This is a genomic window from Streptomyces sp. GESEQ-4, from assembly GCF_017948455.1.
In the GTDB taxonomy this organism is placed as follows: Bacteria; Actinomycetota; Actinomycetes; order Streptomycetales; family Streptomycetaceae; genus Streptomyces.
On sequence record NZ_JAFFSU010000011.1, the window covers coordinates 57672 to 113582 of the forward strand.

General features: G+C 70.3%; 56 protein-coding genes, 1 tRNA gene and 1 pseudogene (2 of these 58 running past the window's edge). 30 read left to right on the plus strand and 28 right to left on the minus strand.

Annotation, left to right across the window (positions count from 1 at the left end; genetic code table 11):
• The 4 genes from KCH48_RS21860 to KCH48_RS21875 all read left to right on the plus strand — a co-directional run.
• Window positions 1–39, plus strand: partial view of a plastocyanin/azurin family copper-binding protein gene (locus KCH48_RS21860; protein WP_210576367.1) — the 3' portion only. It extends 945 nt beyond the left edge of the window; the window shows 39 of its 984 coding nt (coding positions 946–984); the start codon falls outside the window, past its left edge; its stop codon occupies window positions 37–39.
• A gap of 114 nt (window positions 40–153) precedes the next feature.
• Window positions 154–663 (plus strand): hypothetical protein, encoded by a 510-nt coding sequence (locus tag KCH48_RS21865; RefSeq protein ID WP_210576368.1) that lies wholly within the window; start codon window positions 154–156, stop codon window positions 661–663.
• Complete coding sequence (locus tag KCH48_RS21870) at window positions 660–1358, plus strand: cupredoxin family copper-binding protein (RefSeq protein ID WP_307840910.1); 699 nt, start codon at window positions 660–662, stop codon at window positions 1356–1358. The genes KCH48_RS21865 and KCH48_RS21870 overlap by 4 nt, the downstream gene beginning before the upstream one ends.
• A 50-nt stretch (window positions 1359–1408) precedes the next feature.
• On the plus strand, window positions 1409–2602 hold the full coding sequence (locus KCH48_RS21875; protein WP_210576369.1) for a hypothetical protein: 1194 nt from the start codon (window positions 1409–1411) through the stop codon (window positions 2600–2602).
• A 33-nt stretch (window positions 2603–2635) separates the two neighbouring features.
• Here KCH48_RS21875 and KCH48_RS21880 read toward each other — a convergent pair whose 3' ends face one another.
• The gene (locus KCH48_RS21880; RefSeq protein WP_210576370.1) at window positions 2636–3136 is read right to left on the minus strand and encodes a CGNR zinc finger domain-containing protein; all 501 of its coding nucleotides are present in this window, start codon (window positions 3134–3136) and stop codon (window positions 2636–2638) included.
• 109 nt (window positions 3137–3245) lie between these two features.
• On the opposite strand from KCH48_RS21880, the gene KCH48_RS21885 reads away from it, so the two are divergent.
• A complete protein-coding gene (locus KCH48_RS21885) occupies window positions 3246–3605 on the plus strand; it encodes a VOC family protein (RefSeq protein ID WP_210576371.1) in 360 nt (119 codons plus the stop codon).
• Window positions 3606–3622: 17 nt separating this feature from the next.
• Entirely contained in the window at window positions 3623–4018 is a 396-nt protein-coding gene (locus KCH48_RS21890; RefSeq protein ID WP_210576372.1) for a VOC family protein, read from the plus strand.
• Here the strand turns inward: KCH48_RS21890 and KCH48_RS43445 are convergent.
• The 5 genes and pseudogenes from KCH48_RS43445 to KCH48_RS21910 form a co-directional block, all read right to left on the minus strand.
• Window positions 4019–4131, minus strand: a pseudogene (locus tag KCH48_RS43445) (membrane dipeptidase); the annotation flags it as partial. It abuts the gene before it with no gap.
• Entirely contained in the window at window positions 4125–4310 is a 186-nt protein-coding gene (locus tag KCH48_RS21895) for a type II toxin-antitoxin system prevent-host-death family antitoxin (RefSeq protein ID WP_307840911.1), read from the minus strand. The pseudogene KCH48_RS43445 and the gene KCH48_RS21895, both read right to left, overlap by 7 nt.
• Before the next feature lie 33 nt (window positions 4311–4343).
• Window positions 4344–5522, minus strand: a complete 1179-nt coding sequence (locus tag KCH48_RS21900; RefSeq protein WP_374104699.1) for a dipeptidase — start codon at window positions 5520–5522, stop codon at window positions 4344–4346.
• 5 nt (window positions 5523–5527) lie between these two features.
• Window positions 5528–6025: a 5-(carboxyamino)imidazole ribonucleotide mutase gene (purE, locus tag KCH48_RS21905; RefSeq protein ID WP_210576562.1), complete on the minus strand. Its 498-nt coding sequence runs from the start codon at window positions 6023–6025 to the stop codon at window positions 5528–5530.
• 20 nt (window positions 6026–6045) lie between these two features.
• On the minus strand, window positions 6046–7185 hold the full coding sequence (locus KCH48_RS21910) for a 5-(carboxyamino)imidazole ribonucleotide synthase (protein ID WP_210576374.1): 1140 nt from the start codon (window positions 7183–7185) through the stop codon (window positions 6046–6048).
• A gap of 163 nt (window positions 7186–7348) precedes the next feature.
• On the opposite strand from KCH48_RS21910, the gene KCH48_RS21915 reads away from it, so the two are divergent.
• Window positions 7349–7912 (plus strand): GtrA family protein, encoded by a 564-nt coding sequence (locus KCH48_RS21915; protein WP_210576375.1) that lies wholly within the window; start codon window positions 7349–7351, stop codon window positions 7910–7912.
• Between the two features lie 130 nt (window positions 7913–8042).
• Here KCH48_RS21915 and KCH48_RS21920 read toward each other — a convergent pair whose 3' ends face one another.
• Together KCH48_RS21920 and KCH48_RS21925 are read right to left on the minus strand one after the other, a co-directional pair.
• Window positions 8043–9314: an ATP-binding protein gene (locus KCH48_RS21920; RefSeq protein WP_210576376.1), complete on the minus strand. Its 1272-nt coding sequence runs from the start codon at window positions 9312–9314 to the stop codon at window positions 8043–8045.
• A 45-nt stretch (window positions 9315–9359) separates the two neighbouring features.
• Window positions 9360–10037 (minus strand): response regulator transcription factor, encoded by a 678-nt coding sequence (locus tag KCH48_RS21925; RefSeq protein ID WP_055614806.1) that lies wholly within the window; start codon window positions 10035–10037, stop codon window positions 9360–9362.
• Window positions 10038–10371: 334 nt separating this feature from the next.
• Here KCH48_RS21925 and KCH48_RS21930 point away from each other — a divergent pair, with 334 nt between their 5' ends.
• A complete protein-coding gene (locus KCH48_RS21930; RefSeq protein WP_210576377.1) occupies window positions 10372–11910 on the plus strand; it encodes a peptide MFS transporter in 1539 nt (512 codons plus the stop codon).
• A gap of 498 nt (window positions 11911–12408) precedes the next feature.
• On the opposite strand, the gene KCH48_RS21935 is transcribed toward KCH48_RS21930, so the two are convergent.
• Both KCH48_RS21935 and KCH48_RS21940 read right to left on the minus strand, forming a co-directional pair.
• Window positions 12409–14193: a cell wall metabolism sensor histidine kinase WalK gene (locus tag KCH48_RS21935; RefSeq protein ID WP_210576378.1), complete on the minus strand. Its 1785-nt coding sequence runs from the start codon at window positions 14191–14193 to the stop codon at window positions 12409–12411.
• A complete protein-coding gene (locus KCH48_RS21940; protein ID WP_210576379.1) occupies window positions 14183–14881 on the minus strand; it encodes a response regulator transcription factor in 699 nt (232 codons plus the stop codon). The genes KCH48_RS21935 and KCH48_RS21940 overlap by 11 nt, the downstream gene beginning before the upstream one ends.
• A gap of 97 nt (window positions 14882–14978) precedes the next feature.
• Between KCH48_RS21940 and KCH48_RS21945 the strand changes: the two genes are divergently transcribed.
• The 4 genes from KCH48_RS21945 to KCH48_RS21960 are packed head-to-tail and all read left to right on the plus strand — an operon-like array spanning window position 14979 to window position 18847.
• Window positions 14979–15575 carry a hypothetical protein gene (locus tag KCH48_RS21945; RefSeq protein ID WP_210576380.1) on the plus strand — a complete coding sequence of 199 codons (597 nt, stop codon included), beginning with the start codon at window positions 14979–14981 and terminating at the stop codon, window positions 15573–15575.
• Complete coding sequence (locus KCH48_RS21950; RefSeq protein WP_307840912.1) at window positions 15568–16899, plus strand: efflux RND transporter periplasmic adaptor subunit; 1332 nt, start codon at window positions 15568–15570, stop codon at window positions 16897–16899. The genes KCH48_RS21945 and KCH48_RS21950 overlap by 8 nt, the downstream gene beginning before the upstream one ends.
• Complete coding sequence (locus KCH48_RS21955) at window positions 16896–17585, plus strand: ABC transporter ATP-binding protein (protein ID WP_210576382.1); 690 nt, start codon at window positions 16896–16898, stop codon at window positions 17583–17585. The genes KCH48_RS21950 and KCH48_RS21955 overlap by 4 nt, the downstream gene beginning before the upstream one ends.
• The gene (locus KCH48_RS21960) at window positions 17582–18847 is read left to right on the plus strand and encodes an ABC transporter permease (RefSeq protein ID WP_210576383.1); all 1266 of its coding nucleotides are present in this window, start codon (window positions 17582–17584) and stop codon (window positions 18845–18847) included. The genes KCH48_RS21955 and KCH48_RS21960 overlap by 4 nt, the downstream gene beginning before the upstream one ends.
• Window positions 18848–19195: 348 nt before the next feature.
• On the opposite strand, the gene KCH48_RS21965 is transcribed toward KCH48_RS21960, so the two are convergent.
• The 6 genes from KCH48_RS21965 to KCH48_RS21990 form a co-directional block, all read right to left on the minus strand.
• Window positions 19196–20533 carry a hypothetical protein gene (locus KCH48_RS21965; RefSeq protein ID WP_210576563.1) on the minus strand — a complete coding sequence of 446 codons (1338 nt, stop codon included), beginning with the start codon at window positions 20531–20533 and terminating at the stop codon, window positions 19196–19198.
• A 62-nt stretch (window positions 20534–20595) separates the two neighbouring features.
• A complete protein-coding gene (locus tag KCH48_RS21970; RefSeq protein ID WP_210576384.1) occupies window positions 20596–21675 on the minus strand; it encodes a hypothetical protein in 1080 nt (359 codons plus the stop codon).
• The gene (locus KCH48_RS21975) at window positions 21672–22550 is read right to left on the minus strand and encodes a hypothetical protein (RefSeq protein ID WP_210576385.1); all 879 of its coding nucleotides are present in this window, start codon (window positions 22548–22550) and stop codon (window positions 21672–21674) included. Before KCH48_RS21975 ends, KCH48_RS21970 begins: the two co-directional genes overlap by 4 nt.
• Window positions 22551–22589: 39 nt before the next feature.
• Window positions 22590–23279, minus strand: a complete 690-nt coding sequence (locus KCH48_RS21980) for an LPXTG cell wall anchor domain-containing protein (protein WP_210576386.1) — start codon at window positions 23277–23279, stop codon at window positions 22590–22592.
• A 193-nt stretch (window positions 23280–23472) separates the two neighbouring features.
• Window positions 23473–23955: an ATP-binding protein gene (locus tag KCH48_RS21985; protein ID WP_210576387.1), complete on the minus strand. Its 483-nt coding sequence runs from the start codon at window positions 23953–23955 to the stop codon at window positions 23473–23475.
• A 203-nt stretch (window positions 23956–24158) separates the two neighbouring features.
• Window positions 24159–24536 carry an STAS domain-containing protein gene (locus tag KCH48_RS21990; protein WP_210576388.1) on the minus strand — a complete coding sequence of 126 codons (378 nt, stop codon included), beginning with the start codon at window positions 24534–24536 and terminating at the stop codon, window positions 24159–24161.
• A 239-nt stretch (window positions 24537–24775) separates the two neighbouring features.
• On the opposite strand from KCH48_RS21990, the gene KCH48_RS21995 reads away from it, so the two are divergent.
• Both KCH48_RS21995 and KCH48_RS22000 read left to right on the plus strand, forming a co-directional pair.
• A complete protein-coding gene (locus KCH48_RS21995) occupies window positions 24776–25702 on the plus strand; it encodes an RNA polymerase sigma factor SigF (RefSeq protein WP_210576389.1) in 927 nt (308 codons plus the stop codon).
• Window positions 25703–25926: 224 nt separating this feature from the next.
• Window positions 25927–27429 (plus strand): RICIN domain-containing protein, encoded by a 1503-nt coding sequence (locus tag KCH48_RS22000; RefSeq protein ID WP_210576390.1) that lies wholly within the window; start codon window positions 25927–25929, stop codon window positions 27427–27429.
• Window positions 27430–27500: 71 nt separating this feature from the next.
• Here KCH48_RS22000 and hutI read toward each other — a convergent pair whose 3' ends face one another.
• The 4 genes from hutI to hutU form a co-directional block, all read right to left on the minus strand.
• Window positions 27501–28676, minus strand: coding sequence for an imidazolonepropionase (hutI, locus tag KCH48_RS22005; RefSeq protein ID WP_210576391.1), 1176 nt, complete (start codon window positions 28674–28676; stop codon window positions 27501–27503).
• 32 nt (window positions 28677–28708) lie between these two features.
• On the minus strand, window positions 28709–30046 hold the full coding sequence (locus tag KCH48_RS22010; protein WP_210576392.1) for a formimidoylglutamate deiminase: 1338 nt from the start codon (window positions 30044–30046) through the stop codon (window positions 28709–28711).
• Entirely contained in the window at window positions 30043–31398 is a 1356-nt protein-coding gene (locus tag KCH48_RS22015; RefSeq protein WP_374104703.1) for an allantoate amidohydrolase, read from the minus strand. The genes KCH48_RS22010 and KCH48_RS22015 overlap by 4 nt, the downstream gene beginning before the upstream one ends.
• A 92-nt stretch (window positions 31399–31490) precedes the next feature.
• Window positions 31491–33155 carry a urocanate hydratase gene (hutU, locus tag KCH48_RS22020; protein ID WP_210576393.1) on the minus strand — a complete coding sequence of 555 codons (1665 nt, stop codon included), beginning with the start codon at window positions 33153–33155 and terminating at the stop codon, window positions 31491–31493.
• A 177-nt stretch (window positions 33156–33332) separates the two neighbouring features.
• Between hutU and KCH48_RS22025 the strand changes: the two genes are divergently transcribed.
• From KCH48_RS22025 to KCH48_RS22045, 5 genes are all read left to right on the plus strand, one after another.
• Complete coding sequence (locus KCH48_RS22025) at window positions 33333–34712, plus strand: diaminopimelate decarboxylase (protein WP_210576565.1); 1380 nt, start codon at window positions 33333–33335, stop codon at window positions 34710–34712.
• A gap of 169 nt (window positions 34713–34881) precedes the next feature.
• Window positions 34882–35274: a hypothetical protein gene (locus KCH48_RS22030; protein WP_210576394.1), complete on the plus strand. Its 393-nt coding sequence runs from the start codon at window positions 34882–34884 to the stop codon at window positions 35272–35274.
• On the plus strand, window positions 35271–36020 hold the full coding sequence (locus tag KCH48_RS22035) for a transcriptional regulator (protein WP_210576395.1): 750 nt from the start codon (window positions 35271–35273) through the stop codon (window positions 36018–36020). The genes KCH48_RS22030 and KCH48_RS22035 overlap by 4 nt, the downstream gene beginning before the upstream one ends.
• Before the next feature lie 22 nt (window positions 36021–36042).
• Window positions 36043–36528: a roadblock/LC7 domain-containing protein gene (locus KCH48_RS22040; RefSeq protein ID WP_210576396.1), complete on the plus strand. Its 486-nt coding sequence runs from the start codon at window positions 36043–36045 to the stop codon at window positions 36526–36528.
• A gap of 13 nt (window positions 36529–36541) precedes the next feature.
• A complete protein-coding gene (locus KCH48_RS22045; RefSeq protein ID WP_210576397.1) occupies window positions 36542–36916 on the plus strand; it encodes a hypothetical protein in 375 nt (124 codons plus the stop codon).
• Window positions 36917–37034: 118 nt separating this feature from the next.
• Here KCH48_RS22045 and KCH48_RS22050 read toward each other — a convergent pair whose 3' ends face one another.
• The 3 genes from KCH48_RS22050 to KCH48_RS22060 form a co-directional block, all read right to left on the minus strand.
• Complete coding sequence (locus tag KCH48_RS22050) at window positions 37035–37613, minus strand: hypothetical protein (protein WP_210576398.1); 579 nt, start codon at window positions 37611–37613, stop codon at window positions 37035–37037.
• 119 nt (window positions 37614–37732) lie between these two features.
• Window positions 37733–38593, minus strand: coding sequence for a MurR/RpiR family transcriptional regulator (locus KCH48_RS22055; RefSeq protein ID WP_210576399.1), 861 nt, complete (start codon window positions 38591–38593; stop codon window positions 37733–37735).
• Window positions 38590–40098 carry an aromatic amino acid ammonia-lyase gene (locus KCH48_RS22060; protein WP_210576400.1) on the minus strand — a complete coding sequence of 503 codons (1509 nt, stop codon included), beginning with the start codon at window positions 40096–40098 and terminating at the stop codon, window positions 38590–38592. Before KCH48_RS22060 ends, KCH48_RS22055 begins: the two co-directional genes overlap by 4 nt.
• A gap of 141 nt (window positions 40099–40239) precedes the next feature.
• Between KCH48_RS22060 and KCH48_RS22065 the strand changes: the two genes are divergently transcribed.
• The 5 genes from KCH48_RS22065 to KCH48_RS22085 all read left to right on the plus strand — a co-directional run bounded on the left by KCH48_RS22065 (window position 40240) and on the right by KCH48_RS22085 (window position 44029).
• The gene (locus KCH48_RS22065; protein WP_210576401.1) at window positions 40240–41283 is read left to right on the plus strand and encodes an ABC transporter ATP-binding protein; all 1044 of its coding nucleotides are present in this window, start codon (window positions 40240–40242) and stop codon (window positions 41281–41283) included.
• Window positions 41280–41921, plus strand: coding sequence for an ABC transporter permease (locus KCH48_RS22070; RefSeq protein ID WP_210576402.1), 642 nt, complete (start codon window positions 41280–41282; stop codon window positions 41919–41921). The genes KCH48_RS22065 and KCH48_RS22070 overlap by 4 nt, the downstream gene beginning before the upstream one ends.
• The gene (locus KCH48_RS22075; RefSeq protein ID WP_210576566.1) at window positions 41921–42583 is read left to right on the plus strand and encodes an ABC transporter permease; all 663 of its coding nucleotides are present in this window, start codon (window positions 41921–41923) and stop codon (window positions 42581–42583) included. The genes KCH48_RS22070 and KCH48_RS22075 overlap by 1 nt, the downstream gene beginning before the upstream one ends.
• A gap of 10 nt (window positions 42584–42593) precedes the next feature.
• Entirely contained in the window at window positions 42594–43526 is a 933-nt protein-coding gene (locus tag KCH48_RS22080; protein WP_210576403.1) for an ABC transporter substrate-binding protein, read from the plus strand.
• Window positions 43527–43600: 74 nt separating this feature from the next.
• The gene (locus KCH48_RS22085; protein WP_210576567.1) at window positions 43601–44029 is read left to right on the plus strand and encodes a hypothetical protein; all 429 of its coding nucleotides are present in this window, start codon (window positions 43601–43603) and stop codon (window positions 44027–44029) included.
• A gap of 392 nt (window positions 44030–44421) precedes the next feature.
• On the opposite strand, the gene KCH48_RS22090 is transcribed toward KCH48_RS22085, so the two are convergent.
• Window positions 44422–45810 (minus strand): cystathionine beta-synthase, encoded by a 1389-nt coding sequence (locus KCH48_RS22090; RefSeq protein ID WP_210576404.1) that lies wholly within the window; start codon window positions 45808–45810, stop codon window positions 44422–44424.
• Between the two features lie 161 nt (window positions 45811–45971).
• Between KCH48_RS22090 and KCH48_RS22095 the strand changes: the two genes are divergently transcribed.
• The 3 genes from KCH48_RS22095 to KCH48_RS22105 all read left to right on the plus strand — a co-directional run bounded on the left by KCH48_RS22095 (window position 45972) and on the right by KCH48_RS22105 (window position 49400).
• Window positions 45972–46991, plus strand: coding sequence for an SGNH/GDSL hydrolase family protein (locus KCH48_RS22095; RefSeq protein ID WP_210576405.1), 1020 nt, complete (start codon window positions 45972–45974; stop codon window positions 46989–46991).
• A 133-nt stretch (window positions 46992–47124) separates the two neighbouring features.
• Window positions 47125–48342, plus strand: coding sequence for an acetyl-CoA C-acetyltransferase (locus tag KCH48_RS22100; RefSeq protein WP_210576406.1), 1218 nt, complete (start codon window positions 47125–47127; stop codon window positions 48340–48342).
• Between the two features lie 281 nt (window positions 48343–48623).
• Window positions 48624–49400, plus strand: coding sequence for a hypothetical protein (locus KCH48_RS22105; protein ID WP_210576568.1), 777 nt, complete (start codon window positions 48624–48626; stop codon window positions 49398–49400).
• An 87-nt stretch (window positions 49401–49487) separates the two neighbouring features.
• On the opposite strand, the gene KCH48_RS42325 is transcribed toward KCH48_RS22105, so the two are convergent.
• Window positions 49488–49799, minus strand: coding sequence for a hypothetical protein (locus KCH48_RS42325; RefSeq protein ID WP_307840913.1), 312 nt, complete (start codon window positions 49797–49799; stop codon window positions 49488–49490).
• Window positions 49800–49901: 102 nt separating this feature from the next.
• Here KCH48_RS42325 and KCH48_RS22110 point away from each other — a divergent pair, with 102 nt between their 5' ends.
• Window positions 49902–50132, plus strand: a complete 231-nt coding sequence (locus KCH48_RS22110; RefSeq protein ID WP_210576407.1) for a DUF4287 domain-containing protein — start codon at window positions 49902–49904, stop codon at window positions 50130–50132.
• Window positions 50133–50216: 84 nt separating this feature from the next.
• Here KCH48_RS22110 and KCH48_RS22115 read toward each other — a convergent pair whose 3' ends face one another.
• The 3 genes from KCH48_RS22115 to KCH48_RS22125 form a co-directional block, all read right to left on the minus strand.
• On the minus strand, window positions 50217–51128 hold the full coding sequence (locus tag KCH48_RS22115) for a Bax inhibitor-1/YccA family protein (RefSeq protein WP_210576408.1): 912 nt from the start codon (window positions 51126–51128) through the stop codon (window positions 50217–50219).
• 199 nt (window positions 51129–51327) lie between these two features.
• A complete protein-coding gene (locus KCH48_RS22120) occupies window positions 51328–52503 on the minus strand; it encodes a 4-hydroxybenzoate 3-monooxygenase (protein ID WP_210576409.1) in 1176 nt (391 codons plus the stop codon).
• A 132-nt stretch (window positions 52504–52635) separates the two neighbouring features.
• Window positions 52636–52718, minus strand: a tRNA-Leu gene (locus KCH48_RS22125).
• A gap of 378 nt (window positions 52719–53096) precedes the next feature.
• On the opposite strand from KCH48_RS22125, the gene KCH48_RS22130 reads away from it, so the two are divergent.
• Together KCH48_RS22130 and KCH48_RS22135 are read left to right on the plus strand one after the other, a co-directional pair.
• Window positions 53097–53867 (plus strand): ABC transporter ATP-binding protein, encoded by a 771-nt coding sequence (locus tag KCH48_RS22130; protein WP_210576410.1) that lies wholly within the window; start codon window positions 53097–53099, stop codon window positions 53865–53867.
• Window positions 53867–55911, plus strand: the 5' portion of a protein-coding gene (locus tag KCH48_RS22135; RefSeq protein ID WP_210576411.1) for an ABC transporter permease. It continues 490 nt past the right edge of the window; only the first 2045 of its 2535 coding nucleotides appear in the window; it begins with the start codon at window positions 53867–53869; the stop codon falls past the right edge of the window. Before KCH48_RS22130 ends, KCH48_RS22135 begins: the two co-directional genes overlap by 1 nt.

Below are 55911 nucleotides of genomic sequence, written 5' to 3' on the forward strand. Positions count from 1 at the left end.
CTCACGCCCACCACGGACTTCCTCACCACCAACTGCTGACCCTCCCCCGAAGGCGGACGCCGGTCCGGCCGAGGCTCAGTCGGCCGGACCGGCGCCCGCCCCATTCTCCACAACTCCGCCATAGCTCGGGAACCGCTTTCAAGGAGATCCGGGATGACGACCGTCACCCTGCCCACCGTCCCGCCCCCGCCGGAGTCGCGTGGCACCGCGTCCGCCCTGCCGCTGCCCGGCCGGTACACCGTGGCCCCCGGCCGCTCGCTCGTCGAACTCACCGCCTGGTACGGCCCGTTGCCCACCCGGCGTCGGCGCATCACCCTCGCCTCGGCCGCGTTGACCGTGCCCGACGATTCCGAACGCCCCGCCCTGCGCTTCGAGTTCGAGGGCCTCGACCGGGCCGACGCCCCGGTCGCGCTCACCTCCGAGGACGTCGAACCCCTCGACGGCGGACGGCGGCTGCAGCTGACCGGCGACCTGGAGCTGCGCGGGATCCTCTTCCCCGCCCTGCTGCGTCTGCGCGTCGTGGAACGCGCCGACGACCGGCTGCTCGTGGTGGGCACCGCGCGGCTGCCGTACCGGCTGCTGCGCCGGGCGACCGGGTTCCGCCTGGGCCTGCTGCGCCCGGCCACGCGGCTGCGGCTGCTGGTCGCCGCGGAGTTCGCGTGAAAACGGCACGGTGGGCGGCCCTGTCCGCCGTACTCGCCCTCGTCGCCCTCCTGGTGGCCGTCCCCGGCGAAGCGTCGGCGGCCACATACCAGGTGACGATGAAGGGGTACGCCTTCGTGCCCGCGCGCCTGACCGTCCCCGCCGGATCCACGGTGACCTGGACCAACCAGGACACGGCACCGCACGACGTGAAGACCACCTCGGGCCCGGTCTCGATCCACTCCCCCATGCTGGACAAGGGCGAGAGCTGGAGCTTCACGTTCGGCACGGCGGGTTCGTACGGCTACTACTGCACCGTGCACCCGGACATGACGGCCGGGATCACGGTCCGGGCGGCGGCACCCGCCACCTCCGCGGCGCCCACGCGGACCCACACTCACCAGGAGACGAGCACGGGCGGGCAGCAGGAGGACCACTCCGAGCATGCCGAGACGGCCACGGTCAGGCCGACGGCGAGGGCGCCGCGATCGCCCTCCTCAACCCCGTCCATGGCCATGCCCACGACCACCGCCGCGGCCGTGCCGTCCGCCTCGCCCTCGGTGGCCGCGGCTGCTCCCCAGACGCAGCCCGTCGCCTCGGCCCGGCCACTGGACCCGCTGCTCCTGCTGACCGGGATCGTCGCCGGTGTCGCCGTACTGTGCCTCCTGTTGGTCGGCTCCCGTGCGGCCGCTCCTCGCGGAAGGGACGAGCCCTAGCCGTCCCGGGCGCGGGACCCGTCCCGGAAGGGATCCCTTACGGTCCCGGCATGTTCTCTGGGCCAAGGGTGATCGCGGCGGTGGTGACGGCGTTCCTGCTGGTGACGGCGACCGGATGCGACAGCGAGGGAAGCGACGACGACGCCAAGCCGCGCTGGACACGCTGGCACCTGGATTACGTCAGCCCATCCCCTGACGGGGCCGTGGTCGACCTGGCCGCCACCGCCAAGGACGAGGGCTGGGCGCTCGCCAACCGGATACCGGACGAGGGCCCCACCGAGTACCACCTGCTGCACCGCCGCGGCGCCACATGGAAGCGTGCCGAGCTGCCGCTGCGCCTGGCCAAGGGCGCGGAGTTCTCCAACATGCATCTGGACGCCTCCGGTCCCGGGAACGTGTGGCTGTTCGCCAGCCAGTTGAAGTTCAGCACCGACGACTTCGAGGGGACGTCGACGGCGATGCGCTGGGACGGCCGCAGGTGGCGTACGACATCGGTGGACTTCAGCGTGTCGGACGTGGCCGTCCTGGCGCCCGACGACGTGTGGGCGCTGAACGCGGGCTCGGAGACCACAGATGCCGATCTGCTGCACTGGGACGGTAAGCGCTGGAGTGGCCACGACCTGCCCACCGATCAGGCCAACGCGCTGGCCGCGAACGGCCCGGACGACATCTGGGCGGTGGGCTTCCGCGACGACCAGCCGGCGACCGTGCACTTCGACGGGAAGAAGTGGCGGTCGGTCCCGGCGCCCGAATTCCGCCGCCCCGAGCCGGATTCGGAGGACGATGCCTCGCTGTGGGACATCGTCGCCGTTGCCCGGAACGAGGTGTGGACGTTCGGCACCCACAGGTACCGGAAGGGCGAGGAGGACCTCGACACGGGCATCGCCCTGCGCTGGGACGGCCATCGCTGGCGCAAGGCACCGAAGCCCCTCGACACCGCGCTGCGCAAGAACCCCGACCTCGGGTCGTACGGGACCCGGGACGGCGCGGGCGGGTTCGTCCTGGGTGACGGACTCCACCGGACGGCCGACGGCGCGCTGCACATGATCAAGGCACCGAAGCCGGTCGCCGGACGCTCCGGGAAGATCACCAAGGCGGACCGGCGGCAGGACTTCGATGCCAGCGAACTCGAACTCGTCCCCGGCACCCACGAGATCTGGGCCGCGGGCAATGTGAGCCTCGATGTCACTGACAACACGAACTTCATGCGGGGCGTGATCGCCTCCTACTTCGCGGGCGGCTGACCCGACGGGCGCCCGTCGGCCCCGATGACGCGGCTACTTCGCGCGATACCGCCGCATCTTCACGCGCGCCCCGCACACCTGCATCGAGCACCAGCGGCGACGCCCGCCCGGGCTGCGGTCGTAGTACGCCCAGTGGCATTCGGGCAGTTCGCAGGCCTTGAGGCGCAGCCAGGTGCCCTCCGTCAGCGCCTGGGCCACGGCCGCCGCGACACGGGAGAGCAGCGGGCCGTCGTCGGCGGGCGCGAGGGTCGCCGAGCCGTCGTGCTCGTCCACGGCGACGTACAGCGGCGCACGCGCCAGCAGCTCGCCCAGCGGTGTGACCTCGCGGTGCGGCGGGTGCCCGGCGTGCGCGAGGCAGGCGGCACGCAGGGACTCGCGCAGCTCTCGTACGTCCGTCAGGTCCCGTTCCGTGATGCCGAACCGGTGCCGTACCTCGGCGGTCTCCAGGCCGTCGATGCCCGATTCCAGGTCGACGGTGTTGACCAGCGCCTCCACTAGGGCGAGCCCGCCGGGTGCGGCCGTTCTGTCATTCATGGTTGCGACGTTACCGCCTATGGGGGAGCATGGAGTAACCGCGTTACCGGTAGAGCGGCATATACGGGTAACTCAGGTAGCTCAGGTAGCTCCCGACAGGAGGAAAGTCATGGCTCTCGCGAAACTGGGCGTCGTCGTCCTGGACTGTCCCGACCCGCGCGCACTGGCCGGTTTCTACGCCGAGGTGCTGGGCGGCACCGTGGAGGGCGAGGGCGACTGGGTGGACCTGGCCGTGCCCGGCGGCCAGTCGCTCTCCTTCCAGGCCGCCCCCGGACACGTACCGCCGAAGTGGCCGGCGGCCGATCAGTCGCAGCAGTTCCACCTGGACCTGACCGTCGATGATCTGGACGCGGCCGAGCAGGGCGTGCTGGCGCTCGGCGCGCAGCCGCTGGACACCGAGGACCGCTCGCGGGGCTGGCGTGTGTATGCGGACCCGGCGGGGCACCCGTTCTGTCTGTGCGCCTGCTGACCGAGGAGGAGTACGTCATGGCACCCGTGGCCCGCATCCGCAACGTCGTCGTCGACTGCCCCGATCCCGTCGCACTGGCCCGCTTCTACGCCGCGATCGCGGGCGGCACCCCGCAGGAGGAGGACCCGGAGTGGGTCGTACTCCAGGTGCCCGGCGGTCCCCGGATGGCCTTCCAGCCCTCGCCGGACTACACGCCACCGGAGTGGCCGCGGGCGGACCGGAACGGGCAGCAGTTCCATCTGGACCTCGACGCGGGCCCGACCTGGGCGGACGTCGACGCGGCGCAGGAGAAGGTGCTGGCGCTGGGAGCACGGCCGCTCGACCTGGACGACCAGGGCGGCAAGAAGGACTTCTGGGTGTTCGCCGACCCGGCGGGGCATCCGTTCTGCCTGTGCGTGATCCCGGAGGGGTGATCACCCGCCCAGTGCGGCGATCTTCGCTGTCGACGGCTCGCGGCGCTGCTGTGCGGCACGGGCCGTGAAGTCGGCGCCGCGGAGCACTCGCTGTATGTTCACCAGGTCAGCAGGGTCTTGGGGACTGCGGCTGCGCCCGTCTTGTCACGCGCGACCGCTTCCATGAGGCGCCGGGCGTTTGCCGGAGAACGCCGCCGCCCTTGGAGCTGATGCGCACCGGGGTGTGATCGTCGTTGACGCGCTTGATGAGGGCGAACAGATCCCGGCGCGCTTCGCCGGCGTCCATGGTCATGTGCCGTTGCGTGTCGCATCCATCCCGCCGCGCTCAGCCGTCCAGTTCCCCGATGGTCGCGTTGGACGGCCCCCGCGTCGTCTGGAGGTCGCGGGAGACGGCCTCCGCGGCGCCGAGGACTCGTACCGCGTTCTGCCAGGTCAGCTTGGCGAGGTCGGGGCGGGACCAGCCGCGGTCGAGGAGTTCCGCGATGAGGTTGGGGTAGCCGGAGACGTCGTTCAGGCCGTCGGGGGTGAAGGCTGTGCCGTCGTAGTCGCCGCCGATGCCGAGGTGGTCGATGCCGGCGACCTCGCGCATGTGGTCGAGGTGGTCGGCGACCGTGGACGCGGTGGCGACCGGGCGCGGGTGCCGCTCCTCGAAGGCGCGGTGGACCTTCATCGCCTCGGGTGTGGTGTCGAGGTGGTGGAAGCCGTGCGCGCGCATGTTCTCGTCGGCGGCGGCCGTCCAGTCCACGGCCGCCTGGAGCACGAACTTCGGCACGAAGGTCACCATCGCCATGCCGCCGTTGCCCGACAGGCGTTCCAGGACGTCGTCCGGGATGTTGCGCGGGTGGTCGCAGACGGCCCGCGCGGACGAGTGGGAGAAGATGACCGGCGCCAGGGTCGCGTCCATCGCGTCCCGCATGGTCGTCGCCGCCACGTGCGAGAGGTCGACGAGCATGCCCTCGCGGTTCATCTCCCGCACCACCGCACGACCGAAGGCGGACAGCCCGCCGACGCCGGGCTCGTCCGTCGCCGAGTCCGCCCAGTCCACGTTGTCGTTGTGGGTGAGGGTCATGTAGCGCACGCCGAGCGCGGACAACGCCCGTAGCGTGGCAAGGGAGTTGGCGATGGAGTGGCCACCTTCGGCGCCCATCAGAGATGCGATACGGCCCTCCGCGCGCGCCGCCTCCATGTCGGCGGCCGTCGTCGCGGGCCTCAGGTCCTTCGGGTAACGGGCCAGCAACTGCCGTACGCAGTCGATCTGTTCCAGCGTCGCCGCGACCGGTTCGGGCTGGTCCGCGCGGACGTACACCGACCAGTACTGCGCACCGACGCCGCCCTCCCGCAGGCGCGGGATGTCGGTGTGCAGATGGGCGCTCTGGGACGTGGCGATGTCGCGGGCGTCGAGGTCGTAGCGGACCTGTTCGCGCAGTGCCCAGGGCAGGTCGTTGTGCCCGTCGACGACGGGGAACTCGCGCAGGAGTTCCCGGGCTGCGTCCAGAGAGCTCACGGCCGTCACTTCCCGAAACCGAAGCCGTTCGTGCCCTCGACCTTGCCGCGCAGGCGCCTGCCCTTCTCGGCGGCCTGGTCGTTCAGCTCCTGCTGGAACTCCCGCATCTTGCCGAGGAGTTCCTGGTCGTGGGCGGCGAGGATACGGGCCGCGAGGAGACCGGCGTTGCGCGCACCGGCGACGGAGACCGTCGCGACGGGGACACCGGCCGGCATCTGCACGATGGACAGCAGCGAGTCCATGCCGTCCAGGTACTTCAGCGGCACGGGGACGCCGACGACCGGGAGGGGGGTGACGGAGGCGAGCATGCCGGGGAGGTGGGCGGCGCCGCCCGCCCCGGCGATGATCACCTTCAGCCCGCGCTCGGCGGCCTGCTCCCCGTACGCGACCATCTCGCGCGGCATGCGGTGCGCGGAGACGACGTCGACCTCGTACTCGATCTCGAACTCGTCGAGGGCCTGCGCGGCGGCCTCCATGACGGGCCAGTCAGAGTCCGACCCCATGACGATGCCAACTACAGGGCTCATTCTGTGATCGTGCCTCTCAGATAACCGGCAGCGTGACGGGCGCGCTCCAGCACGTCGTCCAGGTCGTCGCCGTAAGTGTTGACGTGGCCCACCTTGCGGCCGGGCTTCACGTCCTTGCCGTACATATGGATCTTGAGCTGGGGGTCGCGGGCCATGCAGTGCAGGTACGCGGGGTACATGTCGGGGTAGTCGCCGCCGAGGACGTTGACCATGACCGTCCACTTGGCGCGCGGACGCGGGTCGCCGAGCGGGAGGTCGAGAACGGCCCGTACGTGATTGGCGAACTGCGAGGTGATCGCGCCGTCCTGGGTCCAGTGACCGGAGTTGTGCGGGCGCATCGCCAGTTCGTTGACGAGTATGCGGCCGTCGCGGGTCTGGAACAGCTCGACGGCGAGGTGACCGACGACGTCCAGTTCCTTGGCGATGCTCAGGGCCATCTCCTCGGCGCGCAGGGCCAGCGCCGGGTCGAGGTCGGGGGCGGGCGCGATGACCGTGTCGCAGACGCCGTCGACCTGCCGGGACTCCACGACGGGGTACGCGACGGCCTGGCCGTGCGGCGACCGTACGACGTTGGCGGCGAGCTCTCGTACGAAGTCGACCTTCTCCTCGGCGAGCACGGGAACGCCGGCGCGGAAGGGTTCCGCGGCCTCCTCGACGGTCCGTACGACCCACACGCCCTTGCCGTCGTAGCCACCGCGGACGGTCTTGAGGACGACGGGAAAGCCCTCCCCCTCCGCCGCGAACGCGGCCACGTCCCGCGGATCGCCGACGATGCGGTGCCGCGGACAGGGCACGCCGATCGCGTCGAGCTTCGCCCGCATCACGCCCTTGTCCTGGGCGTGCTGGAGCGCGTCGGGGCCGGGGCGGACGGGGATGCCGCCCGCCTCGAGAGCCCGCAGATGCTCCGTCGGGACGTGCTCGTGATCGAAGGTGATCACGTCACAGCCGCGTGCGAAGGCGCGCAGCGTGTCCAGGTCGCGATAGTCGCCGATGACGACATCGCCGACGACCTGCGCCGCGGAATCCTGGGGGGTGTCACTGAGGAGCTTGAACCTGATGCCGAGCGGGATGCCTGCCTCGTGCGTCATACGAGCGAGCTGGCCCCCGCCGACCATGCCGACTACCGGGAATGTCACGACCCCAGGGTATCGGTCACGCCACCGCGGCCGGATTCCGCGCCTTCCCCGAGGGTTTCCGCTGCCTTTCCCCTGCGTGTATGCGGCCGCACAAGCGTTTGGGCAGTCGGCTGGTTAGCATGGCTGAGTTGAAGTAATCCGACCGATGGGGGCCTGCACGACCATGGGACATGGTTCCTCGGGGCTTCATTCGGCCCCCCAAGCGCTACGGCAGCGCATCGACCTGCTGGTACGTGAGATCGCCAAGTTCGGTGCGGTGGGTGGCGCGGGGCTCCTGGTCAACCTGCTCGTGTTCAACCTGGTACGGCATGTCACCGACCTCCAGGTGGTGCGAGCGAGCGTCATCGCGACGATGGTGGCCATCGTCTTCAACTACGTCGGGTTCCGCTACTTCACGTACCGCGACCGCGACAAGAGCCGCCGCACGAAGGAACTGACCCTGTTCCTGCTGTTCAGCGCGGTCGGCCTGGTCATCGAGAACGGCGTCCTCTACGCCGCGACCTACGGCTTCGACTGGGACAGCCCCCTCCAGTCCAACATCTTCAAGTTCCTCGGCATCGGCATAGCCACGCTCTTCCGCTTCTGGTCCTACCGCACGTGGGTCTTCAAGACCCTCCCGGCAAGGGAGGCGGTCTCGGATGCAGAATCCTTCCTGACGGAACAACGCAAGGGCTCGACGCCCGAGGAACACCCCGCCCCGGCAGGAGCAGGCCGCCGCGCTACCTAGGGTCCAGCCCAGCTGCGGGCATGCGTGCCGCCTGGGGCGGCACGGGTGGGCGCAGGCGGCACCCCGCAAACGCCGGGCTGCGCGACCCACCCCCGCCCAGCCCCACGCCGGGCACCGCACCCACCCCCGCCTACCGAACCGTCGGCTCCGATTCCCCAGCTGGCGTCTTCGTAGCCGTACGAGACAGAAACAACCCGAACACCGGCGGCGCAGCCTGCAGCATCTCCAGCCGCCCCCCATCCGCCTCCGCCAGATCCCGCGCGACGGCCAGCCCGATCCCGGTCGAGTTCCGCCCACTGATCGCCCGCTCGAAGATCCGCGCCCCAAGATCGGCAGGTACCCCGGGCCCCTCGTCCGTCACCTCGACGACCGCCTGATTCCCGGTGACCCGCGTGCGCAGCGCGACCGTACCGCCACCGTGCATCAGCGAGTTCTCGATCAACGCGGCCAGCACCTGCGCCACCGCCCCCGGCGTACCCACCGCATGCAGATGCCGCTTGCCCGAGCTGACGATCGCCCGCCCCGCACTCCGGTACGCGGGCCGCCACTCCGCGAGCTGCTGCTGAATGACCTCGTCGAGATCGAAGGTGACGGCGGAGCCGGTACGCGGGTCACGGGAGTTCGTCAGCAGCCGCTCGACGACATCCGTAAGCCGCTCCACCTGCGCGATCGCGATCGTCGCCTCCTCCTTCACCGTGTCCGGGTCGTCGGTGAGGGTGATCTCCTCGAGCCGCATGGACAGCGCGGTGAGCGGCGTACGGAGCTGGTGGGAGGCGTCGGCGGCCAGTCGCCGTTCCGCGGTCAGCATGCGGGCGATCCGTTCGGCGGAACTGTCCAGCACGTCGGCGACCCGGTCCAGCTCGGGGACGCCGTACCGCTTGTGCCGGGGCCGCGGATCCCCGGATCCGAGCCGTTCGGCGGTCTCGGCGAGGTCGGTCAGCGGTGAGGCGAGCCGATTGGCCTGCCGTACGGCGAGCAGCACCGCGGCGATCACCGCCAGCAACGCCACGGCCGCGATGATCAGGAGGGTCCGCCAGACCTCACGGGTCACCACGGAACGGGGTTCCTGGACGACGACCGTCTCCCCCTGCTCGCCCTTGCGCGTGGCGCTGATGGTGTCGCCGGTCGGCTTGCTGCCGATCTCGATGGGCTTCTCACCCGGGATCCGGACCTGCGCGTAGCGCTCCGCCGGCACCTGTTCGCGCAGCACGTCAGCCGTGACGGCCCCTGTGGCCATCAGCCTGCTGTCCACGATGCTGGCCAGCCGGATCGCCTCGGAGTCCACCCGCTCCTGCGCGGTGCTGCTGATCGTCCGGGTCTCGACGATCACGAGGGAGAGCCCGAAGACGGCGATCACGACGAGCACCACGGCGAGCGTGGACTGGATCAGTCGACGGCGCATGGACCCGTACGACCCGTACTAGTCATTGCTCAGCACCGCTCGGACTCAGCTCTTCTCGAAGCGGAAACCCACACCGCGCACGGTGGCGATGTACCGCGGGTTCGCCGCGTCGTCGCCGAGCTTCTTGCGCAGCCAGGAGATGTGCATGTCGAGGGTCTTGGTCGACGACCACCAGGTGGTGTCCCACACCTCGCGCATCAGCTGGTCGCGGGTGACGACCCGCCCGGCGTCGCGCACCAGCACTCGCAGCAGGTCGAACTCCTTGGCGGTGAGCTGGAGTTCCTCCTCCCCCATCCACGCGCGGTGCGACTCGACGTCGATGCGCACGCCGTGCGTGGCGGGCGGCTGCTGCGGCTCGGCGGCGCCGCGCCGCAGCAGGGCCCGGACCCGGGCGAGCAGTTCGGCGAGCCGGAACGGCTTGGTGACGTAGTCGTCGGCGCCCGCGTCGAGACCGACGACGGTGTCGACCTCGTCGGCGCGCGCGGTCAGGATGAGGATCGGGACGGTGTGGCCTTCGGCGCGCAGCCGACGGGCCACCTCCAGGCCGTCCATGCCGGGCAGGCCCAGGTCCAGGACGCACAGATCGATGCCGCCCTGGATGCCGGCGTCGAGCGCGGTGGGGCCGTCCTCGCGCACCTCGACCTCGTAGCCTTCCCGGCGCAGGGCGCGGGCCAGCGGCTCCGAGATGGACGCGTCGTCCTCGGCGAGCAGTACACGGGTCATGAGCTGATGGTAGTCCGCGGATGACAAGAGCCGGGGTGTGATCGGCAGGCCGGATTCTTACCGTTCCTTGGAGCGATCCTTACCTTGTCCCGGCATCGGTACGAACCAATGGCCGTAGGGTGCGATTCTGAGAATGACCTTCGAAAATGCGCTTGCGGTTCCATCGACACCTGTGATTGACGTCTCAAGTCCTTCCATTTCCGTCGGTGTCCTGCCTTATGGTGAATGAGCGCCTGTAGCACCACGGGGACCTTTGGCAAGCATGTGACGCTGAAGGTCTTTTTTGTGTGTGCCCCACCCACTCCAGGCGCGTCCCGACCAGCAAGGATCGACCATGGCGTCCAGCCTGACGAAGGACTCGGCCACCCCGGGCACCCCCGGTTCCGAGAAGACCTTCTTCGGCCACCCCCGCGGACTGGCCACTCTCTTCATGACCGAGATGTGGGAGCGATTCTCCTACTACGGCATGAAGGCACTGCTCACCGTCTACCTGCTGTCCGGCGGCCCCGACGCCGGCAAGAACAGCATGGGCGGCGGCCTCGCGATGGACGTGGCCACCACGACGGTGATCGTCTCCGTCTACTCGGCGATGGTCTACCTCCTCGCCATGCCCGGCGGCTGGCTCGGCGACCGCGTCTGGGGTCCGCGCAAGACGGTGGCCATCGCGGCCGTCACCATCATGTCCGGCCACCTGGTGCTGGCGCTGCCCGGCGGCCAGGCGCCGTTCTTCGCGGGCCTCGCCCTGGTCGCGGCCGGTTCCGGGCTGCTCAAGGCCAACATCTCCACGATGGTGGGCCATCTGTACGACGGCCCCGAGGACCCGCGTCGCGACGGCGGCTTCACGATCTTCTACATGGGCATCAACGCCGGTGCCTTCTTCGCCCCGCTGGCCATCGGCACCGTCGGCCAGGAGGTCAACTGGCACCTCGGCTTCGGCATGGCCGCGGTCGGCATGGCGATCGGTCTGGCCGCGTTCCTGCTCGGCACGCGCAATCTGAGCCCGCAGAGCAGCGTCGTACCGAAGCCGCTGGCGGCCGAGGAGCGCGCGGCCTGGCTGCGCAAGGGCCTGATCTGGGTGATCGTCGCGGCCGTGTTCTACGGCGCGGTCGGCTTCACCGGTCACTTCACCCTGAACTGGGCGATGATCCCGCTCACGATCATCGGTCTCATCGTGCCGGCGGGCGTGCTGCTGCGTATCAAGCGGGACAAGGATCTCTCGACGAACGAGCAGTCGAAGATGACCGCCTACATCTGGTTCTTCGTCGCCGCCGCCGTGTTCTGGATGATCTACGACCAGGGCGCGTCCACGGTCCAGGCGTTCGGTGAGGGCAAGGCGTCCGGCTCGATGCTGGGCTTCGACTTCCCGTCCTCCTGGTACCAGTCGCTGAACCCGCTGTTCATCATGGCGCTGGCCCCGGTCTTCGCCTTCGTCTGGGTGTGGCTGAACCGCCAGGGCAAGGAGCCGAGCACCATCGTGAAGTTCGCGATGGGCCTGGTCCTGGTCGGCGTCTCGTTCTTCTTCTTCCTGATCCCGCTCGGCATGGCGGCGAACGGCACCGCGGTCAGCCCGATGTGGCTGGTGGGCATCTACTTCATCCAGACCGTCGGTGAGCTGTGCCTCTCCCCGGTCGGCCTGTCGGTGACGACGAAGATGGCCCCGGCCAAGTACGCCAGCCAGATGATGGGCGTCTGGTTCCTCGCGGTCACCGCGGGCGACTCCATCACCAGCCTCCTCTCCAACCCGGCCATAGCCGGCGTCGACCTGAGCGGCAAGGGCGCCGTCTTCGGAGAGGCGGCCCTGGCGGTCCTCGCCGGATTCGCGGTGTGGATGTACCGCCGGAAGGTCAAGACCCTGATGGGCGACGTGCACTGAAGTCTGCCGACGAACACAGAAGGGCCGCCGCACCGGGTCGGGTGCGGCGGCCTTCGCCGTAATTCACCCTGCTGTGCCGGGCAATGGAAGTCGCCCGCTCCTCCTACTACGCCTGGCGTGACGGCGAAGCCGCCCGCCGGGGCCGCCAGATGGCCGCCGACGCGTGAACCGCTGGGGGTACCCCCGCTTGCGGGGGAGCATCGCCCGAGTGATGCGGGAACGGGCCCGGCCGGCCCCGGACCTGATCGGCCGCGACTTACACGCCGATGCTCCCGGCACCAAGGTGGCCGGCGACATCACCTGCCTGCCCACCGCTGAGGGCCGACGAGTACACCTCAGCCGAATTACGCGACGAGGCAGGGGCGGCCTTACGAGGGCATGCGGGTCACCGGCTGACCGGCGAGCGTGGTGGTGGGCGGGCGGCCCGTCATCGGCGGCAGGCCTCCTCGCCGCACCCGAACCGGCTCCGGGGCAGCCGCCCGGACCGTAACGTACGGATCAGCACGGCAACCGCACCAGGAACACCGTCTCCACGTGCGGCCGGCTCGCCACGGAGACATCTCCTCCGTGCGCCCGCACCAGCTGTCTGACGATGGACAGCCCCAGCCCGCTGCCTCCCGTCCGCCGGCTGCGGGACTGTTCGGCCCGCCAGAAGCGGTCGAACACCCGGGGCAGGTCCTCTTCGCGGATGCCGCTGCCCGTGTCCTTCACCTCGATGACGACGGCACCTGCCACGTGGCGGGCGCTGAGGGTGACGCGGCCGTCCGGCGGGGTGTGGCGTATCGCGTTGGACAGAAGGTTGCCCAGGACCTGGCGCAGGCGGACCGGGTCGGCGTGGATCGAGAGGCTGTCCGGGGCATGGATGGCGGTCTCGACACCGCCGGCGTGTGCGGTCGCCTGGTGGGCGCTCATGGTCTGCTCGAGCAGCTCGCGCAGGTCCAGCTCCTGGGGGCGCAGGTGCAGGGTGCCGGCGTCGGCGGCGGCGAGTACCTGGAGGTCGTCCACGATGTGCTGGAGGAGGCCCGCCTCTTCCTGGAGCGAGGTGAGGAGCGCCGCGTCGGGCTCGGCCAGGCCGTCCTGTGCGGCGTCCAGCCAGCCGCGGATATTGGTGAGGGGCGTGCGCAGTTCGTGGGCGATGTCGCTGACCATGACCCGGCGCTGCTCGTCGGTGCGTTCGCGGCGTTCCGACAGGTCGTTGAGGGCGGCGGCCAGATGGCCGGTCTCGTCCTTGGTGGTGACGGGGATACGCAGGTGCCGGCCCCCTGGGGCGCGGGCCGCGTTGGTCAGCGCGCGCAGCGGGCGTACCAGCCTGATCGCGATGACGGCGGTCACGGTGATGGTCACGGCCAGGACCAGACCGGTGGTGGCCAGGACCCGGAGGGTGCCGGCCGGTGACAGGTCCAGGACGGCGGTCGCCGTGCGAGGCGCGCTGGTGACGAACAGCAGGGCCGCCGGGGCGACGTGCGCCGCCAACTGCTCCCGTCGGCCTTCCTCCACACAGTCGTCCACAGCGGCGGAACCCTGCGCGGACTCGTCGCCTTCCACCCGGAAGTCCACCGTGACGGTCAGCGGTTCTGGCAGGCGTACGTGGTTGCGCTCGGCGCAGCCGCGGACGAGTCCGGCGAGTTCGGCGAGGGCCGCGGCCTCGGTCGGGGTGGGTTCGAGCATGAGCTTGGTCGCGCAGGCCGGGATGAAGTCCTCCGAGGCCCTGAGCGTGCGGAGGGCGGGTCTGCCACTGGCCTCCTCGACGATGTGCGCGCGTTCTCCCGTCCGGCTGTAGAGGCAGCTGACCTCGTCGCGGGCGATCTGCCGCAGCTTCGCCCGCTCCTCGGCGGGCAGTCGGTAGGGTCCGACGGCGCGTGGGTCGATGCGGGAGATCTGCTCCGCCTGGCCGACACCCTGATCCGTGGACGGAGCGACGTGCAGGGGATCGATCACGGCGCTCTCGTTGCGGGGCAACTGCTCCGTGGCCGACCGATGCGACGTGGTGATGACCTGGCGTGCCCGCGTGGTCAAGATGATGGTGCGTCCCGTCGACCGGGAGAGATCAAGGACGGTGCGCTCGACACCGTTCCAGTTCCGGTGCGTCGCGGCGAAGCCCTCCAGCGTGTCCTGGATGGTGGCGTCGTCCGCGAGGGCCTGGCCCTGCTCCTGCTCGATGGCGACGGTGGTGCCGCGTACCGTCAGCCAGGCCGTGGCCCCGATGGACACCAAGGAGATCAGCACGGAGGTGACCAGCAGCCGGGACAGCAGGCTGTTGCGGAGCGGGATTTCAGACCTCACGGCGGCCTCGGGACAGCTTGTAACCCACGCCGTGGACGGTCAGCAGGAACTGCGGTCTGTGCGGCGAGGTCTCGATCTTCTTCCGCAGGTTCACTATGTGCATGTCCACGGTGCGTTCGGTGACGGCTCGGCCGTGGTCGGTGATGCAGTGCAGCAGCTGAGCCCTGGTGAAGACCCGGTCGGGTGCGGCTGCCAACGTGCTGAGCAGGCGGAACTCGCCGGGAGTGCAGTTCACTGGGCGGCCGTGGAAGGACACCTCGTGGCGGTCCGGGGCCACGATCAATGGGCCGGCCTTGAGGAGCACTTCCTCGGTGCGCTCCGGATGCCGGGTGCGCCGCAGCAGCGTCCGGATGCGGGCCACCAGTTCACGCGGCCTGAACGGCTTGGTCATGTAGTCGTCCGCCCCGATGTCCAGGCCAAGGAGCAGATCGTCCTCGGCGGAGCGGGCGGTGAGCATCAAAATGGGCATATCACCCGTGGCGCGTATACGCCGGCATATCTCAAGGCCGTCGAGACCCGGCAGCATCCAGTCGAGAACGAACAGGTCGGGTGGCCGCTGGGTGGCTTCCTCGAGGGCTGCCGGGCCATCGTGCATCACGGTTACGACATGGCCGTCGTGCACCAGGTAGCGCCGGATCAGTTCGGCCTGCTTTTCATCGTCTTCGGCCACCAGTACGTATGCGGACATGGCCCGATGATAAACCTGTGGAGCGCCTGGTGAACCCCGGCTTATCCGATTCCATTCCATGACAACTTCCTGACAAAGTCTTGTCACGCTTCCAGGCATGCCGAACAAGAAGAACCTCTTCCTCTCCTGCGCAGTGCTGGCGGTAACGCTGGTCACCGCCTGCTCCTCCGGCGGAGACGCCGAGAGCAAGGACGACGGAGTCGTCTCCGTCGCGGAGTCCGGTGGAGGCGGAAAGGGCAGTGCGACGAAGAGTCCGGCGGCCGACGATTCCGAGTCCGGCCGCCCCCAGATTCGGCTGGACACCACGGACATCGAGGAACTGCGCATGTACCAGGGCTACCTGCGCTGCCTCAAGGATCACGGAGTGCCCATTCCGACGCCAGGAAATAAAATGCCGGAAGCCGATCCCGGATCACTGTGGTTCCCCGGTATAGATGTGGCCAAAGAGCGCCCGGAAGTGGAAAAGACATGTCTCGGGAAGAGGCCACTTCCGCCCCCGGAGCTGGACCCGAAGAAAAACCCCGACTACATGGACGATTACAACAAGTGGATCGCCTGCGACAATCGCCGAGGACTTAAGGTGAACCCCCTTCCTGACGGAGGTGGCTGGAATTACAAGCCCGGTGCGAATCCGCCCAGGAATGCCGACCAGATCGACCAGGAATGCATGATAGAGGCGTTCAGTGGTGAGTGAGCGCGACGCCGGGGACACCATGGCCCTGCGGGTGACGGTCCAGGAAGAGGCAGACCCCCGCAGGGCGGCAGCGGGCCGCCGGAAGAGGAAGGGCTTGTATCTCGCCATCGTCGCCGTGCTGCTCGCAGGAGGAACGGGCGCCGGGCTGCTGTGGGCCGGCCGGGGCGGGAACGGCTCCGAACCCGAGTCCGGCCCGAAGATCAAACAGATCGCCGTGGTCAGAACGGACCTGTCGGGCACCAGAGAGATGGAGGGGACGCTCGGCTACGACTCCGCGCGCACGATCCGCAGCGCCGGCGAAGGACGGGTGACCTGGCTTCCGACCCGGGGTGCGACGGTCGCACGCGGCCGGCAGCTGTACCGCGTCGACGAGCGTTCCGCCGTCGTCTTCTACGGCAGCACACCGCTGTACCGCAGGCTCGACACCCCCGGCACCGTCGGCCGTGACATACGGGTCGTCGCCGACAACCTCAAGGCTCTCGGCTACGACATCGGTGCACAGCCCGCGCCGGGCACGGTCGTCCGGCAGGAAGCCCCCGCGGACGCCCCGCCGCCCGCGACAACGGGCCCTGGCCAGGAGGGGACCACGCCTCCGGCCGCCCCGTCCTCTGCACCGGACGGCGGAGCGGGCCAAGGAACCGATGCGTCACAGGAGGGGGCAGCGAGCCCGAGCCCCTCGCAGTCCACGGTCAGGGAGGGCGACGGTGTGCTCACCCAGTCCCTGATGTCCGCGATCGAGCGCTGGCAGAAGGCCGTAGGCATCGAGCCGACCGGCGTCCTCGACTTCTCCGACGTGGTCGTGACGAAGTCGGCGGTGCGGGTCTCAGAAGTCCTCGCCCAGCCCGGGGACGAGGCGTCGGGAGACCTGATGACGGTGACCGCCACCACCAAGTCCGTGACCGTGCCGGTGGAGTCGCTCGACATCGGGTCCATCAAGTCGGGCGGGCGGGTCACCGTGGTGCTGCCCGACCAGTCCACCGCCGCGGGCCGGGTCGCCGCGATCAGCACCACCGTGCAGGGAGAGGAGGACGAGTCGGGCAACACCGGGCAGACCAAGACCAACGTCACGGTGTCGCTGGACGACCCACAGGCCGTCAAGGGCATCGACTCCGCTCCCGTACAGGCCCAGTTCCAGGGGGAGTCCAAGAAGGACGTACTCGCCGTCCCGATCGGCGCCCTGCTCGCCCTGCGCGAGGGAGGGTACGCGGTCCGGCTCTCCGGCGGTCGGCTCGTCCCGGTCGACACAGGCATGTTCGCCAAGGGACTGGTCGAGATCAGCGGCCAGGGCGTCAGCGAGGGCATGAAGGTGGAAACCACCGCATGACCCAGGTGATCAGCGTACGCAAGGCGAGCGTGACCTATCCCCCCGGGGTGAGAGCCCTCGACGGGGTCTCCCTGTCCGTCGCGCGGGGCGAACTGCTGGCCATCCTCGGCCCTTCCGGCTCCGGCAAGTCCACGCTGCTCCACATCATGGGCACACTGGCCCCGCCCACCAGCGGCAGCGTGGTCATCGAGGGGCAGGACGTGGCGGAGCTGTCCGACCGCCAACTGTCCGCCCTGCGCGGGCGGCGCCTGGGCTTCGTCTTCCAGCACTTCCACCTGACGGACGGACTCACCGCGGCGGAGAACGTGGCGACCGGCCTGCTGTACGCCGGTGTGCCCAGGAAGTACCGGAAGAAGCTGGCCGAGGAGGCCCTGGCCCGGGTCGGACTCGCCCACCGGGCCGGCCACCTGCCGGGGCAGCTCTCCGGAGGGGAGCGCCAACGGGTCGCCATAGCCCGCGCGGTCGTCCATGAGCCGGCACTGGTCCTCGCCGACGAGCCGACCGGCGCACTCGACACCGCCAACGGCGCCGCGGCGCTCGCCCTGTTGACCGAACTCAACGCGGCGGGCACCACGATCGCACTCATCACTCACGACCGGGACATCGCCGACCAGTTGCCACGCAGGGTTCACCTGCGTGACGGTCGCCTGGTCGCGGACACCGCACTGACCGGAAGCCTGTCATGACCGCCCCCGCCAAGCCGCCCCGCGCCAAGCTGCGGCGCTCTTCCCGGCGTGCCGAAGACAAGATCAAGCCGGTACGTCTCGCCCTTCTCGACCTGTTGGGCCTGGGCCTCCTCGGCCTGCGCACCCGCAAGATGCGTGCCGCGCTGTCGGCACTCGGCATTTCGATCGGCGTCGCCACGATGGTGGTGGTGACCGGGATCCCGGCCTCCAGCCAACGGGCGTTGATGGACGAGATCTCGGCCCTTGGCTCCAACATGCTGCGAGTGCAGCCGTTCTCGGGACAGGGCGTGCCGGTCAAGCTGCCCGAGGAATCGGTCGACAGGGTGCGCCGCATCGAACCGGTCACCGAGGCGAGCGCGGTGGCCAACACCAATGCCGCGGTCCAGCGTTCCGACCTCATCGGTGACGACGACTTCTCCGGTACCGGGCTCAGTGTGCTCGCGGCCCGACGCGACCTGCTGAACGTGGTAGGCGGAAAGGTCTTCTCGGGAAGGTTCTTCAGCGCCGCCGACGAACAATTCCCCACGGCCGTCCTGGGCTACCAAGCCGCCGGCCGGCTCGGCATCGGGGAAATCCCCGAGAACGACCCGGCACCACAGATACAGATCAACAAGTCGTGGTTCACCGTGATCGGCGTCCTGCACTCCGTACCGCTGGCCGACGACCTCGACAACACCGTCCTGACGGGGTGGCCGGCCGCCAAGAAGACGCTGCGCTTCGAGGGGAACCCCACAGTGATCTACGTCAAGGCACGAGAGGCCCATCTGGAGGACGTACGGAACGTACTCGCCGCCACCGTGTTCCCTGAACAGCCCGGACAGGTCCAGGTCAGCCGCCCCTCCGACGCCCTGGCGGCCAAGCGCGCCACGCAGAACACCTTCTCCTCCCTCTTCCTGGGCCTTGCCGGTGTCGCCCTGCTGGTCGGCGGAATCGGCGTGGCCAACACCATGGTCATCTCGGTCCTGGAGCGCCGAAGGGACATCGGGCTCCGCCGGGCGCTGGGCGCGACCCGCGGTCATATACGCGTCCAGTTCCTCACCGAGTCCGTGGGACTGTCAGTGCTCGGCGCCATCGCCGGAACCCTGTTCGGCGTCCTCGCCAACGTCGGCTACGCGGCCTACCAAGGTTGGCCAACGGTGATCCCCCTGCTCTCGGTCACGGGCGGCTGCCTCGGCGCCGTACTGATCGGCATGGCGGCCGGCGTCTATCCCTCGGTCCGCGCGGCACGCCTGCCTCCTACGGAGGCGCTGGCGTCGACGTGAGCGGCCGACCACTGCGAGCGCGACCGCACGCCGCTGGCGGCGGTACCACCTCCGGAGTCGCACGTCTGCGACGTGTGCGAGGCGCTGCTCGCGCAGCGGGAGGCGGCGCAGGAAGCGGGCCGCGTCGAGGAAGTCGGCGTTTGCGAACGGGAGTTGAGGGAGGCGCGGGAGAGGCGGGCTGACGCACACACGGCGATCGGGCCGTCGTACGACATCAGCGGGCGGCCTTCGACTACAGCGCGGTGGGTGACGCGAACGTACTGATGCGCTCACACCACCGGCTGGACCACGGCACGTGACGAGAGTGACCGCGCGGGAGCGGCCCGCACGGTCACTTCACCGACATCCTTACCGCCGCAGACGCCGCCCCGGCATGAACGTGAACACCGCACCGCCCAGCAGCACAGCCGTCCCCGCCACCAGCCCCAGGGCCTTCAGCGTGCTGTGGTCGTCGGCGCCTGTCGCGGCCAGGCCACCGTCCGTCGACGACGAACCGCCGGCCGAACCACCAGCCGAACCGCCGGCGGAGCCGGAGCCGCCGCCCGACGCACCGCTCGCCTGCTCGGTCGTGTCCAGGGTGAGGGAGACGTCCGCCTTGGTCGGCGTGCAGGTCGTCGTCGTGCCCAGGGCCTCGACGGTCAGGACGCCCGGTGAGAGCGTGGTCTCACCGCTCGCGCCCGGCTTGTACGTGCCGGTGAGGTCGGGGATCTCGATCGGGTCGCCGGACTTGATGGGCTCGGAGTTGGTGGGCCCCTCGACATGGACCGTGCCGCTGTCGGCGCCGCCCAGCGCCACCTCCATGGACGGTTTGACCGAGTCGGCCGGGATGTCGGCGGGGCTGTCCATCACGGACTTCTTGAACTGCACGGTGAGGTCGAAACTCCCGCCGTTCTTCTTGGCGTCGATCTGGACCGGCGAGGTCGCCTCCTTGTCCCCGATCGGCGTCTTGCACTGGTACGGGACCTGAACCTCCTTGCCGGTGAATTCGGTCTGCCCGCCGCCTCCGCCGGTGCTGGAACCGCCGGTGTCAGAACCGCCGGCCGAACCACCCCCCGCGTCACCGCCCGTCTCACTCTCACTCGGCGTCGGCGCTCCCGTCGGCAGCGTGGGCAGACCGGTCGGCAGCGTCGGCAGACCCGTCGGCAACCCTCCCGTCGTACCCCCCGAACTCCCGCCCCCGTCCGTCACCTTGATGGTCGCGGCCTTCTGCACCGCTTCCTTCGGCGAGCACTTGGTGTCCGTCGAGATCGGCTTGTTGACGTTGATGTTGTACGCGTCCGGCGTCAGCGTCACGTCGCCCGCCGCCGTGAGCTTCAGCTTGCCCTTCATGTCGGACAGCTTCATGTCGCTGTTCTTGGGGATCGGCGGATTGGTCCGCGTGCCCTGCATCGCGATGTCCCCGGTCTGGGCGCCGGCCGCCTTGAGGGTCCCGGTCGGCTGGACGGTGTCCTTCTCCAGGTCGAGGATGTCGGGGTTCTTGGAGGCGGCCTGGACGAACTTCCAGGTGATCTCGACCTCGTCGCCGACCTTGGCCTCGGCGGGCGCGGTGATCTCCACCTTGGTGGTGCCCTGGACCGGCGGCAGCCCTGAGATGGCCGGCGGGATGCACTCGGTCGCGTACGACACCTCGGCGGCCTGCGCGGGCGTCGCGGCGACGCCGATCAGGATGCCCGCGCCGCACAGCATCATGGCGACGCCCGCCGCGCCCGTTCTGCGGCCGCGGGCCGGTGTGACTCTCCTCGGCTTGCTCACGTCTGTCCCTTCCTGGTGGGAGTCGTAGGACTCGTCGGGCTGTCGTCGTGCGGTGCGGAGAGCGGACCGGCCGTGCCCGGATCGGAGTCCGGGGTGAACCACGGCAGGGCGGTGGTCGAGGTAGCAGGGGAGGGTACGTCCTCCGAAGGGCTCAACTTCGGTAGGCGGAAGGTCAGTTCGGGCATACGGAGCCGCGCGCGGCCGGTGCCGCGCCGCGGCCGTACCCGGTCCACCACCGCCATCCCGACGCGGAACACCGCCGCCGGTACGACCAGGCAGACCAGGACCCAGAACAGGGTCACGCCCCACGGGCGGCCCACGCCCCAGGGCTGCTCGGCGAGGACCTTCCCGCCGTACTTCAGCGACACGGTGTAGTCGCCGTGCGCGCCGCCGGACAGCTCGACCGGCAGCTCGATACGGGCCTTCCGGCCGGGCTCGACGGTGCCGCGCCACTGCTGGTCCTGCCACTCGGGCGCGAAGACTCCGTGCGCGGTGCCGACCTGGAAGACCGGGTTCTTGATGGTGGACGTGCCGACGTTGCCGACGGTGAAGACGAGCGTGCGCGTGGGCGACGCCCCGAACCAGGTGAGCAGCCCACTGGAGCCGTCGAGCCGCGTGTCCGTCAGCACCGACAGCCGCCCGCCCGCCGCCTCCGCGGGCAACGGCTCCACCGCGTGCCCGGCGACCTGGAAGATCGCGTCGGCCTCCGCCTTCGCCCCGGTCACGGTGGCGACATGCACCACGCACGGGCACGGCACGGGAGGCTCCGCGACCGGCAGCTTCCGCTCGAACCGCCCCTCACCGTCCGTCGTCACCGCCCTCCCGTCCGCGTTGGCACAGGAGTTGGTCCCGCCGACGACACCCCGGGACGGCACGGACTGCCCGCAGATCAGAATCATCAGCAGCGCCCGCTCCCGCCAGCCGCTCCCGGTGACGGTGATCGAACCCCCCGTCCCCGCCTGCGACTTGGACAGCTTGACCGCGGGCTTCTCCGCCGCGACCGCGGGTGACACCAAGGGCGCCAGCAATAGCGCGAGCACCGCGACCAGCACCGGAAACCGCACCTTGCCCCTCACGTCACCGCTCCCGTCAACTCGACTTCCGTACGCGGGGATTCGGACACGTCACCGTCTCCGGCCGTACGCCGCCGCCGACGTCGTACGACTGCCAGCGCGGCGCCTACCGCCACAGCCCCCAGCCCTCCACCCGCCACCGCACCCCACGGCACGCACCACACCGACGCCCCCGCCTCGTCCCGCGCACCGCCCGCCGCCGTCACCGTCAGCCGCACGTCCACCGAGTCGAGGGCGGGGCGGTCGGGCCAGGGCTCGGTGAGTTCGATGCGGCGGCCGGGGGCCAGTTCGACGGGGAGGGTGCGCGGGGCGCGGTCGAGGACGCGGCGGCCGAAGACGCCGTCGGCGCGGACGGCGAGCGTCGGCACGAGGGCGGTCGTACCGCGGTTGACCAGCTCGTACGAGATACCGTCGGCGCCCACCGCCACGTGCTCGACGGTCAGCGCGGAGAGCTTCGGCCCGACGGCCCGCAGCCGCAGCGCCACCGTCCTGGACCGCCCGTCGCCGTCCCGCGCGACGACCGCACCCGCGAGATCGCCGGGCGCGGCCCCCGTCGGAACGCTCACCGTGAAGGGAACGTCGGCGCGGGTACGAGCCGGCACCCGCACCGACTCCTCGGCGAAGGCGACCGCGACCCCGGTCCCCCGCAGCCGCACGGTGACCGGCCCCTCGCTCGGGTTGATCACGGACACCGTGTCCTGAAGAACCGCCCCGGGCGCACCCTCCGCATAGAAGGACGGCCGCCCACCACCGGAGGGCGCGAGGGACCAGTCATCGGCGGAGGAGGCGGGGGAGGCGAAGGAGGCAGCGGACGCGGCGGGGGAGGCACCCGACAGCACCAGCAGGGCCAGCATCAGGACACGGAAGGCGGACGACATCGGCGGCTCCAGCAGTCGTACGACACAGACGGCGACGGGTCAGCGTGCCGTCTGATTCCTCCGTGTCAGCCACAGCACACCGGCCGCCCCGGCCAGCAGCACCGTGCCGCCGAGGGTGCCCAGGGCGATGGCCGAGTCCTCCGGGCCGGTCTGCGGGAGTTCGGAGCCGGAGCCGGAGTCCGAACCGGAGCCGGACGGGGTGGAGCCGGAGGCGCCCGCGGCGGCCGTGACGTCGAGGGTCAGGGAGGGGCCGGGGCTGTTGGACGGCGTGCAGGTCGTCGTCGTACCGAGCGCCTTGATGGTGAGGACGCCCGCCGTGAAGGTGACCTTGCCGGTCTCCTTCGGGGTGTAGGTGCCCGTCATGTCGCTGATCTTGATCGGGGTGTTGGCGGGGATGGCTTCCTGGTTGGCGGGCCCGGTGACGTTCACCGTGCCGCTGTCGGCACCGCCCAGCTTGATGGTGGCGCTCGGGTTCATCGCGCCCTTGCCCAGTTCGACCGGGCTGGACGAGACACCCTTCTGCCACGACATCGTGATCTTGTAGCCGCTGCCGCTCTCCACGCCCTTGATGTCGATCGGCGAGACGGCACTCTTGTCCCCGATCGGCGTCTTGCACTGGTAGTTCACGTCCACGACCTCGGCCCGGGCTGCGGGGGCGGCCATCAGCACCGCCGAGCCGGCCAGGGCCGCGACGGACGCGAGCGCGGCGGTTCGTTTCCGGTACGACACGATTCCGCTCCCTCTCAAGTTCCTGACGGCACATCAGATCGAGCCGTCAAGGTACGCCCGCCCATGAAAGGAGGGAAGACAAAGGAGGTGTTGGAAATGTGCCGAAGCGAAAGCGCCCCCGAAGGGGCGCGGGGAACTGCGCGACAAGCCACGAACAACCCGCAGCCACAAGACAACCGAAGCCCTACGGCGCTTAGGCAGGAGCCCCCAGCTCGGCCCAGACGGTCTTACCCGCGACGCCCGGAGTCCGTACAACCCCCCAGTCCAGACAAAGCCGCTGCACGATGAACATCCCATGCCCACCCGGCCGCCCAGCCCGATGCGGATTCCGAGGCGACGGCTGCCCCGCCCCCCGATCCGACACCTCGACCCGGATCACCTTGTTGTCACACGCGATCCACAACTCGTCCGGCCCTTCGGCATGCAGACAAGCATTGGTGACCAACTCGGACACAACCAGCAGCACATCCTCAGCCGCCGCCCGCTGATCCGCGGTAGCGGCCGGCATCCAGCCCCACGCATACAACGCCTGCCGAGTGAAGTCACGCGCCAGCGGAACGACCCCACTCTCCCCGCCGAGGCTCAGCCGACGGACCTGGCGCCCGGCAGACGGCACGGACGCACCGTCCTCGGGCCCCCCGGAATCGCCGGAGGCACGGGGCCGGGTGGTGCTCATCAGCGCTTCACCTCACCGATTCACCAGTTCACGATTCAAAAGTCACTACAGGGTCAGTACGGCTGTACGGGCAGTACGCGTTTCTCCTGCCCGGCCGGACCGGGGGAACACCCCCGTCTTCGGCCACAGCGGCGGTGCGGAGGGTGCGACACCCGGAAACCGCCGGTCCCGAAGGGGCGGGCGGGGCGCTCACGACGGCCGATTCAGCCGGTCCGGTCGGCCAGGGCCGCCTCGAGCGAGTCATGCACGGTGAAGACCGCTTCGGCCCCCGTGATTTCGAACACACGTGCCACCACGGGCAGCATCCCGGCGAGATGGACACCGCCTCCGGCGGCCTCCGCCTTGAGCCGGGCACCGAGGAGCACATTGAGCCCGGTCGAGTCGCAGAACTCCAGACGCGAGCAGTCGACGACCAGCCTGCTGAATCCTTTGGCCAGACATTCTTCGAGTGGCTCACGCAACAAATCGGCGGTGTGGTGGTCCAACTCACCCGCCGGGGTCACGACGGCACTGGGGCCCTCTTCCCTGACCTCCACCAAAAGCCGGCCAGACTGTGCGCTGCCGACCGTGCCGCGGTCCATGCCGTCTCTCTCTCCCGACGTCGTGACTGCTGACTGACGCCCTCGAACACTACGCCTTCCACACGACCTCCGACACCCGAACATCCGCCCAGAATCGGACATTTCTACACAGAACGCACTTGCGGGAGGCTCGGTAAACCGGGTAGGGCTAGTACAGACACGAAACCAAACACGGCCGGCTTGGAGGCGCCGCACACCGCAGTGCACGCACAGGCTTCGGCAGCCATATGCCGAGAACGATGGAGGACATCATGTCACCCCGGCTCGACGCATCGCATACCCCTACAGCGACGTCGACATCCCCCCCGGAACATCTGGATCCCATCGCGGACACGGACGTGCCCCCGGAGCAGGACGACCTGCTCGCCGGTCTTCCGGACATCCCCCCGTACGACGAGGTGGGGCCGGTGGACGCGCGGGCCTTGTCCAAGACCCTCTTCGAGCGGCTGGAGTCGCTGGAGGAAGGCACGCACGAATATTCGTACGTCCGTAACACGCTCGTCGAACTCAACCTCGCGCTGGTCAAGTTCGCCGCCTCCCGCTTCCGCTCCCGCAGCGAGCCGATGGAGGACATCATCCAGGTCGGCACCATCGGCCTGATCAAGGCGATCGACCGCTTCGAGCTGAGCCGCGGTGTGGAGTTCCCCACCTTCGCGATGCCGACCATCGTCGGCGAGATCAAGCGCTTCTTCCGCGACACCTCCTGGTCCGTGCGCGTACCGCGCCGACTGCAGGAACTCAGGCTCGACCTGGCCAAGGCCGGTGACGAGCTGGCCCAGAAGCTCGACCGCGCCCCCACGGTCGGAGAGCTGGCGGAGCGGCTCGGTCTGACGAAGGACGAGGTCGTCGAGGGCATGGCGGCGTCCAACGCCTACACCGCCAGCTCGCTCGACGCCCAGCCGGAGGAGGACGACGCCGAAGGTGCGCTCGCGGACCGGATCGGCTACGAGGACCACGGGCTCGAAGGCATCGAGTACGTGGAGTCGTTGAAGCCGCTGATCGCCGAACTGCCGTCCCGGGACCGGAAGATCCTCTCGCTGCGCTTCGTCGCGGGCATGACCCAGTCGGAGATCGGTGAGGAGCTGGGGATCTCGCAGATGCATGTGTCACGGCTGCTGTCGCGGACGCTGGTGCGGCTGCGGAAGGGGCTGACGGTCGAGGAGTGACCGAGTCGTAGACGTGAGAGCGCGGTCCGGCCGACTGGCCCGGGCCGCTTCTCATTGCCACCTCTCGTTGGCGCCTCTCGTTGCGCTTCTCGTTGCCGCTTCTCATTTCAGTTGCTGATTTCGGTTACCCGGAGATACGTCTTTCCCCAAAGGTCTCCCTCCATCACTATGGGCACCCCAAACTGGCCGGTACGTCAGGAGCGGGGGGCGAGGAGGGGCCAGGGATGGCGCAGGGCGACACAGGAAACGGCGTGCACTCCGGGGCGTCCGACGCGCGGCTGACCGAGCTGCTGCGCGCCGACACCCCGACCGCGTACCCGGCGCTGCAGGAACTGCGCGAACGCCACCGCCCTGCCGTCCTCGCCTACGCCCGCCTCTGCACGACCGGCGAGTCGGCGGCCCGGCAACTCGCCGCCCAGGCCTTCACCCTCGCCGCCCGCGAGACGGCACGCGGCACCGACCCGGGCGTGCCCTGGCGGCACCGGCTTCTGCTGCTGGCCGGGCAGGTCGCCGCGTCGTGGGCCGGGGACGAGCGGGCGGCGGGAGTGGACGCGGGCCTGCTGCTGGTGCTGAACACGGCCGCGCCGGTCCCCTCGATGCTCTCGGCGTTCCAGACGCTCCCTTCCCGCACGCAGGGCCTGATCTGGTACGCGGTGGTGGAGCGCGAACCCGACGAGCGCACCGCCGCGCTGCTCGGCCTCACCCGCGCCGACGTGACCTACGGCACCGCCCCCGCCCTCCAGCAACTGGCCCAGGCCTGTCTGCGCACCCGCCTCGCCGCCTCGGACGACCCGCGCTGCGCGGACTTCCGCCGCCTCATCGAGGAGGCGGTACGGCCGGACAGCCCACGCGACAGCGCCGACCTGCACGCCCACATGGACCACTGTCCGCACTGCACGGCCGCGTTCGAGGAGCTCTCGGCGCTGCGTGACACCCCGCGCACGGCGCTGGCGGAGGGGCTGCTGCCGTGGGCGGGGACGGCGTACGTCCTCAGCGACACGAGCGAGCCGCGAAGCAACATCCGTACGGCTACGGGTACTTGGCCTCAGTCCCGCCGGTTCGCGCTGGCCTCGGCGGTACTGGGCGTGGCTTTGGTGCCGCTGTTGGTCTACCTGTTGTCGCCGGACGGGTCGTCGTCCGTGGGTGCGGCGGGGTCGGTCACCACACCGCCGGGTGCGCCGCCGGTGACGGTCACGGCGACGGTTCCGGTGAGCCCGTCTCCTTCCCCTTCGGTGACCTCGAAGTCACCGTCCCCGTCGCCCTCTTCTTCACCGAGTTCGAAGCCGCCGAAGTCGCCTTCGCCCTCGCCGACGTATGAACCGCCGGGCCCTGCGTACGCCCAGGTGGTGAACTCGGCGTCGGGGCTGTGCCTGGACATCCGCGACGGAGAGACGGAGAAGGGCACGGATGTCATCACGGCCCCGTGCGGTGCGTCCCCTACGCAGCGGTGGCGGGTGGACGCGGGGCGGGGTGTCGTCCAGTCGTACGCCGACCCCGAGTACTGCCTGGACAGCCGGGGTGACACCGACAGGGGCGTCGGCATCTGGGAGTGCGCGTCCGTGGACAGGAGCAACGGGCAGAACTTGAAGTTCGCGGTGGGCGGTGACGGGGTGATCCGTCCGGCGATCGCGGTCGAGACGGCGGTGACGCCGGATGGCGACGGGGGTGTGGAGCTGGTGGCGGTGAGCGGGGGCGCGGAGCAGCGGTGGCGGGCGGGGGCGCGGTGACGGCGGGCACGCGGGGCGTGTGACGGCGGTCGCTCGGGGGCGCGTGACGGCGAGGAACAGGCGGAGGGTCCTCAGACCAGCCGCTCGCCTCTGCGCCACACGCCGGTGACCAGGGGCACGCCCGGCCGGTAGGCCAGGTGGACGTGGCTCGGGGCGTCGAGGAGGGTGAGGTCCGCCCGGGCGCCCGGGGTCAGGTGGCCGATGTCGTCGCGGCGGAGGGCTGCCGCGCCGCCCGCCGTGGCCGACCAGACCGCCTCGTCCGGTGTCATCCCCATGTCCCGTACCGCGAGGGCGATGCAGAAGGGGACGGAGGAGGTGAAGGACGAGCCCGGGTTGCAGTCGGTGGAGAGCGCGACGGTGACGCCCGCGTCGAGGAGGCGGCGGGCGTTCGGCCACTCGGCGCGGGTGGAGAACTCGGCGCCGGGAAGCAGCGTGGCGACGGTGGCGCTGCTGGCCAAGGCGTCGACGTCCGCGTCCGTGAGGTGGGTGCAGTGGTCGGCGCTGGCGGCGTCGAGTTCGACCGCGAGCTGGACGCCGGGGCCGTAGGAGAGCTGGTTGGCGTGGACGCGCGGGTGCAGGCCCTTCGCCTTGCCGGCCGTGAGGATCGTGCGGGCCTGGTCGCCGTCGAAGGCGCCCTTCTCGCAGAAGACGTCGATCCAACGGGCGTACGGGGCACACGCGTCGAGCATCTCGCCGGTGACCAGGGCGACATACGCGGCCGGGTCGTCGGCGTGGTCCGGGGACACGATGTGGGCGCCGAGGAAGGTGACCTCGTCCGTGTGCGCGGCGGCGATGCGCAGGGCGCGGGACTCGTCCTCGACGGTCAGGCCGTAACCCGACTTGGTCTCGAAGGTGGTGGTGCCCTGGCGGAGGGCCTCGTCGAGGTAACGGGTCAGATTCGCCTCGAGTTCCGCGTCGCTAGCGGCGCGGGTGGCGGCGACGGTCGTACGGATGCCGCCCGCGCTGTAGGACCGGCCGGACATCCGGGCGTTGAACTCGGCGGTCCGGTCGCCCGCGAAGACGAGGTGGGAGTGGGAGTCGACGAAGCCGGGGAGGACGGCCCGGCCGCCGGCGTCGACCCGATTGTCAGTGGCGGGTGCTTTGCTTGATTCACCGGTCCACGCGATGCGGTCGCCGTCGATGACGACGGCCGCGTCCTGGATCAGACCGAGGGGAGAACCGTCACCTAGGGAGGGGTTGTTGGTGACCAGCGTGGCGATGTTGGTGATGGCGGTGCTGCTGCTCATGGCGTCCTCATGGGTGCTGGGTTCGGCGGCCGTCAGGCGCGGAGGGCATCGACTGCCCGCGCGAGAGCCTGCGGCACATCGGGTACGAGGACGTGCGCCCCGTCTCGTACGACGTGCCGCCCGCCGACGATCGTGTGCCGTACGTCCGCTGCCGTCGCGGCGAATACGGCTGTCTCGGCGCCGAGCCTGGGCAGCGGCCCCGCCGTTCTGACCGAGTCGAGGGCGATCGTCGTGAGGTCGGCGAGAGCGCCCGTCTCGATGGTGCCCGCGTCGCCCCAGCCGAGGGCCGCGTGACCGTCGGCGGAGGCGGCGCGCAGCAGGGCGGCGGCCGTCCAGTGACCGCGGGTGCGGGTGCGCAGCCGCTCGTTCAGTTCCATCGCGCGTGCCTCTTCGAGCAGGTCGATGACGGCATGGCTGTCGGAGCCGAGGCAGAGCGGGGACCCGGCTTTCTGCAGGGCGGCGGCGGGCCCGATGCCGTCGGCCAGGTCCCGCTCGGTGGTCGGGCACATGCAGGTGCCGGTGGTGCCGGCGCCCAGGAGCCGGATGTCCTCGTCGGTGAGGTGGGTGTTGTGCACGCCGGTGGTGCGCGGCCCGAGGACCCCGTGCTCGGCGAGGAGCTGGGTGGGTGTGCACCCATGGGCCTGACGGCAGGCGTCGTTCTCGGCAGTCTGCTCGGACAGGTGCACATGGAGCGGGGCCCGCCGCTCCTGAGCCCACCGCGCCACGGTCGCCAACTGGTCGGCGGGCACGGCCCGTACGGAGTGAATCGCCGCACCGATCCGCGCGTGATCCCGCTCCTTGAGAACTGAACAGCGTTCTGCCCAGGCGTCCGCGCCGCCGTCGGAGAAGCGGAGCTGGTGGGTGCTGGGGGGCTGTCCGAAGCCGGAGGAGAAGTAGGCGGTGTCGAGGAGGGTGATCCGGATACCGGCGTCGGCGGCTGCCGCGATGAGGGCTTCGCCCATGGCGTTGGGGTCGGCGTAGGGGGTGCCGCCGGGAGCGTGGTGGACGTAGTGGAACTCACCGACGGACGTGATGCCGGCGAGTGCCATCTCCGCATACACGGCACGGGCCAGTGCGTGGTAGCTGTCCGGGGTCAGCCGGTCGGCGAACGAGTACATGACCTCGCGCCAGGTCCAGAAGGTGCCGGAGCCGACCTGGACGGTGCCGCGCAGGGCACGGTGGAAGGCGTGACTGTGGGCGTTGGCGAGCCCGGGGAGGGTGAGTCCGCGGAGGATGTCGGCGCCGGGGGGCGGGGTGTCGACGCCCTGGCGGACGGCGGTGATCCGCCCGTCATTCATGTCGATCGCGACGCCGGGCTCGACGTGGGTGTCGAGCCAGGCGTGCTCCAGCCAGTAGGTCTTCGGTGTCACCTGCGGGCCAGCCCTTCCAGTACGTCGGCGAGTGCGGTCACCCCGGCCACGCAGTCGTCCTCGGCCGCGAACTCGGCCGGGGAGTGCGAGACGCCCGTGGGGTTGCGCACGAACAGCATGGCGGTCGGGATGGTCCCGGAGAGGATCCCGGCGTCGTGTCCGGCCCCGGTACCCAGCACGGGCACCTTCAAGTCGGTGTCCTTGCCGAGGATGCGGCCGAGTTCGTCGCGCAGGGCGTGGTCGAACTCGACGACGGGCGTGAAGGACTCCCGGACGACGTCGAGGTCGATGCCGTGCGCGTCGGCGTATTCGCGGGCCGCCTTCTCGACGCCGCCGACCACGGCGTCCAGGCTCTCCTGGTCGGCGGCACGGGAGTCGAGCCAGCCACGCACCAACGAGGGAATCGCGTTCACCCCGTTCGGCTCGACCACGATCTTTCCGAAGGTGGCGACGGCACCGGCGAGTTCAGCCTCCCTGCGGGCGGCGAGCACGGTCTCGGCGTACGACAGCATGGGGTCACGCCGGTCCACAAGCCGCGTGGTCCCGGCGTGGTTGGCCTCTCCCCGGAAGTCGAACCGCCACCGGCCGTGCGGCCAGATGGCGCTGGCGATCCCGACCCGATCGCCGCTGAGGTCCAGCGCCCGCCCCTGCTCGACATGCAGCTCGACGAACGCGCCGATACGAGCGAGCCGTTCGGGGTCCGGCCCGATGGCCTCCGGGTCGTACCCGGCGGCCTCCATGGCCCGCGGCAGCGTCACCCCGTCCCCATCGGTCAGCCGGTGCGCCTGCTCGACGGTGAGCTGCCCGGCGGCCAGCCGCGACCCGACACAGGCCAGCCCGAACCGCGCGCCCTCCTCATCGCCGAAGTTGACGATGGCGAGAGGCTTGGTGAACCGGGTGCCACGCCGGCGCAGCTCATCGAGCGCGGCGAACGAGGACACGACCCCGAGCGGCCCGTCAAAGGCCCCACCATCGGGCACGGAATCAAGATGCGATCCCGTGACGACGGCGTCCCCCTCAGCCGGATCCCCGAGCCACGCCCACTGATTACCGTTCCGGTCGACCTCATACGTCAACCCACGCGCCTCAGCCTGCCCCCGGAACCACTCCCGACACTCGCCATCAGCACCGGTCCAGGCGAACCGGCGATACCCGTGGGAGCCGGAATGCCGCCCGATGGGAAGCAACTCCCGCCACATCTCCTGAAAGGAGCCGGCAGCCGGTACGGGCTGCACAGGCTGCCAGGCAGCCCCGCCAGGCTGCGGGCCGCCGGTCCGGCCAGGCTCTCCCGCAGCCCCGCCAGGCTGCGAGCCCGCAGCCCCGCCACCAGGCTGTGGGCAGTCGTTCCGCAGGGCGGAACGGGTGGGCACAGCCGGACCCGCAGTCGGCGACGAGACCTGAGCCCCCGCCGGACGGTTGCCGCGCCGCTCATCTCCCGGAAGGGTCACGCGTCGTCACCCTCGCGCATAGGCACCCGCACACCCCGCTCATCCGCAGCCGACTCCGCGATGTCGTACCCGGCATCCACATGCCGGATGACCCCCATCCCGGGGTCATTCGTCAGCACCCGCCGCAGCTTCTCGCCGGCGAGCCTCGTGCCGTCGGCGACCGAGACCTGACCGGCGTGGATCGACCGCCCCATACCGACCCCACCGCCATGGTGAATGGACACCCAGGACGCACCGGACGCCACGTTCACCATCGCGTTCAGCAGAGGCCAGTCGGCGATCGCGTCGGAGCCGTCCAGCATGGCCTCGGTCTCCCGGTACGGAGACGCCACGGACCCGCTGTCGAGGTGATCCCGCCCGATCGCCAGCGGCGCGGCCAGCTCACCGCTCGCCACCATGTCGTTGAACCGCTCACCGGCCTTGTCCCGCTCCCCGTATCCGAGCCAGCAGATACGCGCGGGCAGCCCCTGGAAGTGGACCCGCTCACCGGCCATCTTGATCCAGCGGTGAAGGGACTCGTTCTCGGGGAAGAGGTCGAGGATCGCCTTGTCGGTCTTGGCGATGTCGGACGCCTCACCGGACAGCGCGGCCCAGCGGAAGGGGCCCTTGCCCTCGCAGAAGAGGGGGCGGATGTAGGCGGGGACGAACCCGGGGAAGGCGAACGCCCGCTCGTACCCGGCGAGTTGGGCCTCGCCACGGATCGAGTTGCCGTAGTCGAAGACCTCCGCGCCGGCGTCCATGAAGCCGACCATGGCCTCGACATGACGAGCCATGGACTCACGCGCACGGGTCGTGAACCCGGCGGGGTCCTTCGCGGCGTAGGACGCCATGTCGTCGAAGTCGACGCCGAGCGGCAGGTAAGCCAGCGGGTCGTGCGCGGACGTCTGGTCCGTCACGATGTCGATGGGGGCGCTCTCGGCGAGCATGCGCGGCAACAGCTCCGCCGCGTTGCCGAGCAGGCCGATGGAGAGCGGACGCCGGGCGTCACGGGCCTCGACGGCGAGCTGGAGGGCGTGCTCCAGGGAGTCGGCGCGTACGTCGAGGTACCGGTGCTCGATGCGCCGCTCGATGGCGCGCGGGTCGCAGTCGACGCAGATGGCGACGCCGTCGTTCATGGTCACGGCGAGCGGCTGGGCGCCGCCCATGCCACCGAGCCCGGCGGTCAGCGTGATCGTCCCCGCCAGCGTCCCGCCGAACTTCTTCGCGGCGACGGCGGCGAAGGTCTCGTAGGTGCCCTGGAGGATCCCCTGCGTGCCGATGTAGATCCAGGAGCCGGCGGTCATCTGGCCGTACATGGTCAGGCCGAGCTGCTCGAGGCGGCGGAACTCCTCCCAGTTGGCCCAGTCGCCGACGAGGTTGGAGTTGGCGATGAGGACGCGCGGCGCCCACTCGTGGGTCTGCATGACGCCGACGGGGCGGCCGGACTGGACGAGCATCGTCTCGTCCTGTTTGAGGGTCCGCAGCGTGCGGACCATCGCGTCGAAGGAGCGCCAGTCGCGCGCCGCCTTGCCCGTGCCGCCGTAGACGACGAGCTTGTCGGGGTGCTCGGCGACCTCGGGGTCGAGGTTGTTCTGCAGCATCCGCAGCGCGGCTTCCTGCTGCCATCCCAGGGCACTCAGTTCCGTACCGCGCGGGGCTCGTACGGGGCGGGGTCCTGACATGGGCTGCCTCCTAGCGGATGTACTGCGGATGTACGCGGACTGTTGCTGTCGTTATTCACATCCTGACTTCATGAATAGAACTAGTCAATACATGGTCGCGTCAGCATGGGTAGGTCACCGATGTTTGGCTGGATACACAGGCTGCTGCACACGGGCAACGACACGACGGGGGATGCCATGGACCACCTCACCGACCACCGCGAGAGCGGCCTCGACCGGACCGGCCGCCGCGACGACGCGGTCCGCGCGGCCGTGGAGCAGGGGCTGCTCGGCCCGGACGCTCCCATCGTCGGGCTTCTCGACGTCACCGGCATCCGGGAGTCGGCGGCCGAGCTGCGGGCCGCGTTCGACGCGGTGGTGGCGCCGGGGACACCGGTGCTGCACGCCTTCGCGGTGAAGGCGACCCCGCTGGTGCCGGTGCTCCGGCTGCTGCGGGACGAGGGGATCGGCGCGGAAGTCGCGAGCCCGGGTGAGCTGGCGCTGGCGCGGGCGGCGGGGCTGTCGCCGGACCGGACGGTGCTGGACTCGCCCGCGAAGACCCCGGCCGAGCTGCGCGAGGCGCTGGCGCTGGGGATCGCCGTCAACGCGGACAATCCGCAGGAGCTGGACCGTATCGACGGGCTGATGAAGTCCGCGATCAGCCGCTCGCCCCTGGGGATACGAGTGAATCCGCAGGTCGGCGGGGGTTCCATCGAGGCGACGTCCACGGCGACGGCGACCTCGAAGTTCGGGGTGGCGCTGCGGGACGAGGGGGCGCGGGAGTGGGTCGTACGGGCGTATGCCGTGCGCCCGTGGCTGACGCGGCTGCATGCGCACACCGGGTCGCAGGGCATTCCACTGTCGCTGATGGCGCGGGGCACGGCGGAGGCGTTCGCGCTCGCCGAGGAGATCAACCAGCGGATCGGGCGGCCGCAGATCGACACGATCGACATCGGCGGCGGGCTGCCGGTGAACTTCGCCTCGGACGCGACCACGCCGACGTACGCGCAGTACGCGCGTGTGCTGCGGGAGGAGGTGCCGGGGCTGTTCGACGGGCGGTACGGGCTGGTGACCGAGTTCGGGCGGTCGTTGCTGGCCAAGCACGGGACGGTGGTGGCGCGGGTCGAGTACGCCAAGAGCGCGGGCGGGCGGCGGGTGGCGGTCACGCACGCGGGCGTGCAGGTGGCGGCGCGGACGGTGTATGTGCCGGGGTCGTGGCCGCTCAGGATCGCGGCATACGACGGGAAGGGGCGGCCCAAGGAGGGGCCCGAGGTGGTGCAGGACGTGGCCGGTCCGGCGTGCTTCGCGGGTGACCTGCTCGCCGAGGGGCGTGCGCTGCCCCTGCTGGAGCAGGGCGACCATGCGGCGGCGCTGGACACGGGCGCGTACTACTTCGCGCATCACTACGCGTACAACTCCCTTGCCCGGCCCGGGATTTACGGCTTCGCTCCGGACGGCTCCGGGGGTGTCGCCTTCGCGACGGTGCGGGAGCCACAGAGCCTGGACGAGATCGTGGCCGAATCGGGAGGGGCGCACGCGGCTGCTCTCACCACTCTTCGCGCACCCGGGCGCCCTTGACGCATCCCGGCGGAACAGCGGCTCAACGGCCGGGAAAAAGGGGTCAGTTGACCCACCTTAGCCACTCGCCGCATGTTCCACTGGAAAATGCCAGAACCCTCACCCGGCGCTCACACGGAGCGTAGTTTCGGCGTCACTCAGCCGAACACCAGGCGGGAGGGGAGCCACGGTGCCCGGAATCGACGAGTGCTTACGGGAAGCCATGCGACTGCCCGGCGCCCGGGGCGCCGCCCTGGTCGACTGGACCAGCGGCCTGGCCCTGGGCTCGGTCGGCGAGTCTCCCGGCGGCGACCCGGACACGACCGCCGCGGAGACGGCGGAGCTGGCCCGGCTGGCCGCCGAACACCGGGCGTTCGCGCCGCGCGACGAGGCCGATGAGGCGGACCTCCCGATCGAGGACCTGATCATCAGCAACCGGGACAGCTACCACGTGCTGCGGTTCGTGTGGACGTCCTTCGACAGCAGCGTGTTCCTGCATCTGTGGCTGGCCCGCGCGGACGGCAACCTCGCGCTGGCCCGGATCCGGCTCGGTGAGATGGCCGGACGGCTGGTGCTGGGATGACGACCGTGCGGACCTCCCAGGCCACACCGCCGCCCCGGCTGCCGGTACGGGACCGGACGGCGGCCGACCGGCGTGCGAGGGGCGGCGTGTCGCCGATGCTCAGCCGACTCGCCGACGAGCGCGCCACCGGCGTCCTGCTGCGCGAACGCGGCACGCTCCACCTCGCCGAGGGCCATGTGGTGCACGCCGAGAGCCCGTCCTCCCCCGGCCTCGACGCGCTGCTCACCCGGCCCGACACCGCCGAGGGCGCCCGAGAGATCTGCCACCTCCTCGCGCTCTACGACGCCGCGTACTTCGCCCTGTCCCCCAGCAGCACACCGGGCCGCTTCCGTTACGAGGCCGAGCCCTCGCCCGGCCCCGGCCGCCCGGTCCCGGTGGCCGCCGTGGAACACGAGACGCTCCGCCGGCGCGACCTCCTGCACGCCATCTGGCCCGATCCCTCGACGGACGCCGATCCCCTCATCAGGGCCGACCCCGCGGACGCCCCGCCCGTCACCCCCAGGCAGCGGGCGGTCCTGACCCGGGTGGACGGCATCCGGACGGCGACGGACATCGCACGGGAGCTGGGCCGCCCGGCGTTCCACACGCTGGTGGACATACGGCGGTTGGCGGCGGCGGGGCTGGTGACCGCGACCACCGCACACGGCGCCCGGGCCTCCGTACCGGCCGAGCCGCTGCCGCCGCCACCGCCCGATCCCGACATCGCCTTGCTGAAGAGAGTCAGGGATGCGCTGGAGGCCCTTTGACCGACCGAGGAGAAGAACCCTGATGGCGGCCGACCCGGCAATACTCGACGAACTCCACCGGCTCACCACCCGCATCCCGCAGCTCACCGGCGCCCTCACCGCCAGTGTCGACGGCCTGGTCATCGCCGCGGACACCCCCGGCTGCGAACCCGAGAGCGTCGCCGCCCTGACCGCCGCCGCGCTGGGCGTGGCCGTACGGATGACGGACGTCACCGGCCAGGGCGAGCTGCGCGAACTGCTGGTACGCGGCGTGCAGGGCTATGTGGCGACGTACGCGGCGGGCCGCAGCGCCGTACTGACACTGCTGGCCCGGGACGACGTGAGCGTCGGCCGCCTCCACCTGGAGGGGCGCCGCGCGGCCACCCGAATCGGAGAGCTCGTCGACGCCCGGCCCAAGACCAGGCCGGCCCCGGCCAAGGCGGCGAACGGTGCCGCGCCCAAGTCCCCGCCCACCCGCACCAGAACTCCCCGCACCAACCGCACCACACCCACCACCACCGAAAGTTGAGAGGAGCCCCGACATGGCCAACACCGAGACCTCACTCAAAGAGGCCCTGACGTCCATAGAAGGCGCGACCGGAGTCGCGCTCGTCGACTACACCTCCGGCATGGCGCTCGGCACGCTGGGCGGCAGCAAGAGCTTCGACCTCGGCGTGGCAGCCGCCGGCAACACCGACGTCGTACGCGCCAAGATGCGCACGATGGAGCACCTCGGCCTGAAGGGTCAGCTAGAGGACATCCTCATCACGCTGACCGACCAGTACCACCTGATCCGCCTACTCACCGGCCGCAGCGGCAACGGCCTCTTCCTCTACCTGGTCCTGGACGCCAAACGCTCCAACCTGGCGATGGCCCGCCACCAGCTGAGGAAGATCGAGCAGGACCTAGAGGTGTAACCCTTCGATGGGGCGCCGGGTTCGGCAGCGCCCCCGAAGGGGCGCGGGGAACTGCGCGACAAGCCACGACGGCGCCGCAGCGACCCGACGACCCATCGCGGCAGTTCCCAGAGACCGCTCAAGCCAGCGCAGCGCGCCGCGCCCCACCCGGGGCCGCGTCGCCCGCCGCGATGCCCGTGCTGCGGTAGGTCTTCACGGCCTTGCCGGCCGGCCCCCCGCCATTCCCGCCCAGCCAGTCCACCCGTACCCACAACAACGCGTCGCCCGCCCGCTCGCGCCGCCCGAGCCACGCCGCCTTCAGCCACAGCCCGACCCCGCACCCGGCCAGCAGCAGCCCGCCGGCGACCGGTACGGCGAACGCGCTGCCGAGGGCGGCGAGGAAGGCGAGGAGCAGCCACCACCGGTGCCCGCGCCGCCAGTTCCGTACCGTCACGTGCCGGTCCTGGAGTACGTCGTGCTTGCCGGCGCGGGCGGCCGACTGGGCGAGGGCGACGTACCGCTTGCGCCGGCCCCAGGCCACCACGGCCATCCCCACGATGAACAGCGCGGCCCCGGCGAGCACGCCGATCCGCCGTCCCGTCAGCCCCGGCACCAGGATCCCGATGCCCGCCGCCACCACACCCAGCCACCACATGGGCGCCGCTCCGGCCCGTACGACGACGGCCACCCGAGCCAGCCCCTGACCTCCGCGTGACACTTCCCGCCTCCTCGTCGCGTTGCCACACAGTGCTCGTTCGAGCGGGAGGTTAGCCGCACAACGTGAGACGAATCTAAGAGTCGCGTCGATTCACCGCGTCCCTCGACGAAGAGCCCTTGTCACTCCACGAAGAGCCCCTTCGCCGCAGCCTTCGCGTCGAACTCCTCCAGGCGGGCCTGGGCGTCGGGCAGGTCGTCGCACATCGCCTCCAGCAGTACCCGGCCCAGCAGCATCGGCGCGCAGGCGGTGTCGAAGGCGAGCCCGGTGCCGACGGCGGCGGGCAGCAGCAGGTCGGAGACCTTGGCGACCGGCGCGAACGCGGAGTCGGCGACCGTGACGACCGTCAGGCCCGCCTCCTTCGCGTAGCCCAGCGTGTCCACGACCTCCCGCGGATGCCTCGGCAGCGCGAAGCACAGCAGGGTGGACGCGCCGGCCCGGACCGCCGCGTCGATCCGGTCGTGGATCATCGTGCCGCCCTCGTTGAGCAGCCGGACGTCCGGATGGACCTTGGCGGCGAAGTAGGCGAAGCCGTACGCCTGGGAGGCCGCGGCCCGCAGCCCGAGCACCGGCAGCGGGCGGGACGCGGCCAGCAGCCTGCCCGCCCTCGCGACCGGCCGGGGATCGGCCAGCAGCTCCGCCAGGTGCTTCAGGTTCTCGATCTCGGCCTCGACGGCCTGCTGGTACTCGTTGTACGACGCCGAGGCCCCCGTCTGTTCGGCGGGCGCGACCTCGCGCAGGTGCTTGCGCAGCGCGGGGTAGCCGTCGAAGCCGAGGGCGACCGCGAACCGGGTCACCGACGGCTGGCTGACCCCGGCCAGCTCGGCCAGCTCCACGCTGGACAGGAACGGCACCTCGGCGGCCCGCCGCACCATGCTGTGCGCGATGCGCCGCTGGGTCGGCGTCAGCCGGTGCCCCTCGAAGAGCGCCTGCAGCCGTGCGGCCGGGCTGTCGGTCACGCTCGTACTCCCCTCGGCGGTCATGACTCGCTGCCCCTCCAGATGTCCGTGAACCGGTCCAGCAGTGCGGTCGCGGCCGTCACGTCGTCCGTGAGCGGCCGGTCGGCCAAGTCGTCGTCGAGCACCGACTCGGCCAGTTCCAGCGCCCGGCCGACCGGCAGCTCGGGGTCGGGCCTGAGGTCGCGCAGGCGCAACGCCCGTACGGCGGCGACGAGTTCGCAGCCCACCACGAGACGGTACGCGCCGCACGCCCGCAGCGTCTGCCGGGCGGCGAGCGAGGCGAAGCTGGCCTGCTCCTCGACGCCCCGGGAGAGTACAGCGTGGCCGAGCGACGCGGGAGCGGAGAAGGCCCGCAGATCACCGAGGGCGGCCGCGGCGGCGTACTCGAGGATCATCACGCCGGAGGAGGCGGGTTCGTTGTCGGCGAGGAAGGGCTTGAGGCGGGTGTAGGCGGGCTCGTTGAGGGTGGACAGGCGGGAGGTGGACAGCCTCGCCACCTGTGTGAGTGCCAGCCTGAAGTGGTCCAGGGACAGGGCGAGTTGGGCCTGGTAGAAGCCGCCGTGGTGGTAGGCGGTCATGTCCTCGGGGGAGATCAGCGGGTTCTCGGCGGCGGCGTTGATCTCGACGTTCAGCACCTCCTCCAGCGCGTCCGCCGCGTCCTGCGCCGGGCCGTGGATCTGGGGGAGGCAGCGGAAGCCGTACGGGTCCTGGATCCGCCCGAGGGGAGGGGTCGGCCGGTCCGCCGCACCGAGCAACTCCCGCATCCGGCGGGCGACTTCGGAGGAGCCCCGGTGCGGGCGGGCGGCGTGCACGGGGGCGGCGTACGCCTCGTACGAACCGTCGACGGCGAGCAGTGACAGCGCGCCGACGACCTGGGTGGCGCCGATCAGTCCGCGCAGTTCGTGCAGGGCGAGGGCGGCCTGGCCGAGGGTGAGGGCGTTGCTGCTGATCAGCGCGAGGGCGTCGTTGTTGTCGAGGGCCTGCGGTTCGGGGGGCCCGGAGCCGCGCCACGGGTGCTCGCCGGCCAGCGCGAGCCCGACCTGTGCGAGGGCGGCGAGGTCGCCGGTGCCGACCGAGCCGAACTCGTTCACGACCGGGTACGCGCCGCTCTCCAGCGCCTCGCACAGGGCCGTGACGACGGAGGGGCGCAGGCCCGCGCCGCCGGCCAGCAGCTGATTGGCGCGGACGGCGAGCATGGCCCGCACCTGCCGGGCCGGGAGCTCGTCGCCGATGCCGCCGGCGTGGCTGCGCAGCAGGCGCAGGCCGTGTCCGGCGGCGGCCTCGGTGGGCACGTCCTCGTTCCGGTTGGCGCCGACGCCGGTGGAGCGGCCGTAGACGCGTCCGGTCGCGGCGATCTGCCGGGCGGCGTCCCAGGACTCCTCGGCGCGTTTCATGGCCTCGGTCCCGGGGACGGGCCGCGCTCCACCGTCGGCGAGGCGCACGACGTCCGCGACGCCGAGCCCGACACCGTCGAGAACGACCAGGCCGGTGTGCGCGGCCTCCGGCATGTCCACGATCCGAGACGACATAAGGCACAAGCTCCCCTCAAGTCGGACATTCGATCTTGCCTGCCGGTCATCCGTTACCTCGGATTAACGCCCGAGCATTGACAACCTATTCAGACACCAAGAACTCTGCATGACGTTATACAGCCGGGCAAGGGACACATCATGATCCAGTTCGACGCGGTCCACAAGCGCTTCCCGAACGGCACGACAGCAGTCGACGACCTCTCCCTGGAGATGCCGGAGGGCGGCGTCACCGTGCTGGTCGGATCCTCCGGTTGCGGGAAGACGACCACCCTCAGGATGATCAACCGGATGGTCGACCCGACCTCCGGCACCATCCAGGTCGGCGGCAAGGACGTCACCCGGCAGGACGCGGCGGAACTGCGCCGCTCCATCGGGTACGTCATCCAGCAGGCCGGGCTCTTCCCGCACCGCACGGTGCTCGACAACATCGCCACCGTGCCGCTCCTGCTCGGCTGGGGCCGCCGCAAGGCACGCTCCCGCGCGGCCGAGCTGCTGGAGACCGTCGGTCTCGGCGCCGACACCGGCAAGCGGTACCCGCACCAGCTCTCCGGCGGCCAGCAGCAGCGCGTCGGCGTGGCCCGCGCGCTCGCCGCCGACCCGCCCGTCCTGCTGATGGACGAGCCGTTCGGCGCGGTCGACCCGGTCGTCCGCACCCAGCTCCAGGACGAACTCGTGCGCCTCCAGCAGGAGTTGAACAAGACCATCGTCTTCGTCACCCACGACGTCGACGAGGCTGTCCGCCTCGGCGACCAGATCGCGATCTTCCGCACCGGCGGCCACCTCGTGCAGTGCGCCACCCCCGCCGAGCTGCTCGCCCGGCCCGCCGACGACTTCGTGGCCGACTTCCTCGGCGCCGAGCGCGGCCTGAAGCTGCTCTCCCTGAAGACCCTCGCCGAGGTCCCGCAGGGCCCAGCGCCGGAGGGCGGCGACTGGACCCTCGTACTCGACGAGGCGCGCAAGCCCCTTCACTGGGCGTCGAAATCGGACAAGGGCGACCGGATCCCCGTACGACCGCTGGGGGACACCGACTCCCTGCTGTCCGCGCTCAACGAGTCCGTCGCCTCCCCCACCGGCCTGATCGCCCGCGTCGACGCCGACGGCGTCCTCACCGGCGTCTCGTCCCGCGACGACATCCACGAGCACGCGGGCAACGCGCACAGCGAAGCGCGAGTGGCCGCATGACCATCGACTGGTCGTGGATATCCGACCACACCGACGACCTGACCACCCTCACCGTCTCCCACCTCCAGGCGGCCCTGTCCGCGGTCTTCTTCGGCCTGCTGATCTCGCTCCCCCTCGCGGTCGTGGCCCACCGGATCCGCCCCCTCCGCGGCTTCCTGCTCGGCTTCTCGAACATGCTGTTCACGATCCCGTCGATCGCGATCTTCGTGCTGCTGCTCCCGGTCAGCGGACTGACCCGTACGACGACCGTCATCGGCCTGACGGTCTACACGCTGGTCGTGCTGCTGCGGAACACGGTCGAGGGCCTCGACTCCGTCCCCGCGAAGACGAAGGAGGCGGCGAAGGCGATGGGCACGCGCCCGTTGCGCACGCTCCTCACGGTCGAACTCCCCCTCGCCCTCCCCGTGATCATGGCGGGCGTACGGATCGCGACCGTCATGTCCATCTCCCTGGTCTCCGTCGCGACCTACATCGGCGACGGCGGCCTCGGCCAGCTGTTCACGGACGGCTTCCAGCGCAACTTCCCGACGCCGGTGATCGTAGGAGTGGTCCTCACGCTGCTGCTCGCCGTCGTCGCGGACGCGCTCCTGGTCGCCCTCCAGTACGCCCTCACCCCGTGGAAGAGGCGGCGAGCCTGATGTACGAACTCTTCAAGAACCTCGGCAGCTGGCTGACCAGCGGCGCGCAGTGGCAGGGCTCCGACGGCATCGCCCACCGCCTCGCCGAGCACCTCCAGTACTCGCTGCTCGCGACCCTCATCGCGGCCGCGATCGGCCTTCCCCTCGGCCTGCTGATCGGCCACACCGGCAAGGGCGCCTTCGTCGCGATCAACCTCGCGTCCTTCGGCCGCGCCCTGCCCACCGTCGGCCTGGTCGTGCTGGTCTTCCTCGCCAGCGGCCTGTCCATGACCCCGGTGTACGTCGCCCTGGTCGCCCTCGCGGTCCCCGCGATCGTCACCAACACCTACGCGGGCATGACGGCCGTGGACCCGGACGTGAAGGACGCGGCGCGCGGCCAGGGCATGCGCGCCCACCAGGTCCTCTTCCAGGTGGAACTCCCCCTCGCCCTCCCCCTGATCATGACCGGCCTGCGTCTGGCGCTGATCCAGGTCGTCGCCACGGCCACCATCGCCGCCTACGTCTCCTTCGGCGGCCTGGGCCGCTACGTCTTCGACGGCCTCGCCCAGCGCGACCTCGTGCAGGTGATGGGCGGCGCGGTGCTGGTCGCCGTGATCGCCATCGCCCTCGACCTGCTGCTGAGTGGGCTGCAGCGCTTCCTCTTCCGCCACCGCACCGCCTAGGGAACCCGCCATGAATCGTCGTACGCTCCTCGGCGGCCTGTTCGCAGCAGGCTCCGTCACCGCCCTGTCCGCCTGCTCCAGCGGCGTCACCTCCCTCGACGGCGGGGGCACCACCAGCGGTGGCGGCGGCTCCAGCAAGAGCGGCATCACCATCGGCACCGCCAACTTCACCGAGAACCAGGTGCTGGGCTACCTCTACGCGGCCGTGCTGGAATCGGCCGGCGTCAAGACGACCGTCCGCCCCAACCTCGGCACCCGCGAGATCCTCATCCCCGCGCTCAAGGGCGGGGACATCGACCTCCTCCCTGAGTACCAGGGCGCCCTGCTGCACTACCTCGACACCAAGTCGACGGCGACGGAGGAGGGCGAGATGCAGAACGCCCTCGCCATGGCCCTCCCCGCCGGCCTCCAGGTCCTGCCCTACGGCAAGGCCGAGGACTCCGACGCCTTCGCGGTCACCCAGGAGACCGCGAAGAAGTACGGCCTGACCTCCCTCGCCGACCTGAAGAAGCAGAACGGCAAGCTGGTGATCGGCGCGGCGCCCGAGGTGAAGAAGCGCGAGGTGGGTGTCGTAGGCCTGAAGGAGGTGTACGGGGTGGAGTTCAAGGAGTTCAAGTCGCTGGACTCCTCCGGTCCGCTGGTCAAGGGCGCCCTCAAGAAGGGCGACGTGGACGTGGCCAACCTCTTCACCACCGACACCGACATCGTGGCCAACGACTGGGTGGTCCTCACCGACCCCAAGAACCTCATCCCCGGCCAGCACATCGTCCCCCTCATCGCCGACCGCAAGGCCGACTCCACCGTCCGCAAGGCGCTCGCACAGCTCGGCAACGTCCTCACCACGGCCCAGCTCACCGAGCTGAACCGCCAGGTCGACAAGGACAAGAAGGACCCGGAGGACGTGGCGAACGACTACGCCGAGCAGCACGGCCTCACCAAGTAGCCCGAGGACGAACAGGGGGGCTAACCCCAGTGCGACCCCCGTCCGCGCTGCCTACCGTGGAGCGCATGACGGGAATGGACGCGCGGGACGCCGAGGTCAAGAAGGAACTCAACGCCACCCTGCAGGCTCGCAGGGAACTGGGCGAGGAGTACGAGTCCGCGCTGGTCGACTCGTTCCTGGAGAAGGTCGACCAGCGCATCGACGGCGCGGTGGAGCGCCGGGTGCGCCGGCAGCTCGCCGAACAGCAGATGGTGGTGGCCCGCGACTCACGGTCGCCGAAGGCCAACGACTCCGACACCTTCGGCGAACGCTGGGGCTTCGGGATCGTCTCGCTGGTCCTCGCGGTCCCGCTGTCCGGGATCGGCGGCGGCGTCGCGGGTCTGCCGGGCCTGCTCGCCGCCTGGGCGGGCATCGTCGGCGTCAACGTGGTCCAGGCCGCCCGCAACAACCCCGGCCTGTTCCACCGGCGCAAGTCCTCCCGGGACAGCGACTGGGAAGGGTGACCGGTCTCCACGTTGGCCGGCCGGCGGTGCTGGGGAGTCGGGCGAGCACGGACGCCCGCTGAAAAAGCTATCGCGGGGACCGCCGCACCCCCGTTGACGGGGGGCGGGACGACGGCGGTCCCCGCGAGGGACGCGGGCCGGGCCAGGCCGGGCTTGCGCGTCCTAGGCGTCCATGGAGGTCCGGGAGCCGCTCCGGAGGTCCTTGACGCCGTTCGGCGTCGGCCGGGGCGGGGAGCCGCTCCCGCCCTGCCGACACCCACTAATGTGCCGGACCCGTGTTAAGCGGGTGCTGCGCGGACGTGACGCGCTCGTACCACTTCCGCGAAGTCCACGAAGCCCGTCGATCACCACAAGTTCCCCGCGTCCACGGCCCGTTCACCGGACGTTTCCCGCTACTTCCCGCCCTTGGCGAGGAAGGCCAGCAGGTCCTGTCGGCCGATCACGCCGGTCGGCTTGCCCTCGACCAGGACGATCGCCGCGTCCGCCTTGCCCAACACGGACATCAGGTCGGCGACGGGCTCGCCGGAGCCGACCTGCGGGAGCGGCGGGGACATGTGCTTCTCGAGCGGGTCCTCCAGCGAGGCCGTCTTGGTGAACAGCGCGTCGAGCAGCTCCCGTTCGACCACGGAACCGATCACCTCGGCGGCCATCACGTCCGGGTGCCCGGCGCCCGGCTTCACGATCGGCATCTGCGAGACGCCGTACTCGCGCAGCACCTCGATGGCCTGGCCGACCGTTTCGTCCGGGTGCATATGGACGAGGTGGGGGATGGCGCCGTGCTCCTTGTCGTCGAGCACGTCGGCGACGCGGGCGCTGGGGCCGGCGTCCTCCAGGAAGCCGTAGTCGGCCATCCACTCGTCGTTGAAGATCTTGCTGAGGTATCCGCGCCCGCTGTCGGGCAGCAGGACGACGACGACATCGTCCGGCCCGAGCCGCTCGGCGACCCGCAGTGCCGCGACGACGGCCATGCCGCAGGAACCGCCGACCAGCAGCCCCTCCTCCTTGGCCAGCCGCCGGGTCATCTGGAAGGAGTCCTTGTCGGAGACCGCCACGATCTCGTCGGCGACCGTCCGGTCGTACGCGGTGGGCCAGAAGTCCTCCCCGACGCCCTCGACGAGATACGGCCGCCCGGACCCGCCGGAGTACACGGAGCCCTCGGGGTCGGCGCCGATGACCTGGACCTTGCCGTCACTCGCGTCCTTCAGATACCGCCCCGTACCCGAGATGGTGCCCCCGGTCCCGACCCCGGTGACGAAGTGCGTGATCCGTCCCTCCGTCTGCTCCCACAGCTCGGGGCCGGTGGAGTGATAGTGCGAGAGGGGGTTGTGGGGGTTGGAGTACTGGTCGGGCTTCCATGCGCCGGGCGTCTCGCGTACGAGGCGGTCGGAGACGTTGTAGTACGAGTCGGGGTGCTCGGGGTCGACGGCGGTGGGGCATACGACCACCTCGGCGCCGTACGCGCGCAGCACATTGATCTTGTCGGTGCTCACCTTGTCGGGGCACACGAAGATGCACTTGTACCCCTTCTGCTGGGCCACGATGGCCAGCCCCACACCGGTGTTGCCGCTGGTCGGCTCGACGATCGTGCCGCCGGGCCGCAGCTCCCCGGTCTTCTCCGCGGCCTCGATCATGCGCAGCGCGATGCGGTCCTTCACCGAGCCGCCCGGGTTGAAGTACTCCACCTTGGCCAGGACGGTGGCCCTGATGCCCTTGGTGACGTTGTTGAGCCTCACCAGCGGGGTGTTGCCGACGAGGCTGATCATCGAGTCGTGGAATTGCACCGTTGTCTCCGGATGCTTGCAAAAGAAGTGGTCGTGACTGGTTCCGCCAGCCTATGACCTTCGGCTTCACCGTAGCGGTCGTTCACTCGCCGTTGAGATTGGGCGACGCCCAGTACGGGGCAAGCAGTGGATGTACGGCAATGAGGAGGTGGCGGCTACGTATGACGAGCATGTCGAGGGCGCGGGTGGCCCGACGGATCGCGGCCGGCGCGGCGTACGGGGGCGGCGGGATCGGCCTGGCCGGCGCCGCGGCCGTGGGGCTGCTGCTGGCGGAGGTGCAGCTGGCCAAGCGCCATGTGAGCAACGGCACGTCACCCCACCCGCCGAACGCGGACGGCCGGTACGGCGACGCCTGCACCACCCCTGAGTCCCCGCCCCTGCGGCTGGCGATGCTGGGCGACTCCACGGCCTCCGGCCAGGGTGTCCGCCGGGCCGGCCAGACACCGGGCGCGCTGCTCGCCTCCGGGCTCGCGGCGGTGGCGGAACGGCCCGTGGAGCTGCGGAACGTGGCGCTGCCGGGGGCCTGCTCGGACGACCTGGACCGCCAGGTGTCGTTGCTTCTTTCGGACCCGGCGCTCGCGCCCGACGTCTGCGTGATCATGATCGGCGCGAACGACGTGACGAACCGGATGCCGCCGACGCGCTCGGTGCGTCATCTCTCGGCGGCGGTACGGCGGCTGCGCACCGCGGGCGCGGAGGTGGTCGTCGGCACCTGCCCCGACCTCGGCACGATCGAGCCGGTCCAGCAGCCGTTGCGCTGGCTGGCCCGCCGGGCGTCCCGCCAATTGGCGGCGGCCCAGACGATCGGCACGGTCGAGCAGGGCGGGCGGACGGTGTCGCTGGGCGACCTGCTGGGCCCCGAGTTCGCGGCGAATCCGCGGGAACTCTTCGGCCCCGACCACTACCACCCCTCGGCGGAGGGTTACGCCACCGCCGCCATGGCCGTCCTTCCCACGGTCTGCGCCTCCCTCGGCCTCTGGCCGGCGGAGGAGGAGCGCCCCGACGCCTCCCGCCGCGAGGGCTTCCTCCCGGTGGCCCGCGCCGCGGCCGAGGCCGCCTCGGAGGCCGGCACGGAGGTCACGGCAGCGATGCCGACGGGACCGCGGGGGCCGTGGGCACTGCTGAAGCGGAGGCGGCGCCGCCGGGTGACGGTCACGGACCCGGCGCCGCAACCGTCGTAGCACCACCCAAAAAGCAAGCGCTTAGAAAACTGCGGTCAGTGTCACACCGCCACACACGTGACCGACTCCATACGTACGGGTAACTTCCCAACCAGCCCAGCCCGATATCCGCCCGTACGCCAATGGAGCCGTGATGCCCGAAGCCGTGATCGTCTCGACCGCCCGCTCCCCCATCGGCCGCGCCGGCAAGGGCTCCCTCAAGGACCTGCGCCCGGACGACCTGACCGCCACGATCATCCAGGCGGCCCTCGCCAAGATTCCCGAGCTCGACCCCAGGGACATCGACGACCTGATGCTCGGCTGCGGCCTCCCCGGCGGCGAGCAGGGCCACAACCTCGGCCGCATCGTCGCCGTACAGATGGGCATGGACCACCTCCCCGGCTGCACGATCACCCGCTACTGCTCCTCGTCCCTCCAGACGAGCCGCATGGCCCTGCACGCCATCAAGGCCGGCGAGGGCGACGTCTTCATCTCGGCCGGCGTCGAGATGGTGTCCCGCTACGCCAACGGCTCCTCCGACATGCCCGGCGCACGCAACCCGCTGTTCGCCGACGCCGAGGCCCGCACCGCCGCCGTGGCCGAGTCCGAGGGCTCCACCTGGCACGACCCGCGGGAGGACGGCCTCCTCCCCGACCCGTACATCGCCATGGGCCAGACCGCCGAGAACCTCGCCCGGGCGAAGGGCATCACCCGCCAGGACATGGACGAGTTCGGCGTCCGCTCGCAGAACCTCGCCGAGGAAGCCATCAAGAACGGCTTCTGGGAGCGCGAGATCACCCCGGTCACCCTCCCCGACGGCACCGTCATCAGCAAGGACGACGGCCCCCGCCCCGGCGTCACCATGGAGGGCGTGGCAGGCCTGAAGCCGGTCTTCCGCCCCGACGGCCTGGTCACCGCCGGCAACTGCTGCCCCCTGAACGACGGCGCCGCCGCGGTCGTGATCATGTCCGACACCAAGGCCCGCGAGCTCGGCCTCACGCCCCTCGCCCGCATCGTCTCCACCGGCGTCTCGGGCCTGTCCCCCGAGATCATGGGCCTCGGCCCGGTGGAGGCCAGCAAGCAGGCCCTCCAGCGCGCCGGCCTGACGATCGACGACATCGACCTGGCCGAGATCAACGAGGCGTTCGCCGCACAGGTGATCCCCTCCTACCGCGACCTGGGCATCGACCTCGACAAGCTGAACGTCAACGGCGGCGCCATCGCCGTGGGCCACCCCTTCGGCATGACCGGCGCCCGCATCACCACCACGCTCATCAACTCCCTCCAGTTCCACGACAAGCAGTTCGGCCTGGAGACGATGTGCGTCGGCGGCGGCCAGGGCATGGCCATGGTCATCGAGCGCCTGAGCTGAACCTCTAGGTAGTCAACTCGCGACCCAGCGTGAGTCTTCGGCCCAGAACCCGTGAAACTCCAAGGTTCTGGGCCGTTTTGTGATCCAATCTCCCCCAGGATGTGACCTATCTCCCTCGTGAGAGGGATTTACGCAGCTCAGAGCCGTTTCACGACCAAACACCAGGCCCAAAGACCTGTCCCATTCGTGACGTTACGCACTGACAGCGGGATAGTCCTCCCTTCAAGCTGATGTAGGAAGTCGGGGGTCGACTTTGAACCGGGAGTACGTCAGTGAGCGCCATGCCGATCGCCTTGCTGCTCACCACGGCCGCCACAGGCGCCGTGGGCGTCGCCGTCCTGCGCACCCTCGTGGTGCTGCGCCGGCAGGTCGCGGCCCTGCACACCGAGCTGGCCGAGAGCCGCACCACCGCACGCCCGCGCGTGCCCGCCGCACGCCCCTCCGCCGACGTCGATGAGATACGCGCCGCCGTGGCCGAGGCCCTCGCCGAGGAGCGCGAGCGCGAGCTGGCCGAGGCGCGCGCCTTCTGGGCCGCCCAGGAGGCCCGTGACACCGACGCGCCGACCCTGCTGGGTCTCACCGACAGCGAGCTGTTCCTGCCCCGCCAGAGCGACTTCGCGGGCCTGGAACCGCTCGAGCCGGTCAGCGAGCCGGGCACGGACACCGACGAGTACGCCTCAGACTCCCCCGAGTTGGCCGCGGCCCGCCGCCGCCACCCCTCCCACCCGGACTTCGTCCCCGTCCAGTCACCGGTCGTGGGCGACCACGAGCGCACCGTAGCCACCCTCGAAGAACTCGCCGCCGACCGCGTAGAACTCACCGACGTCCGCCCCGGCCCCCTCGGCACCCTCGACGTCTACGTCTTCGCCGACGGCACCACCCTCTGCATGACCCCCGGCCACCGAGAAACCGCAGAACGCCTCGCAACAGCCCTCACCCAGGGCAAAACCCCCACCCTCCTGGGCGGCTCAGGCATCTCAGGTGCGTACACGCTGACGTTCGAGTGCGGCGAAGAGACGGTCTACATCTTGGCGGACAGGGTCATAGCGTCGCTCTAGCCTTCAGACGCCGGGGAACTGCATGTCCCTAAGGGGCGCGGGGAACTGCGCGACAAGCCACAACGCACCCGCAGACGCCAACGCGCCCTAGACCCCCGCCCTCTTCTGCGCATCAACCACCATCTGCACAGCCTCCTCGACTTCCCCCTCGCTCTGAAGTACGAGAGCCAAGTCATGCACAGCAACGGTGATTTGATCAGCAGCAGCGAACATCCCCGCATCCGGCATCTCCCGAGGCTCGACCTCAGGCGCCTCCACCAGCTGGGCCCGCCGGGCCAACTCCCTGGCCAACCCCAAAGCCTCAGCGGCAGCGCCCCGCTGCAAGCGGCTTTGCGGAGCCGCCCGCAACCGATCGGCAAAGTGATCCACAGCTCGAGTCAACGGCGTCGTATCAACCACGCACCGAGCCTACGCAGTCCCCCCGCACTGTTGCCAACACGCGAACGCTCAGGCACGGTGACCTGAAGGACCGGCTTACATCCCATGCGTCCGGAGGCGCCGATGTCCCACGTCCTCTCTGAGGAGACCCACCGCAACATGCTCGCCCGTATCCCCCACTGCACCGGTCGTGAAGTCTCCGACTGGCTCCGCACCGTCGACGAAGGCCCCGCCCTCTTCCGCTTCGAGGAGAAGGTCAGCTGGCTCCGGCACGAACACAACCTCGCGTACGGCCACGCGAAGGCGATCATTCACGAGTACGACCTGAGGAGGGCCGCGCGCAAGTTCTTCTAGGCGCGCACAAACGGAGAAGGGCCCCGAGCGAACCCGGGGCCCTTCCGCACGACCGACTCAGATCAGACGCAGCTCATCGCTGCCTCAGTCGGAACTGTTGAGGATCGCGATGATCCGCAGGAACTCCATGTAGATCCAGACCAGCGTCAGCGTGAGGCCGAAGGCCGCCAGCCACGCCTCCTCACGCGGCGCGCCGTACGCGATGCCGTCCTCGACCTGCTTGAAGTCCAGGGCGAGGAAGCACGCGCCGAGCAGGATGCCGACGACACCGAAGATGATGCCGAGCGGGCCGCTGCGGAATCCGAGGCCGTCGCCGCCGCCGAAGACGGCGAACAGCATGTTGACGACCATCAGCAGGATGAAGCCGAGCGCGGCCGCCATCACGAAGCCGTAGAACCGGCGGTTGACGCGGATCCAGCCCGCCTTGTACGCCACCAGCACACCGGCGAAGACCGCCATCGTGCCGAGCACGGCCTGCATGGCCGCCCCGTCGGCGATGCGGTTGTCGACGATGTTGGACAGGACGCCGAGGAAGACACCCTCGAACGCCGCGTACGCCAGGATCAGCGCAGGCGAGGCCTTGCGCTTGAAGGACTGGACCAGGGCCAGGACCATGCCGATCAGCGCGGCACCGATGCCGATGCCGTACGACCGGCTGATGTTCGCGTCGTCGACCGGCAGCAGCGCCCAGGCGAGCGCGGCCGTGACGATCAGAACGCCGAGCGTGGTACCGGTGCGCATGATGACGTCGTCGATCGTCATGCGGCCGGTGGTGACCGGGGCCTGCGGCGGAGCGCCCTGCTGCAGGTCCTGCTGGGCGTACGGGTTCTGCGCGTAGGGGTTCTGCGCGTACGGGTTGCCGGCCTGCGGCTGCGCGTACGGGCTGCCCTGCGTGCCCACAGCTGCGCCCCCGGCCTGCGGCGCGGTGTTGAAGCCCGCGTGGCCGTTGTCGCGGCTGAACCCCCGTCGCGAGAAGACCGGGTTGCTGCTCCTCATTTCACTCCTCCATGGCCACCCTGTGTGGCTGCCTTGGCTCAAGAGTAATAGGTAGGCAAAGGATTGACCCTAGTGCTTGGGGAGGATCTTTCCCTCGTCGTGCTGCGCAACACGCTACGCGGGCGCTTGATTCCCGGCACGGGAGGGCCGCACTCATGACCAACCTGCGACATTGACCTCCCCACCCCTCCCCCGCACTTCACTCGAACGGAAAGCCCGTGTACCCCTCGGCGAGGTCCGTCTCGGCCGCCCGGGACGCCGCGATCCGCTCCAGCCGGGCCAGCTGGAGCCGGTCCTCGAAGGCGGAGGCGTCGGGGGTGCGGTGCAGCAGGGTCGTCATGTCGTAGGAGAACCGCTCGGCCTGCCACACCCGCCGCAGACAGGTCTCCGAATAGGCGTCGAGCCGCTCCGCCGAACCGGTCTCCCTCTCGTACGACAGTGCCCGCGCGAAGGTGACGACGTCCCCGACAGCCAGGTTCAGCCCCTTCGCCCCGGTGGGCGGCACGATGTGCGCGGCGTCCCCGGCGAGGAAGAGCCGCCCGTGCCGCATGGGTTCATGGACGTACGACCGCATGGGCGTGACCGACTTCTGGGTGATCGGCCCGCGCTCCAGCCGCCAGTCGTCGGCGGTCTCGAAGCGCCGCTCCAGTTCGTCCCAGATCGCCTCGTCGGACCACTCCTGCGCGTCGGTGCCTTCCGGCACCTGGAGGTAGAGCCGGGACACGGACGGGGAGCGCATGGACAGGAGGGCGAAGCCGCGGTCGTGGCGGGCGTAGACCAGCTCGTCGTGGGAGGGCGGTACGTCGGCGAGGATGCCGAGCCAGCCGAACGGGTACGTCCGTTCGAACGTGCGGGTGAGTTCGGCGGGGATCGCCTGCCGGGCCACTCCCCAGAAGCCGTCGCAGCCGACGACGTACTCACACTCCAGGACGTCCTCACGCCCCTCGTGCCGGAAGCGCACCCGCGGGCTGCCGGTCTCCGCGCCCTCGACGGCCAGCGCCTCGGCGTCGAACAGCAGCGGGCCGCCCTCCTTGAGCTGGAGGGCGATGAGGTCCTTGCAGACCTCGGTCTGCGCGTACACCATCACGGACCGGCCGCCGGTCAGCTCCGGGAAGTCGACGCGGTGGCGCCTGCGGTCGAAGCGCAGCTCGATACCGTCGTGCCGCAGCCCCTCCCGGTCCATCCGCTCCCCGGCCCCGGCCGCGCGCAGCACGTCCACCGTGCCCTGCTCCAGGATCCCGGCGCGCTGCCGCTGCTCCACGTAGGCACGGTCGCGGCTCTCCAGGACGACCGAGTCGATCCCGGCGTTGTGGAGCAGCCGGGCGAGGAGGAGCCCGGCGGGGCCGGCTCCGATGATGCCGACGGTCGTGCGCATCGATCGCTCCGTTCACATGGTGAGTGTTCGCGTAGTGAATTTTTATTCACCATTTTCTGAACGCGAGTCTCCGACGGCGCAGGCACGAAGTCAAGAAGCGGCCGCGAAGGCGGCCGCGCGGAGGTCGGAAGGTGCCCGGAACCGGACTTGAACCGGTACGCCCGCGAGGGGCAGCGAGGTTTAAGCTCGCCGTGTCTGCATTCCACCATCCGGGCAGGCCATGGGCTCCGCATCGAGGTTCCGAGCCTATCGGGGCGCATCCCTCGAACAGCGGACGGGCGAACCGATGTTGTCTTATTTTATTGACGCCTGAGGGTGCATCAGCACTTGGAACGGGCCATCCGCACTTGCCACCAGCCTTTCGTGCGGCACCGGGCGGCGTATACGGAATGACGGAATTTCACCGTCCGAACGAGGGGGCTCCACCTGTTCTTGACAGGTCGAGCGTCATCCCCAGGTATGACACAACTGCCCGCGGTCCGACCGAAGTCGCCCCCCGGAACCAGAACAGCGGGTGACTACAAGGCGAGGGACGGCCGGGACGATGGATGACGTCCCCAGAACATCACCGTCGTCCTCAGGAGTGCCTACTCGTGACCACCGCATCCATCGCCGGCCGCGCCACCGCCGTGGCCGCGCGCGCCACGGATCTGTCGAAGATCTACGGACAGGGCGAGACCCAGGTGGTCGCCCTCGACCGGGTCTCCATCGAGTTCCGCCAGGCCGAGCTCACCGCGATCATGGGCCCGTCCGGGTCCGGCAAGTCCACGCTGATGCACTGCGTGGCGGGCCTGGACACCTTCTCCTCCGGTTCCGTGCGCATCGGTGAGACCGAGCTGGGCTCCCTGAAGGACAAGCAGCTGACGAAGCTGCGCCGGGACAAGATCGGCTTCATCTTCCAGGCGTTCAACCTGCTGCCGACGCTGACGGCGCTGGAGAACATCACGCTGCCCATGGACATCGCCGGCCGCAAGCCGGACAAGCAGTGGCTGAACAACGTGATCGAGATGGTGGGTCTGCGGGACCGGCTGAGCCACCGCCCCACCCAGCTCTCCGGCGGCCAGCAGCAGCGCGTCGCGGTCGCCCGCGCGCTCGCCTCCCGGCCCGAGATCATCTTCGGCGACGAGCCGACCGGGAACCTCGACTCGCGCTCCGGCGCCGAGGTGCTGGGCTTTCTGCGCAACTCCGTACGGGAGTTGGGGCAGACGGTCGTGATGGTCACGCACGACCCGGTGGCCGCCGCGTACGCGGACCGCGTGGTCTTCCTCGCCGACGGCCGGATCGTCGACGAGATGTACCGGCCGACCGCGGACAGCGTGCTCGACTTCATGAAGCAGTTCGACGCGAAGGGCCGCACCAGCTGATGTTCCGCACCGCCCTGCGCAACGTACTCGCGCACAAGGCCCGGCTGTTGATGACCGTGCTCGCCGTCATGCTCGGCGTCGCGTTCGTCTCCGGCACCCTGGTCTTCGCCGACACCCTCTCCAACGCCTTCCGCAACCAGTCGGCGAAGAGCTACGACGACGTCGCCGTCTCCATCACCTCGTACGCCAACTCGGACGACCCCAAGGAAGAGCCCGGCCTCTCCCGGAAGACCCTCGACAAGATCTCCGCGGTGGACGGCGTCGCCACCGTGTCCGGCCGCGTCGACGGCTTCGCCGGGGTCGCCGACCCCGACGGGAAGCTGATCGGCGTCGGCTGGTCCAACAAGGGCTCCAACTTCGCCCCCGGCAAGGACGGCAAGGACCCCGCCTACACGTTCACCGACGGCTCCGGCCCGGTGAAGGACGGTCAGATCGCCCTGGACAAGGAGTCCGCGGCCAAGGGCGAGTACCAGGTCGGCGACCGGGTCCGGGTCGCCACCAACGGGCCGGTACAGGAGTTCACCCTCAGCGGTGTGTTCACCACCGAGGACGGGGCGGTGAACGCCGGCGGAAGCCTCGTCCTCTTCGACACCGCCGTCGCCCAGAAGCAGTACCTCAAGCCGGGCTACTTCGAGAGTGCCATCGTCACCGCCGCCCCCGGTGCGAACGATGCGAAGATCCTGACCGCGGTCAAGCCGCTGCTGTCCGACACGGCCGAGGCGCAGACCGGCCAGGCGCTCGCGGACCAGCAGGCCAAGGACATCGAGCAGGGACTGGGCTCGCTCAAGCAGATCCTGCTCGGCTTCGCGGGCATCGCGCTCTTCGTCGGGATCTTCCTGATCTCCAACACCTTCACGATGCTGGTCGCCCAGCGCACGAAGGAGATCGCCCTGATGCGCGCCGTCGGCGCGTCCCGCAAGCAGATCACCCGCTCGGTGCTCGCCGAGGCCGCGGTGGTGGGCCTGATCGCCTCGGTGATCGGCTTCGGCCTGGGCGTCGGTCTCGCGGTCGTTCTGCGGTCCGGAATGGCCGCGTTCGAGATGAAGACTCCGGACGGCCCGCTGATCCTGTCCGCCACGCCGGTGATCGCCGCGATCGGTGTCGGTGTGCTGATCACGATGTTCGCCGCCTGGCTGCCCGGCCGCCGGGCCGCGAAGATCCCGCCGGTGGCGGCCATGAGCAGCGTCCACGCGGTGGCGACCACCAAGTCGCTGGTGGTGCGCAACTCCATCGGTACGGCCATCACCGGCCTCGGCGCGGCCGCGATCGTGGCGGGTGCCTCGACCGGCGGCAGCGACGGCCGGATGTACATCGCGGTGGGCGCGTTCTTCGCGCTGGTCGGTGTGATCATCCTGATCCCGCTGCTGTCCCGGCCCGTGATCGCGCTCGTCCGTCCGCTGCTGGTCGGCCCGTTCGGGGTGGCCGGCAAGCTGGCCGGCCAGAACGCGGTCCGCAACCCGCGCCGCACCGGCGCCACCGCCTCCGCGCTGGCCATCGGACTGACGCTGGTGACCGGCCTGTCGGTGCTCGGTATCACGGTCGGCACGGCCATCGACAAGATGACCACGGACAACATCAAGGCCGACTACATGGTCTCGATGGCGAACGGCGGGGACCTCGACCAGTCCGCGCTGACGGCGCTGGAGAAGGCCAAGGGCGTCACCGCGGTCTCGCCGCAGCAGGATGTCGGCCTCGAGGTCGCCGGCGGGGACTGGGTGTCCACTTCGGCGGTGACACCGGGCGCCATCCAGCACGTCCTGAACGTCGACGTCGTCACCGGCGACATCGACTCGCTCGCCAAGGGCCAGATCGCGGTCGCGGAGAAGACGGCCAAGAGCAAGGGCTGGAGGACCGGCGACAAGGTCGACGTCACCTTCACCGACGAGTCGAAGGCCACGCTGACGGTGGGCGCCGTCTACAAGGACAGCGAGTTCCTCTCCCCCGTGCTCATCGACACCAAGGTCGTGAACCCGCACGAGGTGAGGCCGTACATCCCGCAGATCTTCGTGAAGGTCGACGGCGGCCAGACCGCTGCGAACGAGAA

Coding starts and splice junctions, on each gene's coding strand:
- KCH48_RS21930 (WP_210576377.1), top strand. CDS start 10,372: ATGGCGTCCAGCCTGACGAAGGACTCGGCCACCCCGGGCACCCCCGGT.
- KCH48_RS21885 (WP_210576371.1), top strand. CDS start 3,246: ATGGCTCTCGCGAAACTGGGCGTCGTCGTCCTGGACTGTCCCGACCCG.
- KCH48_RS22110 (WP_210576407.1), top strand. CDS start 49,902: ATGTCCCACGTCCTCTCTGAGGAGACCCACCGCAACATGCTCGCCCGT.
- KCH48_RS22080 (WP_210576403.1), top strand. CDS start 42,594: ATGAATCGTCGTACGCTCCTCGGCGGCCTGTTCGCAGCAGGCTCCGTC.
- KCH48_RS22105 (WP_210576568.1), top strand. CDS start 48,624: ATGCCGATCGCCTTGCTGCTCACCACGGCCGCCACAGGCGCCGTGGGC.
- KCH48_RS21940 (WP_210576379.1), bottom strand. CDS start 14,881: ATGTCCGCATACGTACTGGTGGCCGAAGACGATGAAAAGCAGGCCGAA.
- KCH48_RS22060 (WP_210576400.1), bottom strand. CDS start 40,098: ATGTCGTCTCGGATCGTGGACATGCCGGAGGCCGCGCACACCGGCCTG.
- KCH48_RS22085 (WP_210576567.1), top strand. CDS start 43,601: ATGGACGCGCGGGACGCCGAGGTCAAGAAGGAACTCAACGCCACCCTG.
- KCH48_RS22055 (WP_210576399.1), bottom strand. CDS start 38,593: ATGACCGCCGAGGGGAGTACGAGCGTGACCGACAGCCCGGCCGCACGG.
- KCH48_RS21895 (WP_307840911.1), bottom strand. CDS start 4,310: ATGACCATGGACGCCGGCGAAGCGCGCCGGGATCTGTTCGCCCTCATC.
- KCH48_RS22040 (WP_210576396.1), top strand. CDS start 36,043: ATGGCGGCCGACCCGGCAATACTCGACGAACTCCACCGGCTCACCACC.
- KCH48_RS21995 (WP_210576389.1), top strand. CDS start 24,776: ATGGAGGACATCATGTCACCCCGGCTCGACGCATCGCATACCCCTACA.
- KCH48_RS21975 (WP_210576385.1), bottom strand. CDS start 22,550: ATGTCGTCCGCCTTCCGTGTCCTGATGCTGGCCCTGCTGGTGCTGTCG.
- KCH48_RS21865 (WP_210576368.1), top strand. CDS start 154: ATGACGACCGTCACCCTGCCCACCGTCCCGCCCCCGCCGGAGTCGCGT.
- KCH48_RS21965 (WP_210576563.1), bottom strand. CDS start 20,533: ATGCTGTGCGGCGCGGGCATCCTGATCGGCGTCGCCGCGACGCCCGCG.
- KCH48_RS21890 (WP_210576372.1), top strand. CDS start 3,623: ATGGCACCCGTGGCCCGCATCCGCAACGTCGTCGTCGACTGCCCCGAT.
- KCH48_RS22045 (WP_210576397.1), top strand. CDS start 36,542: ATGGCCAACACCGAGACCTCACTCAAAGAGGCCCTGACGTCCATAGAA.
- KCH48_RS21990 (WP_210576388.1), bottom strand. CDS start 24,536: ATGGACCGCGGCACGGTCGGCAGCGCACAGTCTGGCCGGCTTTTGGTG.
- KCH48_RS21915 (WP_210576375.1), top strand. CDS start 7,349: ATGGGACATGGTTCCTCGGGGCTTCATTCGGCCCCCCAAGCGCTACGG.
- KCH48_RS22120 (WP_210576409.1), bottom strand. CDS start 52,503: ATGCGCACGACCGTCGGCATCATCGGAGCCGGCCCCGCCGGGCTCCTC.
- KCH48_RS21880 (WP_210576370.1), bottom strand. CDS start 3,136: ATGAATGACAGAACGGCCGCACCCGGCGGGCTCGCCCTAGTGGAGGCG.
- KCH48_RS22065 (WP_210576401.1), top strand. CDS start 40,240: ATGATCCAGTTCGACGCGGTCCACAAGCGCTTCCCGAACGGCACGACA.
- KCH48_RS22035 (WP_210576395.1), top strand. CDS start 35,271: ATGACGACCGTGCGGACCTCCCAGGCCACACCGCCGCCCCGGCTGCCG.
- KCH48_RS21985 (WP_210576387.1), bottom strand. CDS start 23,955: ATGAGCACCACCCGGCCCCGTGCCTCCGGCGATTCCGGGGGGCCCGAG.
- KCH48_RS22115 (WP_210576408.1), bottom strand. CDS start 51,128: ATGAGGAGCAGCAACCCGGTCTTCTCGCGACGGGGGTTCAGCCGCGAC.
- KCH48_RS22075 (WP_210576566.1), top strand. CDS start 41,921: ATGTACGAACTCTTCAAGAACCTCGGCAGCTGGCTGACCAGCGGCGCG.
- KCH48_RS22000 (WP_210576390.1), top strand. CDS start 25,927: ATGGCGCAGGGCGACACAGGAAACGGCGTGCACTCCGGGGCGTCCGAC.
- KCH48_RS21925 (WP_055614806.1), bottom strand. CDS start 10,037: ATGACCCGTGTACTGCTCGCCGAGGACGACGCGTCCATCTCGGAGCCG.
- hutU (WP_210576393.1), bottom strand. CDS start 33,155: ATGTCAGGACCCCGCCCCGTACGAGCCCCGCGCGGTACGGAACTGAGT.
- KCH48_RS22070 (WP_210576402.1), top strand. CDS start 41,280: ATGACCATCGACTGGTCGTGGATATCCGACCACACCGACGACCTGACC.
- KCH48_RS21945 (WP_210576380.1), top strand. CDS start 14,979: ATGCCGAACAAGAAGAACCTCTTCCTCTCCTGCGCAGTGCTGGCGGTA.
- KCH48_RS21955 (WP_210576382.1), top strand. CDS start 16,896: ATGACCCAGGTGATCAGCGTACGCAAGGCGAGCGTGACCTATCCCCCC.
- KCH48_RS21875 (WP_210576369.1), top strand. CDS start 1,409: ATGTTCTCTGGGCCAAGGGTGATCGCGGCGGTGGTGACGGCGTTCCTG.
- KCH48_RS21920 (WP_210576376.1), bottom strand. CDS start 9,314: ATGCGCCGTCGACTGATCCAGTCCACGCTCGCCGTGGTGCTCGTCGTG.
- KCH48_RS22025 (WP_210576565.1), top strand. CDS start 33,333: ATGGACCACCTCACCGACCACCGCGAGAGCGGCCTCGACCGGACCGGC.
- purE (WP_210576562.1), bottom strand. CDS start 6,025: ATGGGGTCGGACTCTGACTGGCCCGTCATGGAGGCCGCCGCGCAGGCC.
- KCH48_RS21960 (WP_210576383.1), top strand. CDS start 17,582: ATGACCGCCCCCGCCAAGCCGCCCCGCGCCAAGCTGCGGCGCTCTTCC.
- hutI (WP_210576391.1), bottom strand. CDS start 28,676: ATGAGCAGCAGCACCGCCATCACCAACATCGCCACGCTGGTCACCAAC.
- KCH48_RS22100 (WP_210576406.1), top strand. CDS start 47,125: ATGCCCGAAGCCGTGATCGTCTCGACCGCCCGCTCCCCCATCGGCCGC.
- KCH48_RS22095 (WP_210576405.1), top strand. CDS start 45,972: ATGACGAGCATGTCGAGGGCGCGGGTGGCCCGACGGATCGCGGCCGGC.